Origin of the sequence: Lacticaseibacillus zeae DSM 20178 = KCTC 3804, assembly GCF_000260435.1 — a bacterium.
In the GTDB taxonomy this organism is placed as follows: Bacteria; Bacillota; Bacilli; order Lactobacillales; family Lactobacillaceae; genus Lacticaseibacillus; species Lacticaseibacillus zeae.
In genome coordinates, this window is the sequence record NZ_BACQ01000033.1 from 1 (window position 1) to 57,671 (window position 57,671).

The window sequence follows — 57,671 nt, forward strand, 5'->3', positions numbered from 1 at the left end:
ATACATTTAAACTTCGCTTGAAAAAAGCTTGTGCAAAGAGTATCTGCTCTGATATCGTAAGATTGATCAAAAAAATCGCCATGATGGCATAATAGCCGCATCCCCTGCCAGGGAAGCGGCTATTTTTTTGCACGATCATCGAGATCCAACTAACCCGGCATGTGGGTTGACGACAACTGCTCGATTACCGCTGATCAGTTAAACGGCACAGTGGGGCGGAGCGACAAATAAAAACGTTGAACTGAAGCATAAAAAAACAGGTGTCGTACCAGCTGTGAAATGCCGGTACAATACCTGTTTCTTTTTATACATAGTCGTTATACCAGGGAACGTTGAAATGAGAATCTGCCATCACCCAAGCTTATGAGCGGTGCTTCTCATGCACAACCACAAGTTGGTACCCATGCTTCCTGAGAACATCCGCATAGTTATCAGGCAATTGCTGATCAAACCGAAAGCGGATAAGCGGCTTGAATTCACCTTTGTCTGTGCGGGTACCGAAGATGTGGTCGGCGCCTGGTTCGCTAGGCAAGCGTTCAAGAACGGTTTCATGCAGTTCGCCGCGTTGACGCGCCTGAATCAAGGCGGTTAAGAGCCGATCGAGATTCGTAATGGTCACTGGCTGCATCGGGCTCATCTCCTTCGATAGGCAGCATACTCTGTGCTTCTAGCATTAGTCTAGACGCGTTTTTTCCGGGATGCAAAGCCCATGAAACTAAAGATGCTGACGATAGCGAGGCCGAGTACAGCTAGCGGGCTCTGAGCTTCACCGGCTTGTGGCATGGTTTTGCCGGTTGCAGCTTGTTGGGTGGCATTGGCTGTCGTGCCATTCTTGGCAGCAGGCGTCTTGGTTTGGTTCTTAAGCTTGTTGTCGAGCGTCACCAGTTTTGGACTCTGCTGGCCGTTATTACCGTTACCGCCATTGGAGCCGGTGCCGGTTGTTGGCGTGGTCGGCGTGCCATTGCCAGTGGTTGGGTTTTGGCCGTGGCCGTTACCACCTTGAGGACCACCGTTGTTGCCTTGATTGCCACCATTACCGCCTTGGTTACCGGCGTTGCCACCGGTACCTTGCTGGTTCGAGTTGCCGTTACCCGAGGTGTTGCCATTATCACCAGGCGTTGGCGTCGGCGTTTTAACCTTAACGACATGGAAGACCTTGGTAACTTTATTGCCGACCATATCGACGGCTGTCACTGTGAAGTAGTTATCGCCGTCTTTGAGGGTGTAAGTCTGGTTGAAATCAGCGGCACCGTATGGGTTAGAGGTTGTCGATTGCGGATCAAGATGGTTGTTGAAGCCAGCCAGATTCTTTTGGTGGACAACGTTATCGCCGTTGGTGTAGAGCCGGTAGCCGTTGATGTTGTCGTTGACCGTGCCGGAGACCGTGAACGTGTCACTGGTTGTCGTGATATCGTAGTTGCCTTGGTCATCGACTTTCAATGTGTCGGCTTGCGGCAGATCGAGTGTCGGGAAGATGGTGTCGAGGTAGATTTGCAGCTCGCCATAAGCGGTTTTCGTTGATTTCGAGCCATCGGTGGCTGGGTCGGTCAGCCGATAGCCAACCGATTGCTGTTCGGCGGCTTTGAATGGCACGGTGAAGCTGAACTTGCCATCTGCGCCGATTGTGACGGCTTTTGCCGGTTCGGTGGCATCCGTGACGGTCAACGTTTTACCAGCCGGGTTGTCGACGTGGCCGGTGATGGTTAGCTGGCCGGTTTGCGCGTTGTAGATATCGGCGACTTGGTCAGCGCCAACCAAGGTGAAGGAATTGTCGTTGAATTTGTCGAACTTTAGACCTGCAGTTGGCTGGGCATGCGTCGTGATTTGGGAAAAGGCGCGGCCACCTAGCACTGGCACACCACTGGTCTTGGTCGCGTTGGCCGCAGCCTTGGCATTGTCTTGCAACGGAACGACAACGTGCACGTTCTTCTGGCTGAAGTGACCGTAGCCGGCAGTGCCGTTAGCATCCAAAAAGACAATCATTTCATCACCGTCTGAACGGCCAGGTTCTTCATAAGTTCCGAAGTCTGCGGTCGGTGAAAGGACGGTGCCGATAAAGTCTCCATATAGCGCGGATTCGGTCAAGTTGAAGGTGACAGTCCCGGTTTTGGTGTCGACCGTGCCTGGGAAGATTTTGCCGGTTTGTGCATCAGTGGCATAGACGATCCAGTCCACGCCAGCCGGTACCTGAGCGTAAGCGGTAAAGCTGGTTTGGTCGGAAACCGCTTGAACGAAGCCTTCAGAACGCCAGAAGTTGTGAGGGCCATCGCCGACCTTCCAGGTGAATTGCGGCGCAACATCAGAGGTTGGCGTGGTTGTATCGGTTTGATGCGTGCCGGCGGTTGCTTGCAGGCTGGCGCTGGTTTTATTACCGGCGACATCAGTTAACGTCAGGGTCAGGCTGCCGTCACTATTTTCTAGTGTGGCTTTTTGAGCTGCGGTTAATTCAAAGCTTAACGTGCCGTCGTTATTTTGGCCGTTGTTGTTTAAATTGACGCCGTATGCTTTGTTGCCGATTTTCAGTGCCAAATCGCTGAACTTGGTGAAGCCGGCGCCTTGATCATCGTAATGAACGGTGACGCGGCCGTCTTGATAGCTTAGGCCGGTTAGCGTTGGCGCAACAGTATCAACGGTGACTGGCCAATCGTAGTCTTGATTCTGCTGGGTTCCCGTGTTGTATTGCTCGGTCACCAGCCGGTACGTGTATTTGCCGTCCGGTGCGGTGACGTATTTGCCGGTTGCCTGATCGTAAATCTTGCCGTCCCAAGTGAAGGCGTTTGGATCGAGGCGCATGTCGGTGCTTAAACCCAGATCGGAATTGAAACTGTTGCCATTTTGCAAGTAGGACTTGGAGGTGTTGTTTTCCTTGTCCAGGATCCGAACAACATGGCCTTGAGCGTCGAGGATCTGGATGGTGACCGACTTCAGGTTTTGCTTAGAGAAGACGTATGGGAAGACTGTGTCGCTGGCGCCGTCGCCATTTGGTGAAAATGAGACCTTCTTGTTGTCGACGTAAGTGGGTACCAGCGTCCATGTATACTTGCCAGTCGTGTCAGTGTTAACTAAATTGCTCAGCGAGGCGGCGTCGGTGACACCAAGCGGATTGTTGTTAGTATCCACCAGATAGCCGCCATTGAAAATAGATTCGCCGCTGTTGGCCGGTGCGTCGATGACTTGTTCACTGGTGAGATCACCATAGTAGCCGAGATAAGGGAGGCTGATCGTTTGCGCGGCATCGGTTGCTTTAAAAGTGAGATAGCCTTCAACTAGTTGGTTGGCGGCAACGGAATCATCGAGTGAGAGTTTGAAGGTGACTTGCTTGGTCTCACCAGCAGCAAGTGTGATGTTGGCCGTATCGGTGTTGACGGTTGCCCCGACAAGCGTTTCATCATGGACGGTGTTGCCGTTACTTGCATCGCGAACCTGGGTGAGTGGGCCGCCATTGGTATCAACCGTGTAGTTTTGTGCGGTTTTGCCGTGGTTCGTCAGGGTCACGGTGAATGTCGTGGTTTTGCTGATTTTACCGAGTGAAACGGAACCAGCGTCGTTGTTGCCTTCAGCGCTGACCGTCAAATCGCCGGCTTTGGCGACATCGATTTGGCCAGCTCCTTGACGCCGCGGGGAAATGTAGGTGTCTGGATAATTGATATCTTTCATCGGTTCAGCCGCGTTCATGAGCGCTAACTTAACGGCTTTGACGAGATCAGCCCCGGTTAAGTCAGGCTGGGTTGCTTTGATTTTCTGCATAACGAGCAAAGCCGCACCAGCGTTGAACGGGCCGGCCATGGACGTGCCGGACTCGACGGCATATGTTTGCGTGTTAGTGGCGGGGTCAATCGCGGTGGACGTGACGTTATCGCCAGGCGCAGAAATGTCTGGTTTTAAGGTGTAATCAGCCATCGGACCCCAAGAAGAAAAGCCGTCCATCTGGGAATCCGCGCCAGTTGCGCTGGTTTCTGCGGCAACTGTCATGGCTGATGCAGCGGCACCGGGATCGCCAATCGTCGAATCGTTTTTAGGCGCATAGGCGGTGGAGATATCATTTGGCGTTTTAGAACCGATGATACTGCCGGCGATGGCGTTGTTACCCGCTGAAATCGAGACGAAAACGCCATGCTCCGTGGCATACTGAACTGCCGCTTGCTCTTCATCGGTTAAATCCTGCTCGGTAACACCGATGCCCAATGACATTTGAATGGCATTGGCGCCGAGTGCGACGGCATCGCGAATTGCCCGGGAGATATCGTTCGCATTTTCATCCGGGAAGTCATCGATGACCTGCATGGCGAGAATCTGGGCTTCACGCGCGACGCCTTTGACATAGGTAGACGCCTTTTCCTTGCCGGTTGCACCGTCTGCGGTGGTGCCGTTGGCGGCAATGATCCCGGCAACGTGCTCGCCGTGGGTGGAGCCTGACTCGGTGATACCGGTATTAACGCTGTCGTTGTTAACATAATCGTAGGCAAATGGGATCTTGCTGTTGACGTAGGTGCCATAGCCTAGTTTGGCGATGGCAGCTTCGGCTTTTTCTTTGGTCAGCGTAGCGGTGCTGTCATCACTGAGACGCAAATCGGCATGCGGTTGCACCCCGGAGTCAATGACGGCCACGACCATGCCTTGGCCTTGGTAGCCTTCATCCCATAGCCCTTTGACGTTGCCTTTGGTCAAGGTATCTTGGTTAGCTGGCCTGGGATCGGCGGTCGCGGCGGAGCTGGCTTGCGTTTGATTAGTTGTAGTAGCCGTGCTGGCTGCGGTCGCCGCAGTGCTTGCCTGGCTAGTGGCTGTTGCTGCCGTACTTGTTGTTGCTTGGCTGGTCGTGCTGCTTGTGTTCATTTGCGTGGTTGCGGCAGACGCTGGTGCGGTTGTTTTCGCTGTCGCAGATGAGGCTTGCTGGGTCGCAGCTTGCGGCTGACTAGCACTGCTCTGTGTATTTTGGGCAGGTGCTGCCTGTGTCTGAGTCGCGCTACTTTTGACCGCAGCAGTCTGAGTCGCGTTGCTAGTAGCATCATTGGCTGTCGCCTGACTGGTCGTCGTTTGTGCGGCAGGTTGAGCCTGCGTACTGGTTGACTGGGCCGTTTGACTCGTCTTTTCTGTCGTCGTATCGGCGGCAACGGACTGGGTGGCGGTGCCGCCCAAGACAATCAAACTCGTACCAAACGTAATGATCGCAGCAGTCATCCATTTGGAGCCCGCCTTATACATCTTATAATGTCGCTTCATTTCGGTCGTCGAATTTTTATTCATGAACGCCCGTCCCCCTTAGATTTTGTATTAAGAAAAATGAGACTTAAAAGAAATTTCCAAAATACCCAATTTTTTCACATTTTAAAAACAATTTATTCTCATTTATTCTTAATAGCAAAAGCTTATTACCTGAGATGGCTTCTGTCAAGACACTAGCCAGGTTTTTGGCAATGAAGCCATAGATTTACTTGACGTTTTTATTTTATGGAAGATTATTCTGCTTATATTGACAGCAAGCAGTAGGAGAACATCTGAGGTTTTGTTAAATGCTTAAAAGGCCTGATATTCTTGCGTGGTTTGAACGCAAGAATATCGGGCCTTTTAGAGTTGAAACATTCAGAAAAAATATTTTTAAGCGTTCCTAAATCATGAAGAAGAAACAAGATACGTGAAACGACTAAATGCTTGAGCTGTTAACCCAATCAATTCTTATAACCGAATGGCGGTTGGACTGATCTGGAAGTAATCGACTAGGTAACTTGCGACCCCATCGTCATCGTTGGACGGCACGGTAATGTCCGCAATCTTCTTGATGGATGGGATGGCATTGCCCATGGCGACACCGATGCCGGCGTATTCGATCATGTCCTTGTCGTTTTCCTCATCGCCAAAGGCAGCAAGTTGCTCACGCGGAATGCGGTAGAAGTTGAGCGCTGCTTTTAAGCCATTCATCTTGTTGACGTTTTCCGGCATGATTTCCAACAATGTCCGGCGTGAACGGGCGACGTTGAGATTCTTCAGTGATTTTGCAGCAGTCGCGGCGGCATCGACCATGTCAGGCTCACCCGCGATCACAACCTTGAAAATCGGCAACTTAGCCGGAACCTTATCAAAGGCCGTGTCTGTAAAAGGCATCAGCTTAGGAATTAGCGTTTGGTAACTTGATTTACCAAACTCGGTCAGCGAATAAACTTTATCTTCGCCAACAATGTCCAGCTTGAAGCCATTTTCTTTAACCAGATCATAAACCGGTTCGACTTGCTCCTTGGTCAAAGCCGTTTCCTTAATCACGGTATGCTCGCGAACCAGTCGAACCAAGCCGCCATTGAAGCAGACGCAGACATCGTCATTTTTGGTGACATGCAATTCTTCCAAGAAGGGCTCCAACGTGGCAAACGGCCGGCCTGAACAAAGAATAATGCGGATACCTTTGCGATTCAGGTACCGAAGCACATCCCGATTCGTGACGCTGAGTTCCTTCTTACTATTAAGTAACGTGTTATCCATATCAAGTGCGATGGCTTTAAGCATAATTAACTCCCTTTCCAACTTTACGTGGTTAATGCTAATTATATCAGAGTTTCAAGTTCTAAAAACGTTTTCAGAACTGACTAGGCCAAAATAGATTGATGACAAAAAGGGTGCCCATCATGTTCGACCGATTAAAACAAGATGTCTGTGACAGTGACAAAACTGAATCTTGGCATCTTACGTGAGCATGGCTTATTAGAAAAATGCTTCAGTTAAACGGGCAAACGACAAGAGCTGGTAGTGTCTATCAAGTACACAGAGACAAGTGGATGAAGAATTGGCGATGTTATTTTAAAAGAATGTAAGATTCATTTTGCACGAATTGAACTTCCCGATTGTGAAACACAGATATGGGTGAATCTTAAAGGCTTGAAAATAAGAATCATTCACAAGGACTGTCATGACCCGGAGTGATTCCGGAATATAAGCAATTTAATGATTAATCGGTGAAACGGTGTCAAACAACGAGTCCTGATATTGGAACAGACCAATGACTTTCTTGTTGACCCGATCACATATTCTTGCACGATTAATCGTGCAAACAGTTCCTGTTGTTTCGTTTGAGAAAGCGCTTTACAGTAATGATAGACATTAACAGCAAAGGGGGTGAACAGATGCCATTAAGTAACCGGCAGCGACAACTTGTTTTGCAGTTGTTGAATGCCGAAGGGGCGGTGACCGCTAAGCAATTAGCTGAATCGGCAGGGGTCAGCGTCCGAACCGTGAAGTATGATTTGGCCGATATTCGTGATTGGCTGGCGGCGAAGGGCTCGGCGTTAAAGAGTGCGCCACGCAAAGGGATTTGGATTGAAGCCGGCGATGCTGCCAGAGCGGCTTTGCGTGAGAAAATCGATGAACAAATTGCCGATCATTATCTGGCACCAAACGAACGCATCATCCGCATGGTTTTGATTCTTGCGCAAACCGGTGATTATACGACCCAGCAACAGTTTCAAGCGCGGGTGAATGTCAGCCAGACAACGGTCAACAATGATCTTAAGAAGCTGGCGGTTTATCTGGAGCAGTTCAACGTGAAGCTGACCAGCAAAAACTACTATGGCTACAAGCTCAATGGCACCGAATTGGACATTCGCCGCTTGTTGGAACAGTTGATCACCCAGCAGCTGAATCGGAAGACGCTCATGGCGGAACTGGTTGATAGCCTGAGCACGCAAACTGAACCGAAACGGGCGGTGATTTTAACCGGTGAGGCAACATTTGGTCACGCATTTAACACGATTTTGAAAGAAGCCATTCGTCTGCGGAAAGCGGAAGCACACATGCCCGATCCGAGTGAGCTGATCGCGACGATCATTCGGTTGACGATCGGCGTGATTCGCCAGGGCTTTAATCAACTGGTGAATAGTTATCACCGCGTTGCCCAGTCCCAAGCTGAGCAAGACTTCACTGGCAAGTTGATTATGAACACACTAGCCTTTTATAATCTGCCGGCACTGACAGATGATATTGCGTATTACCTTGGCCAGCGCGATCACGATCAGCCGGCTGCCCAGGATCACAACCTGGTGGCGATGACGCACCGTATCATTTTGGCGGTTGGCGCGTTGGTCGATCATGATTTCAGTCATGATAGTCAGTTGCAGGAGAATTTGTACCTGCACCTGAGCCAGTCTTTAGGCAAGCACAGTCAGCTTCTGGAATACAGTCCGTTCACGCAAGACATTAAGCAAGAATATCCGGACTTGTTTGCGGCCATTGAAAAAACCGTCAATAAGGAATTGGCCAATGATAAAGCGGTGTTGAGCGAGGCGTTTGTTTCCTTTATCGCCCTGCATTTCATGGTCTCGCTGAATCGCGACAGTCAAATGCGGACGGTTCGGGTTGCTTATGTCTGTGCGACGGGTATCGGGATTACCAATTTGATTCAGCAGCGGATCGCTTCGGCCATTCCGAATATTGAACTGGTCGGCTTTGCTTCCATTGACGATGCGCGGGCCTTGATTGCACGCGAACAACCGGAACTGGTCATCAGCGTTTTCCCACTCAAAAATGTGGATGTTCAGGTGATCGAAGTGCAGCCATTGCCTAATGCCACCGACATTGCCGCGATTCGCCAAGCAGTCGCCAAAAAATTACAGGTACCGCTGGCGCAAATCAAATCGCAGCATCCTGTCGTACCGATCAAACCAAAGCCAAATTTGGAACAGCAGACGCAGCAGACGATTTTTACCATGTTCAGCATCTATTCAGAACTCAAGCTGCAGTTGCCGACCAAAATTGATCCGTATTACGGGGATGCGTTCATGATGCACGTTTTTCTGGCGGTACAACGCATCATGTTTAACAAACAGTATCAGGGAAAGCCGAATCATGATGATCCGAAGTTGGTCGGGACCGTCGAGCACGTCTTTTCGGATCATGGGCTGGACATTAATCGGGCTGAGGTGCATGCGATTCTGGAATATTTGAGCCTAAGTCACGCAACATCATAGAAGGGGGATGACACCACTGGAAGCCAACGATGAATTACCGGAAGAAGTTCAAACGATGATCCAACAAAGCAGTGATGCTCAGGCGGCGGAAGCGCTGGTTCGTTATGTCATTGGACTAGCGGCAGCCACGGAGATTCGATTTACCGATGTTCAGCTACAGGTTCTCACGAATCACTTAATTGAAATGCTGAACCGTTCTCAGTCTGGTGAACAACTCCCAGCGGTCGGTCCGCAAATGTTTGCCGATGTTTCCCAAAAGTCGCTTGACTTGGCGGATCAGGTTGTTCGGCACATCGGGCATTTGGCCGTCGCCGAGAAGTATATTTTATCGATTCATTTTGAAGCAGCACAGAACAAAATTTGAAGACAGCAAGTTAGCTTATTAGGAGGAATTTACAATGGTTAAAGTCGTTATTGCAGATCGAATGGGTAAGGGTCAAAACGTTGCTAAAGGTGTTGAAGCCGCTGGCGGTACCGCTGTTGTTGTACCGGGCATGGGCGCCGATATGCGTTTGGGTCAGGTCATGGACAAAGAAAAAGCGGATATGGGCATTAGTTTCTGCGGTTCTGGCGGTGCCGGTGCCATCACCGCGCATACGCAATATGGCTGGCCGGAACGTCACGGCATGCGCTCGATTCAAGAAGGCGTGACCGCGATTGAAGAAGGCACCAAGGTTCTTGGCTTCGGGTTTATGGATCAGGAAGCATTGGGGAAGGCCTTGGTCGAGGCATGGAACAAGAAATATCCGGAAGCTTAAGGAGTGAGTAAGATGACGGTCGTGAATGAAACCAAACGTCAGGTGGTCACCGTTTCCGGCAGAGGCGAAACCAAACAACAGGCGTTTGCCGCCGCTTTTAGCAGCATCCAAAAGCAACTGGTTGGCAACGGCGATGAAGCCATTTTACGGATTATTCCGGAAAAAGTTGAGCCGCTTAAGTTAGTTAAATCCAGTTATACCGAGAAGTTCCTGTTCTTCTTTTTCAAGCGGACGCGAACGACTTATGCGGTCACGCTGGCCGTGACGGTTGCCGTGAGTGCAATTGATCTTGATGCTTTGACGTTTGAAGATGTCACGACGCCGTCACCGGATGCACTTTCGTTGCCAAACTTGAAAAATATGTTGAAGGGTGTGAAATGAATTGCCAATATTAACAATCTTATTCCAGTCGATCATTATTGGTGGACTGGTAGGTTTTGCGGCAGGCGTTGGGGCAGCGCGGATGTTTACGGCGCCGAAAACCCAAGCCTTGGGCGCATTCCGTACCTTGGGGGAAATGAATGCGGCAGAAGGCGATCCGGCTTCGCATTTTAGCTTCGGCCTTGGGTTCTTCTTCAATGCTTGGGCATCAACGGTTGGTGCCGGCGCGTTTACCCAGGATATCACCCACCGTGTGATTCCGAACTGGGCAGCAGCAGGCTTGTTGATGAAGAATCGCAATGTCGAACAGACCATGCATAACCCGAAGAAAATGGGGATTGCCGGTGCGATTGTCGGCGCAGTGGTCGTGGTGTTCCTGAATGTCACTTCCAGCTCGATTCCGGAATCGTTGCAGGTAACGGCGGTTAAGGTGCTGGTACCGGCTGCCAATCAGCTGATTAATCTGATCATGCCGATTCTTTTCTGGCTGGCTGCAATTGATGCCGGACGCCGCTCCGGATTATTCGGCACGGTCTTTGGCGGACTGTTTGCAATGATCATGGGCAATGCGGTGCCAGGCGTGGTGCTGGGCATTTTAATCGGAAAAGGGGTCGACGAACTTGGCTGGACGCGGATTACGAAGTCCATTTTGGCCGCAGCGATTCTGCTGTTTGTCCTGTCTGGCTTCTTCCGTGGTTTTGATCTTAACTTGTTGAAGTCCTTTAACCTGAATGCACCAGGCTGGTTGTCGAATGTCCATCAAATGATAGGCGGAAAGTAGAGGTGTTGACGTATGGCGGATAAACAAACCACCGCAACTGCGGATGAAGAATTGAAAGCAGTTGCCAACGAACATGACTTTTGGCACGCAGACTGGGGCTTCGTTGTGATTGTCGCATTGATGTCGGCAGGGGTCTTTGCCGGGACGTCCATGTATTTCAATTACGGTGTCGGTGCCTTCAATGAAGTCGCGATCGTGGCGATGTTGAAGGCAGGGATGACAGGCGGTTCTTACGGTGCCGCCGCGGCGTTTGGCGCCAGCTTCCTGTTCGCTCGGATCTTGGAAGGCTCGCTGGTCGGGATTCTGGATCTCGGCGGCTCGATTCTGACCGGTGTCGGCATCGGAATTCCGGCCATCCTACTTTCCGTTGGGGCCAAACCGTTGGTCGCCAACTTTGGACTGGCGCTTCTAACCGGCGCTGTGTTGGGCATTATCATTGGGGGTATCATTTTCCTGGTGCGGAAATTTACCATTAATCAAAGTAATGCCACATTTGGCGCGGATGTCATGATGGGTGCCGGAAACCAAACCGGCCGTTTCCTCGGCCCGCTGATCATTCTGAGTGCCGTCACCGCCAGCATTCCGATCGGGATCGGCAGCACAATCGGAGCAGCACTTTTCTACGCATGGAAAAAGCCAATTCCGGGCGGTGCGATTATTGGCGCTATGATTATGGGGTTCTTCTTCCCGGTGAAACTTTAAAAGAGTGTGAACCGGCGCGCTTAGGAATCGGAGTGTAAGCGGCCTTGGGCGTGATGGCCCGGGTTTAGGCCATTGCGACCGAGGTCCTTACACGCAGATTTCTGCGCCGGCGATCACGTTTTAGAAAGGCAGGTCTTAACTTGTGTTTGATGTTTTGATCAAGAACGGCAAAACAGAACGCGAACAGCCGATTGAAGTCGGCATTAACGGCAATTGCATCGCGGCGATCGCGCCGAAGCTCGAAGGGGCCAGCGGTCAAAAAGAAATCGACTTGCATGGTCATTCGTATGTCAGTGCAGGCTGGATTGACGATCATGTGCGTTGTTATGAAAAACTGACCTTATATTATGACGATCCCGATGCCGATGGTTATAAATCCGGCGTGACAACGGTTATCGACGCCGGGTCAACTGGTGCGGACAATATTCGTGATTTTTACAACATCACCCGCGACAAAAAGACCAACGTTTACGCTTTGATTAATATCGGGCGCACCGGCATTTTGGCGCAAGACGAATTAGGCGATATGGAGAAGGTCAACAAAGAAGCCTTGTTTGACGTAGTGGTTGATTTGCCTGATTTTATCGTCGGGACCAAGGCGCGGGAAAGCCATTCGGTGGTGATTGACAATGACATCAAACCGTTACTGGCGGCGCGGTCCTACGCGGCAGTGCTCGGTCATCTGCCGATTATGGTTCATGTCGGTGGGAATCCGCCAGAACTTCAGGACATTTTGCAGGCGATGGGCGCTGGTGACGTCTTAACCCACGCATACAATGGCAAACCGAACGGGATGATTGACGAAAACGGTGAGATCAAGGACTTTGTCTACGATGCTTATGATCGCGGCATGGTCTTCGATGTCGGCCACGGAACCGATTCGTTTAATTTTAAAACCATGAAAATTGCCCGCGACCATGGGCTGGATCCAAAGTCGCTGAGCACCGATATTTATCACCGTAATCGGGAAAATGGGCCGGTTTATGACATGGTAACCACCATGGAAAAAATGCTTCAAGTTGGCTACACCTTGCCGGAAGTGATTCGGATGGTCACGTTTGCGCCGGCTGATACTTTCCACCTGCTGAACAAAGGACGCCTGCGACCGGGCAAAGACGCTGACATTACCATTTACAATGTCGCAACGGGTGATAAAGTATTAACGGATTCTAATGGCAATACGGAAACCGGCCATCAATTGATCACCCCGATCTGCACCATTGTTGGCGGGACGGTATACGACTTGGAGGCACAGCGAGCATGACAGACTATTACAGCACTTATGATTTAAAACACGTGATTAACGCCAGTGGCAAAATGACCATTCTGGGCGTTTCCAAAGTTCCGGAGGCCGCGATTCAGGCGCAGCAATTTGGCGACACCCACTTTTTTGAAATGAAGGATCTGACCGACAAGACCGGTGATTTTATCGCTAAAAAGTTGGGGACAGAAGGCGCACTGGTGGTGAACTCGGCGTCTGCGGGGATTGCGGAAGCGGTGGCCGGGATCATCGGCCAAGGTAGCAAATACCACGCTTACCATCCGTTTCCACCGCGCTACACCAAGCGCGAGATCATTCTGCCAAAGGGTCACAATGTCGACTACGGCACGCCGGAAGAAGTCATGATCGAACTCGGCGGTGGTCAGGTGGTTGAAGCCGGCTATGCCAACATGTGCACGCCGGAACACGTTGAGATGATGATCAATGAGAACACCGCAGCTATTTTCTACGTGAAGAGTCATCATGCCGTGCAGAAGAGCATGTTGACGATTCAAGAGGCGCTGGAAGTGGCGCACAAGCATGAGCTGCCATTAATTCTCGACGCCGCGGCGGAAGAAGATCTGAAGAAGTACGTCGACATGGGCGTTGATGTGGTGCTGTTCTCCGGTGCCAAAGCGATTGAAGGCCCCGCTTCCGGTCTCGTCTTCGGCAAGGAACGTACATCAGCTGGACCAAGTTGCAGGGTCTGGGCATCGGTCGCGCGATGAAAATCGGCAAGGAAAATATTCTCGGCTTCACCACCGCGCTCGTTCAGTATCTTGACAACGGCCCGGAATCCGGCGAAGCGATGAAAGCTCGGCTGCACCCGTTCGTGGCGGCGCTCAATGATGTGCCACATCTGAACGTTAAGGAAGTGCAAGACGGAGCCGGGCGGCCAATTTTCCGCGCCGCCGTGACTGTCGAAGCTTCCAGTCCCAAAGACGCCAAGCAAGTGACCGCCGAACTCAAAGCCGGCAACCCGGCAATTTACACCCGCGAATATCGCGCCAATGAGGGCATCATCGAGTTCGACATTCGTGCCGTCGATCAAGCCGAGATGGACCTGATTGTTAGTCGCCTCAAAGAAATTCTTGCCTAGAAAGGATCGCTCCCATGAATTTAATCCCAAACTATTACAAAAATCGTGTTGCCTTGAACGTTTTGGCTGGCTCCGTTGAAAACGCCAAAGAGATCTACGAAGCCGCAGCAGGCCACGTGGTCGTGGACGTTTTAACCAAAAACTACGACACCGACGAAGCCGCAATTGACGACATGAAAAAATACCAGGAAGTCACTAACAACGGCCTGTCAGTCGGCTTCTGTGCCGGCGACCCGAACCAAAGTGCGATGGTCAGCCGTGTTTCCAAAGTCTTGCAGCCACAGCACGTCAATCAAGTCTTCACCGGCGTCGGCACCAGCCGGGCACTTTTGGGACAAGCCGACACTGTGATTAACGGGTTGGTTTCGCCAACCGGCAAAGTCGGCGTGGTCAACATCGCCACTGGTCCAAAAAGTAGCCAAAAAGCAGCCGCGGAAGTGCCAGTCGAAACCGCTATCGCCTTGTTACAGGACATGGGCGGCACCAGCTTCAAGTTCTTCCCCATGGGCGGTTTGAAACACGAAGCCGAATTCCGTGCCGTTGCCCAAGCCTGCGCGGCAGAAGGGTTTAACCTCGAACCAACTGGCGGCATTGATTTGAACAATTTTGAAGCTATTCTTCAAATTGCGCTGGATGCTGGTGTTAAGCAGATCATTCCGCATGTTTACAGTTCGATTATCGACAAGGCCACTGGTTTGACGCGTCCGGAAGATGTGGCGGAGTTATGGCGGGTTACCAAGCGGTTGGTGGATGCGAGTGAGTTGGTAGCAGCAGAGTAAGAAGTTTTTTGCAACGAAGGGTATTTGGAAGGTACAAAAGTTAAGAGCCTACAGATCAGCAAGCATTTCTCATTTGCTGATCTGTAGGCTCTTTATAATTGGTATATTTATTTCCTGCCTGCATTTGTCAAAAGCTGGTTTTTTCAGATCACTAGGTGTTCGATCCAGTCAAATCAAGCGCAAACCGACAGAACCAAGTAAGCCAACATAACTTATTTGGTCGTTGCGGCAGTTTTATAACTGTCTAATGCAGTCGCCAAGTCTTTGTCCTTGATCGAGACATTTTCATTTTTCAAGACTTGGCTGATCACCCGTTGCATGACAGAGCTGTTGCGTAACCACTTGGCGTATACGCTGGCAGTTAATGCCTTCTTATTGCTGGCAAAGGTACCTTTGGCTGGGTGATTAACCATTTTGATGACCTCATAACCATTGGTGACTTTGACTGGCGTTTTGGTATAGTCGCCATTCTTTAGCTTGTAGGCCGCAGTTTTAAAGGTCGAATCCAGACTTTTACTGGTGGATTCAAAACTGACTTTTCCGCCTTTGTCCTTGGTCGCCGTATCGATCGAATAAGTCTTAGCAAGCGTGGTAAAGTCCTTACCAGCCGCCAGATCACTGATGACTTGCTGAGCGGTTGTTTCGTCACTTGTCAGAATATGTTGAACTGTAACTTTAGGCTGATAGGTCTTACACGCATCTTTGAGGTTCGCGGTGGAGACTTTTTTTAGTTTCTTTAAGGCAACTTCACTTAAGTAATTGGTGCGTAGACTCTGTTTGAAGCTACTGCGGCTGAATCCATTTTGGCTCAAGAACTCACTGAAGTTGTTTCCATATTGTTGCTTGTAGCTGTCGTAAGCGGTATTGACCGTTTTGTCGCTGACAGACTTGCCATAGGAGTGATCAAGCGCGCGATAAATGAGCATGTTGGCGAGAACGGTTTTGGTTGTCGGTGACTGCTTCAATTCTTTGTAGAAAGTCTGTTGCGTGACCTTACCACCAGCATATGTCGCAACCGTCTGACTATCTGTTTGCTTAGTTTGACAACCGCTTAATAGCAATACAAGAGCCATGCCTGCAGCCAGTACAGGCACGCGCATTTTATTTTTCATCGACCAGGTCTCCTCTTTAAGTAAATTGCCGAAAGAACGTGCGTCTAGTTTAACGTTGCTGTTAATAAAATTCAACGCAATTTCTCATATTCACATATAGAAATTCTGAAAAGGAAGCACCGTCTGAAAATGGCGTAGCAAAGCCGACGTGTATGTGCATTTGTCAAGAAAATTAATAAAAGGTTAAAAAACTCGTTGAAGATCATAAATTTTAGTATATAATCTTGACTATATTAATATATCAATTTAGGCAGCTTTGGTCATTTATGGGAATTGGAGGATATTGCATGCAATCGAAAAAGAAAGGCATTTCGATCGTCTTAATGAGTACGGTGACTTTGGGTGCTCTGGCTATTTTGCCAGTTGGTGAAGTTCAGGCAAAGGCGGCTATTTCGCAACAGGCAAAGGCAACTAGCACCAAAAAAACAGCCACTGTCGCCAAACAAACGGCAACTGAGACAACTGCCGCGGCAACAAATCAGGCGATCGCCACACAACTTGCGGCAAAGGGATCAACTATAATCGTCTGAATCGCGTTCAGCAACAGGATGCTTACGTTGACGTCATCGTGCAGATGAGCGCCGCGCCGGCATCGGAAAATGGCACCCTCAAAACGGATTACTCTAGCACAGCAGAAATTCAACAGCAATCTAATAAAGTCATTGCAGCGCAAGCCAGTGTTAAGGCCGCGGTTCAGCAGGTGACCCAGCAGGCTATCGGCGAAAGCTATGGCTATGTTGTGAACGGTTTTACCACCAAGGTCCGGGTCAGCGATATTCCTAAGCTGGAACAAATCGCTGGGGTTAAAACGGTTACCTTGGCGAAGGTTTACTATCCAACCGATGCGAAAGCGAACTCGATGGCAAACGTTCAGGCGGTTTGGTCCAATTACAAGTACAAAGGCGAAGGGACCGTTGTTTCCGTCATTGATACCGGGATTGATCCGAACCATAAAGATATGCGTCTCAGCAATGCCAAGACAGCTAAGTTATCGCAGTCTGACGTTGCGAAGTTCACTAAAACGGCTAAGCATGGCAAATACTTTACGGACAAAGTACCCTATGGCTTTAATTATGCCGATAACAACAATACGATCACCGACGATACCGTTGATGAGCAGCATGGCATGCATGTTGCGGGGATTGTTGGTGCCAATGGGACAGGGGATGACCCTACCACATCTGTTGTTGGCGTTGCCCCAGAATCTCAATTATTGGCCATGAAAGTCTTCACTAATTCAGATACATCGGCCACAACTGGGTCATCGACACTGGTATCAGCAATCGAGGATTCCGCTAAATTAGGTGCGGACGTGCTGAATATGTCGCTTGGCTCAGTTTCCGGGAACCAAACGCTGCAGGATCCGGAAATCGCCGCAGTTAAAAACGCGAATGATTCCGGGACGGCGGCCGTTATTTCAGCCGGGAATAACGGGGCCTCAGGATCAAGCACGGATGGCGTTAACAAAGATTATTTTGGCCTAGATGATAATGAAACTGTTGGCACACCAGGCACTTCGCGCGGTGCGACGACCGTGGCATCAGCCGAAAACACCGATGTCATCGGTCAGGCTGTCACCATCACCGATGGCAGTAAACTTAAACTCGGGCCAGAATCGATTCAACTGTCCAGCAATGACTTTACTGGCAGTTTTAATGGGAAAAAGTTTGCGGTTGTCAAAGATAGTAAAGGTGGCCTTAGTACTGGCGCCGAAGCAGACTACGCAAACACCGATGTGAAAGGTAAGATTGCCATCGTCAAACGTGGTGTTCTGCCCTTCACTGACAAGCAAAAGTATGCCGAGGCAGCTGGAGCGGCTGGATTGATCATTGTCAACAATGACGGGACAGCCACGCCATTGACCAAAATTTCATTGACCGCAACTTTCCCAACATTTGGCTTATCAAATGTGGTAGGTCAAAAACTGGTTGATTGGGTGACTGCACATCCTGACGATAGCCTGAATGTCAAAATTGCTTTGGCCCTGTTACCTAACCAGGAATACACCAATGATCGGATGTCGAGCTTCACGTCGTATGGTCCAGTTTCCGATCTTTCATTTAAGCCGGATATCACGGCACCTGGTGGCAATATTTGGTCAACGCAGAACAATAATTCTTATACCAATCTGTCTGGGACATCCATGGCTTCACCGTTTATCGCGGGTTCACAGGCACTATTGAAGCAGGCGATTTCCAATAAGAAGAACTCATTTTATACGCAATATCAGCAGTTGAAGGGTAGCACACTGACTGACTTCCTGAAGACGATCGAGATGAACACAGCTGCACCGATCAATGACGTTAACCATAAGAATGTGATTGTGTCCCCACGGCGGCAAGGTGCCGGGCTGGTTGACGTGAAAGCCGCGATTGATGCCTTGGAGAAGAATCCGTCGACAGTCGTGTCGGAAAATGGGTATCCGGCAGTTGAACTTAAGGACTTTACTAGCAACAGTAAAACCTTCAAACTGACATTCACAAACCGGACCAAACATCAACTGACCTATCAAATGGACAATAATGAAGACACCAATGCCGTTTACACATCAGCCACTGATCAAACAGACGGCACGCTGTACGACAAAAAAATCGATGGTGCCAGCATCAAACCGGCAAGTACGATCGTTGTGCCAGCCGGTAAATCCGTATCCGTAGCGTTCAATTTGACGATTCCGAAGAATTTTGACCAGCAACAGTTTGTGGAAGGCTTCCTTAATTTCAAAGGCAGTGATGGATCACGGTTGAACCTGCCTTACATGGGCTTTTATGGAGACTGGGACAACGAGTCGATCGTGGATCCACTGAATGGCCCCGCCTTTGATCCGACCGGCAAGCTGTCATCCGCACAGGTGCCTAATTATGCTACCATGCCAATCTTGAGTGACCGGATGTTCGGTTACCAGTTCCGTGGTGGATTGGTTAAGGATGCAAAAGGAAACTACAAAATTGATCCAGACGCGGTGGCTTTATCTACTACAGAGGATGCTGTGTACAACAAAATTGCTATGCAGTACTATCTGTTGCGGAATATCAGTCAAGTCAAGGTCCAGGTGTTGGATAGTCAAGGCAAGCTAGTGACAACCCTCAGCACCTCAACCAATCAGACCAAGACCTATTATGATTCAAATTCTGGCAGCTGGGTATATTACCATGCACCGTCCTGGGACGGAACGTATTATAATCAGCAGAATGGCAAGATCGAAACGGTTGCAGATGGCACCTATACTTACCGCTTGACCGGTACCCCTGAAGGTGGCAACAAACCACAAACGTATGACGTGAAATTTAAGGTTGATTCAAAGGCGCCAGAATTGCGTAACCTTGATTTGACGCAAAAAACCAAAAATGGCAAGACTCAGTATTATCTGACCGCTGAAGCAAAGGATGATTTTAGTGGCTTAGATGTAAGTGGCAACGCTCAGACTTCGGTCAACCAGGTGACGAACATCCCGACCACGTTCACAACGACTGGGAAAACTGCCGATGGCTACACCAAAGTTGAAACGGCTTTGACCGACGAACAAGCCAAAACGATCGCTGCAGGTGATAACGCCGTTGAGTTTAGTTTGTATGATAATGCCTCTAATGCTGGCGAATTGACGGCAAATGTCCAGAAGCCTGGTTCAACTTCCTATGGTTTAGTTCTTAATGATGGTGGGCTGACAGATAAAATTACGTCTCAAGCTGACGGTTACTCCGCGACGAATGATAAAGAAGGAACGTATTCTTTCAGTGGCACGTATCCGGAGCCGATCTATGGAACCTACACGGATGCCAAGGGCAAGCAGCATGACTTGACGACTAGTTATGATGCCACTAAGAACAGCTTTTCAGCCAAGATGACGGTGAGTGCAGGGGACTACACGACCAAAGTTGATTTATATAGCGATAAAGCCCATACCCATCTGATCGAGCATGCAGACGTTGCCGTTCGGCTTGTCGCACCAACATTTACCAATCTGGTCATCAATAAGGGATTAGATCAAACTTCAGAAACAAAGATCCCGGTTAGCGGTACCGTCAGTGCAGATACGACTAAAGTTGCGATCAGCACTGACAGCGGCTCCGTCACCGCAACTCTTGACAAAAATCATAAGTTCACGGCCGAAGTACCAGTTAGTTATGGCGCTAACTCAATTGAAGTAACTGCAGTAGATGCGGACGGCAATCAAACGTCAGAGCAAAAAAACATCACGTCAACAAATGACCCAGATGTTTTGAAAAATGCCGTGACCTTCGATAATAATGTCAGTTTTGGGTCGAACCAGGTCACTGTCGGTACGTCCAAGTATTATGATGCTAAGACGGGCATTGCGACAATCACCGGGAAAGTTAAGCATCCGACAACCACGTTGCAAGTGGACGGCAAACAAGTACCCATCAAGAGCGATCAGACCTTTAGCTTTACATTAAATCTTGGAAAAGCCGGTCAGAAGCCATTTGGTGTTGTCGTTGGCGACTCTACCCAGAACAAGACGTTCCAAGAATCCTTGACCTTTATTCTTGATGCGGTTCCGCCGACATTGTCACTTGACCAGTCGACTGACAAACCAATCTATACGAATGATCCCGCCTTCAAGATTACTGGGACTGCAACTGACAACGTTAATTCCCTTTCTTTGTCGATCGATGGTAGCAACGTCTACACATCCTATGATGACGTTGATCTGAACAGCGGTCAGCCTGGCAAACTTGACATTAACCAGAGCGTTCAGCTGCTTGAAGGTAAGAATGTTTTGACGGTTGCCGCGACCGATTCGGGTAACAATGTGACAACCAAGAAGATCACGGTTTACTATGAGCCCAAGAAGACTTTGGCCTCCCCGACGGTCACCCCAAGTACGACTGCGCCAGCTAAATCGGTGACCTTGACGGCAAAAGCCGCAGGGACTGGTGAAACAGTCAAATACAGTCAAGATAATGGGAAAACTTATCAGGATGTGCCAGCCGCTGGCGTGAACGTGACTGCTAATGGCACCTTCCTATTCAAATCAACTGATCCTTATGGGAACGAATCTTCAGTTGTCACTTATGACTTGAAGAACATTCAGACAGTTGATCCCGCTCAAGTTCAAGCAGCCAAGACGGCCTTGCAGAACTTGATCACACAAGCGCAAAGCAAGCAGGTAAGTGAAACATTTACCGATGCTTCCAAGCAAGCCTTGACTACAGCCATTCAGGCAGCCCAAAAGGCATTGAGTCAAAGTGATGCCTCGATTGATTCGTTGACCGCAGCAACGACCGCGCTGCAAACCGCCATCAATCAACTGGCAACCAAACTGCCAGCAGATCAGCAGGCAGCTCTGCTGAACCAACTGCAATCAGTCAAGGACCTGTTTGGAACTGATCTTGGCGGCCTGACCGATACCGCGACTGGCAAGACCTTCACTGCTGACGTTGATAGCCTGACCCAAGTAGCAAAAGCCGGAACGGCGACGGCTGACGAAATCAAAGCAGATATCAATCAGATCCTCAACGCCGCACTTTCCCAGCTTGCAAACGATATCACCAATGCGACACCTGCAACTGTTGCAAGTGCCAAAAACCCCGCAACCGGTAACAGCTGGGCTAGTGATGTTGCAACTGCCTTGAATACCGGTAAGGCGGCCAGTGATCCAAGCAGTAAGATGGCACAAGTTCAGCGGCTGCAAGCGTTGAAGACGGCCGTTGCTGCGGCTGTCAAAGCGGCTGAACAAGGTAACGGTGGCTCGATCGGTTCAAATACCGGAAACGGTGGTTCGACTGGATCGAACACCGGAAGCGGCAGCTCGACCGGTTCAAATACCGGAAACGGTGGCTCAACCGGATCGAATACTGGTAACGGTGGTTCGACTGGATCGAACCCCGGGAATGGTGGCTCAACCGGATCGAATACCGGAAATGGTGGCTCAACAGGCTCAAATAGCGGAAACGGTAGCTCGACTGGATCAAATACTGGTAACGGTGGTTCAACAGGATCAGACACCGGAAACGGCGGTTCGACTGGATCGGACACCGGAAGCGGCAGCTCGACTGGATCAAATACTGGTAATGGTGGTTCAGCCGGATCAAACACCGGAAACGGTGGCTCGACCGGAACAGGCACAGAAAAAGACAGTTCGACCGTCAAAGACCACGGACAGGATTCAGACACCAAGTCGGATGACACAACCAAGGATACGGAAAATCCTACGCCAACCACTGGTAGTTCAGACACCACTAGTTCGACGGCAAGTAATTCAGAAAATCAAAGCAATGGGACCTCCTCGGCAACCAACAAGATGCCAGGGACTGGTGAACAGCAAAATGGTGTTCTGGCCTTCGTGGGAACACTAATGCTCGGACTCGCTGGGATTCTCCGCTTTGCTTACAAACGTATGCATCAAAACGAGTAACGACTCGTTTCCAGTCAGCTCCGCAATGAGCAATGACCGGCGCAACAAAAGTGATAAACCGCAGTACCCCTAAAAAGTCTGGGTTTAGGGTCTATGTTAACGGGAATTTAGGAATAAAGTTAGTATTTGAGACAGCTTGCCATTTGGTGAGCTGTCTTTGTTATGGTATGGCGTAGTTTGATGAAGTTCGGCTGATTCTTGGGACTAAACCAGGATTGCTTGAGTGGCTTGATGAGACGGTTAGATCCTTTGATCGGCGCGTAAGTTAAAAGCTTACTGAACAAAATGATGTTAGTCGGCAGTTTCTTTACTTATTTTTAGACACTATCAGCCCAAATGTGAATGAATAACATGGTATCGATACCACATTGGCTGAGTAGTTTTAAGCGATGCGACATTTACCAATCGGGTAAAGACTAATCCCGATAATTATGAAATGATCGAAATTTTCAACTTAAGGCCAAGCCCTGCTGCATAAAGATTAAGGGTCGTAAACGAGGGGACAGAGTCAAGTAATTCAATCTTGGCTAATCGCGATTGCGTCATGCCGATCTTTTGTGCAAGTTCGCGTTGAGAAATGCCACGACGGATGCGTTCGCTGTGCAACTTGGCGAGTGTATCGAGGATGAGTGATTCCTGTGGAGGAAGTATTGCGTTCATTTCTTTTCGAAGTCGGTCCAGGCTGGCATGGTTTGCGCTCCTTTCAGGGTAACTGATTGATACAAAAACAGTTTTGGTCATGGGGTGCATGCTTATCTTACCAATATCCGACGCCAAAGCACATCGATTTTCTGCATAAAAAAGAAGCCGCCCCGCAAATGGCTAGCTTCCTTGGTGATGACTTGTCCACCTTCAACAAGCTGATTTTAACCTGTCAGCGACCTCTTTGACAAATGGTTTGCTGAAGCGGTATGTGTCAAAAAGAGCGGCTTCCTTTTAGGGAAGCCGCCAACCGTTCGAACGATCTTACTTAATGCAGGTGGTTAATCTGCGGTGATCGTCAAATGGCACGTTTCATTTTCATCCTATAGAAAAGGTATCACTTGCAACGCTTATTGGCAACCATAGCTTAAGTATGGTTGTGGCGGGTAGGCAGAAAGAAAAAGAAGCCGCCCCGCATGGCTGACTTCTTTAGGTGATTATAATGAGTGAGTTCGACCAAAAAAATCATAGCCTGTTTGTCGTCTTTTTGCAACAGCGCAATAATTAGCGCATTCAGTGGGCGTAAACAAGGGATACAACATTGACCTAACAACTCGAAGAATCTTCAGTACCAAAAGGCATTTTATTTCTTGTCAGGAATTCAGATACCAATTTTAATTTTAAAATTAGTCAGCAACAAATCCTGGTTTATACAAATTGGATAAATAAAAAACGATCGTTTCTATAAGATTCACCCCATATTTAGTGCGCTATCTGGTAGACTTAAAAGCGGTAGCGGCTCCGCTACTGCGTCCGTTGCCGGTGAGCCATATTGATACGTGACTCAGTTTCATCCTGGATTGCTGAGGTCATCACCAAAGCAGTCATTACCATTGCTGCTGCCGCAATTATCGCGACAGCTAAGAACGCTTATAAGCGCGCTGCAAAGCGTTTGCGTAAGCGTAGAAAGCGGTAAACCGTGCAGAGTTTTAGTGCTGACTACACTAGAACTCTGTTTTTTTACAATAAAAAAGCGGCTTCCTTCAGGGAAGCCGCCACCGTTCGAACGATCTATTAACATGCGGTTGACTAGTCCGCGATGGCCATTAAATGATACGCTTCAAGTTTCATCCTATAAGAAACTTATCACGCCCAAGCACCCTTGTCAATTACAATGCAAATGACGTTTGTACAAGCGGTAGAAAAAAGAAGTCGTACTTCAGATATTAGTTGTTAGTAAGCATTCTCTTCACTGAAGTCATCCGGTTTTACGTTCGTCATTCGGTTCATGACAACGGCCAGCGCGCCCGTTCGGTATAAGAAGTCCAGCTCTTCTAATTCTCTATAACGGTCTTTGCTGATCAAAACGACACTTTTTTGGAGTCGGAAAGTTGATTGAGCGGTATCTCTATTTTTTTGTCTTCTGTTACTACTTTGCGCAATAAGTCGAACAAATCTTTACGCAGAATTTCAGGGGTATAGGTTTGCATACAAATCCTCCTGTGTGGGCTTGGAGACTGCTACAACATCAAGATTACGGGAATGTGAATTGATTAGCAATTTAAAAGTGCTGTCAGACGAAAAAATCTGATAAAATTAGGGAGTAAGGTTGTCAGACACATAAACCAACAACATTGACATAAGGGGAAGAATCAGCGTATTCTGCCTATTGTAGAGAGTAATGGTTACTATTTGAGTTGCTCATGGCTGAACGCTTTGAAAGTGTTCAACTCTGATGGTTGTCTCTGGCGTAAAAGTGGATAACAAAGCGAGGGTGTTAAAGATGAAGGACTTATTGATCAAGCACCAACTGGAAGAAAGTCACCCGATTCGTGAATATAAGGCACAGATGATTCTTAAGGCATTAACAGCCACTGCAGCGGCGTCTGAACCCAATGCAAGGCTGGACGCCTTGCGTCAGGCCAATCAACGCACCAATGCGGTCATCGAGAGAGTTGTGGACGAAGTTAAAAAGGACCGAACCGTATTTTGTCGGGATGCGATAATACCTTTATGGTTGTCAGATGAAATATCATAATTCATCTGATGATCATGGAGGGATTTTCTATGCCCAGATCTAAGTACACAGCTCAAGAAAAGTTACACATATTGGAGGAGTTCAGACATTCGAATATAAGTATCAGTAGTTTCTCTCGTCAACACGGTCTTGGTGATCGTACATTACAACGTTGGCAGGCACGCTATGATCGTGATGGGATTAAGGGATTAGAGGAAGCTCGAAAGAATCAACATTATACCAAAGAGCTAAAGCTTGAAGCAGTGCTTGCTTATCTTAGTGGTGAAGGGTCATTAGCCGCAGTTACGATGCAGTTTGGTCTGCGCTCATCAGCACAACTGCAACGTTGGATAGCCATGTATAATAGGGATCATCAATCTTTGACGGCTTCACCGTCTAGAAAGCAGGTCCCCACCATGAGTCGTACAACCACCTTCGAAGAACGCATTAAAGTCGTTGAATATGTCACTAAGAGCAAGCACTCCTATACTGAAGCGGCAGCCCATTTTGATGTGTCTTATCAACAAACACGGTCTTGGGTGATCAAGGCTCGCGAAGGCGGTTATGAGGCGCTGGTAGATAACCGTGGTCACCACAAAGACAAGCGTAATCTAACCGAATTAGACAAGGCCAAACTGCGCATTCGTCAGCTAGAAGCTGAGCTCAAGGACAAAGAGCTAGTGGAGGCCTTTGTAAAAAAATTACTGGAAATCCAGCACAAGGAGTGATCAAACAACACCGACAAGCTTACCGTGCCATCGAAGCAGTTAGTCAAGGCCACCACGGCGCTGTCACAAAGTTATTGGACGTTATTGGCGTCAGCCGTCAAGCTTATTACAAAGGCTTAAGGCGGGAGGAAACATTGTGGGGAGTCCACGATCGGCAGCTCAAGGAGCGGACTCAATATTGGTTTGACTTTCATCACCAAGGCATTGGCGCCGGGAATCTCCTGATCAACTTACAACAGGATGAGCTAATTGACTTTCCGGTCACGATCAAACAAGTTCGTCGCGTCATGCGCGAGCTTGGCATTCGGTGTCAGATTCGCCAAAAACGGCATAGTCGCGTCAAGCAATCTGAACAGTACCTGCAAGACAATGTGCTCAATCAATGTTTCTACGTGGAACGTCCTAATCAAGTCTGGCTAGCCGACTCAACCGAGTTGAAATACGGTATCAACGGCGAGTACAAGATGCGCCTCAGTGGCGTTCTTGACCTCTATGGCCGCAATCTGTTGGCTTACAACCTGAGTACAACCGAAACAACCGCCGCCGAGATTCAGGTCTTCCAGCGCACTTTCACTCGCGCCGGAAACGTCCATCCGCTCATTCATACTGATCGTGGCTCCGCCTATACATCTAAGGCATTCAACCGCTACCTTAGCCAGTTTGAAGTGACACGAAGTATGTCGCGACCGGGAACGCCCTATGACAACGCACCGATAGAGCGCTGGTGGAATGAGTTTAAACTGCGGTGGATGGATCGTCACCCAATGGCAAAAACTTATAAGGAGTTCGTCCAGCTCGTTGAAGACGGGATCCACTATTTCAATCATGACAACCGTTCGGGACAAAGAGACGGCCTTACCCCAGAAGAATACTGGAATAAGGCCATCTAAAAGCTACCAAAATTTTATATTATTTCATCTGTCAACTTGACAGGGCCGACCGCAAGCGGAGTTGTGCGAAATGCGCGGCTCTTTTTTCGTTTTCAATATGTTGTGTGGAAAAATTCCAAATCTGTTCAAGGTGATGATAACCGTGAGAAGTGAACTATCCATCAAGCAACTTGTAAATTAATCAAGCAAATAAAAAATTTGATTTATATTTTCACCAGCCGATGCAATATCAAAGGCGTTTTAAATCAACGCAAGCACCTATATTGTTTGCGCTTTCAACCGCTGCATGTTAACCTCACAGAGGTTATTTCATGACGTTCCCGGTGAGTTCAACAGGTGATCCTTACCTCGAGATTGTCGTGAAATAAGATGCTTTTGAAGGACAAACAGGTGGGGAGAGGGCTATGAGAAGATACATATTGAGCATAAGCGTGATGGCACTTACGCTGGGTTTGATTGGGATACAACCTATCCAAGCAAGCGCCAGTGACACGCTTGATCAGCAGTCTGCGGTGAATGTGAGTGATAACAATGGCCAGGGCACAAAAAAACTGGATCCGAATGTGGCAACTGAATTGCCAAAGCAGACAACAGTTGCCGCGAGTGATGAGCAAACTGCGCGACCAGAATATGCTTTGATGCGAACACGCTGGCGGGATCGATTGATGGCGGCACATCCGGATTTGAACAATCCTAATGTTACTGCCTATTTGACCGATTTGGCTAAGCAAAGCCAAACGTTATGGGACACGATGGATCGCAGCACCAGCCGAACGCGGTTGTGGCCCAAAAAGGCTGCCGATACAACGTCGGCAGATTACACAACAATGTTTACTAACCTCAAATTGCTGACATTGGGGTACTATAATCCATTGAGTGCCCAGTACCAAAAGCCTGAGGTTTACCAAGCCATTCTTGATGGTATCGACTTTATGATCACGGTTAAGAAGTACAATGGCGTGTATTCAACCGGCAATTGGTGGGATTGGCAGATTGGCGCGGCTCAACAACTGGATGATACGTTGATCTTGTTATATGACGATCTGCATCAACAAGATCAACAAAAATTAGTCAAATTTGTGCAACCGTTACTAGGCTATGCCAAAGATCCCAATATTCAGTGGCCAAAATATACCGCCACCGGTGCGAATCTTACCGATATTTCAATCTCAGTGTTAGCTAGTGGCTTGCTTTTGGAAGATGATACGCGCGTTGCATTGGTTCAAAAGAATCTGCCCAAAGCGATGGGGTTAGTGACGGCCAAAGACGGTATTTATGCAGACGGTTCCTTTATTCAGCATACTTTTTTTCCATACAATGGCAGTTATGGGAATGAAATGATTAAAGGTATTGCCCGTATCTCGTCAACTCTTGTCGGTACGCCTTGGGCCATTAGTGAAGTTCAATTTGCTAACGTTTTTAATTTGATTGACAAAGGCTTTTTGCAGCTGATGGTTAATGGGCGGATGCCGTCGATGGTGTCCGGCCGGAGTATTTCGCGAGCACCTGGGACCAATTCGGAAACAACTGAGTTAGAGACCGGCAAGGAGACGCTGGCTAATCTAACATTAATTGCCGATGCGGCACCAGCCACACTAAAACAGAAAATTTATCAGGCAGTCGCAACGTGGGTAGGACAAGTTGGTAAACAGTATAATTTTTATCACAATCCGCGTGATTACGCCGCGCTTAGCGGATTGCAGACAGCACTGAGTCACGCCTCTGCGCAGGCCGATGATGTCAGTTCGCTGAACGTTTATGGATCCATGGATCGCGTGATGCAGAAAACGCCAACCCACTCAGTTGGCATCGCGATGTACTCCAAGCGGATTGCCAATTTTGAATTTGGCAATACTGAAAACGGGCACGCTTGGCACACAGCAGACGGGATGGTTTATCTTTACAATCGCGATCTGAATCAATTTGGTGAAGGTTACTGGACAACGGTCGATCCTTATCGATTGCCGGGAACCACGGTTGACACCATCAAGCTTGCAGACGGTGCCAAGTCATCTTCGCGGAGTCCGGAATCCTGGGTTGGCGGCGCGACGGATGGACATACCGCCAGCATCGGCATGTCCTTGAACAAAGTAAATGAAGGCCAAAATCTCAAGGCCAAGAAATCCTGGTTCTTGCTGAATGATCAAGTGGTGAATCTCGGTGCCAATATTACCGGCACCACCTCAGCCGATATTGAAACAATTCTTGATCAGCGCCAAATTGATCCGGCAACCACCAAGATAACAGTAGACGGGCATGCCTATACGAGCCAAAAAACGGTGGGACAGTGGGCCAATTTGAATACAGCCGATCCTGGCAATAATGTCGGGTATATCGTGGCGCCCGGTAATAGTCCGGTTAACGTCAGCCAGGCAACACGCACCGGAACGTATAAGGACATCAACGGCTATTTCCCATCTGACACCGTTTATCGACATCATTATGTCACATTGGCGGCCATGCACGGCTCGGCTGTTAATAACGGCCATTACGAATATGTCACAGTACCTGGCGCGAGTGATGCTAAAAGCGCAGCCCTAGCCAAAGACCCAACCTATCAAGTGCTGGCCAACACCGGTGATGTTCAAGCCATTAAAACGGAAAATCAACTGATGGCTAACATCTGGACCAAAGCTTCACAACTGGATGGCTTGGTTTCTGTTGAGCAACCGGCCGCAGTTGTCATTAAGAATCTTGGATCAAATCGTTATCAACTCACGATTGCGGATCCTCAACAAACCAATCAACCCATTCACCTTGATTTCGATTATCCTGTACAAATTGACGGAGATGACGCAGCTAACTTTTCCACGAATGGACATCGGCTCGTTTTTGAAACATCGGACTTGGCCGGTGCGAGTCGTACCGTGACATTCACGCTGGATGTACCTGCCGATAAAACCGATCTGGACAACGTGATTAAACAGGCTGAACAGATGAAAGCGGCCGATTACACGAAAACCAGCTTTGCAGCGTTCGCATCGGCATTAACAGCGGCCAAAGAGGTTCAGTCATCAGACAATGTTTCCCAAAAAGTCGTGGATGCGGCAAAGGCAAAACTAGTCGATACTATGAACGCATTGGTCAAGGTTGCTGATAAGCACGCGCTTGCAGCAGCTTTGGCAGATGCCGCTAAATTGCATGAGAAAGACTATACCAACGATACATGGCAAAACCTACAAATTGCTATTGCTGCTGCCAAACAGGTGCTGAGTCAGTATGAGTCGACGCAAGCTGAAGTAGATACAGCCACCCAACAGCTGAGGGATGCGCAGGCCAAGTTAGTGAAAATTGAAAAAGCACCTGATATTGAGCGAGAGCCTGGAGGGCAGGCAACATCAGCAAAATCGCATGCCTCTCAAAAAGGCCAACATCAACCGAAGAATGGCGATGAAATGCCGGAGACAGGGGAAGTAACCAACATGAGCATAGGCTTTGTCGGCACGGTTATTCTCGCGTTGATTGCCGGTATGATGCTGTGGCGTAAGCAGCGAAGGGCTTGAGCAAGCTAATATTATCTTAATAGCGGTAACTTTCAGCATGACAGGTTGAAAAATTTAATACGCTTATGCAAGGCAGTTTTTGTAAGCGGAAATACAGACGGTGCCACTTCATGAAAAATGAAGGGTGCCGTTTTCTTGTTTAGCTGCGAGCATCGCAAGTTCAACTATTGTGGGCAGCAAAACGAATCTAAAAGTCGAGATGCCGATGGGGAAAATCAAACGAGAAAATCGTTAAATTTTAGGATTTCCGATCAACGTTGGTTTATATTCGCAAGACTGTAATGCAGTATTGATCGCGGATAAGCTTGAACAAATTCATTTCAAAGCGAAGGAATATCCCGAGCCTTTTTATTTTAAAATGATGCGCTACAAAATGGACGGATCTGCTAATGTGCGGGGTTCATATTGTCAAAAATGATATCTGAAAGGAGACAAAAACGGCTTACAAATAAAATATAATTTGCTGATTTCTTAATGAGAAATATGGTTACTGTAATTACCAACGAAAACTACAGCCTGTAAGCGAAAAAGATAAAGGCCCATATTAGTCGTGAATTTGCCCCTTGACAACATGAATGCGCTTGCACTAGTATCAAGATGTTAGATAAATAAAAAACGTTATTTCCGTTTAAGAAATAATTTGTGTCTCTATTCAAATGTGGGAACGGCTTCTTTTGCTCTCACATGTGAAAAAGGTGGCAAATAAGACGCGTCAAGGTGCAGTAGGCGTAGTAAGTATAGGAGGTTTCAAAACAGATGAGTACATATACCAAAAATCAGCTGGAGGAGAAAATCGATTTACTAATTGACAACGAGATCCACCTTAGCGACCCAACGGGTGAGTTTTTCGTTAAAGTCGCGGATGGTTCCCTGATTGACAATAAGAGCTTTAACTTCTGGGAGTGGACATCAGGCGTTGGATTGTACGGCATGATGAAATATTACCAGCTGAGTCGCAAGCCCGAGGTGCTCAAAGTCATTAAAGATTGGTTTGACAGCCATTTTCAAGAGCCGCCTGTTGAAAAGAATATCAATACCATGGTCCAAATGTTAACGTTGGCATATTTATACGAAGAAACCGGCGACCGAGCTTATCTGCCACATTTGGAAGCTTGGGGCGACTGGCTGTATTATCGGCTGCCGCGGACGGAAAAAGGCGGGTTTCAACATGTTACGTATGGTGACCTCAATCCTGATGAAATGTGGGCGGATACCTTAATGATGAGTGTTTTGACACTCACAAAGCTTGGCAAGGTGTTGCATAAATCAGCGTACATCCAAGAAGCCAAGAAGCAGGTTTTGTTGCACATTCAGTTTTTGCAGGATAAGCGGACAGGGCTGTGGTATCACGGCTGGTCGTTCAAGCGGCGTGACAACTTTGCCGGTGCCTTCTGGGGACGAGGCAATTCATGGATTACGATTGCCTTTCCGGAAATTTTGGAATTGCTAGATCTGCCTGAAGGAGACGCTTTTCGCGAGTTTGTCCGGATGAATCTGCAATATCAAATTGACGCGTTGAAGACTTATCAAGACAAGAGTGGGCTTTGGCACACGCTGATTGATGATCCGACTAGCTATCTTGAAGGCTCAGCAACAGCCGGTTTTACTTACGGCATTTTGAAAGCGGTTCATAATCACCTGGTCGATAACAGCTATCGAGAAGTGGCGCTGAAAGGCATTGATGCGCTCTTTGCCAACATTGACGAAAATGGCGCTCTTGCCATGACATCTGGCGGAACTCCCATGGGCGAGACGAAAGATTTCTATAAGCATGTCAAAACTTCGGTTATGCCGTACGGACAGTCAATGGCGGAGTTAGCGCTGACTGAATATCTGAAGGAATTCTACTAAGTATTAAAAATTAGGCTATGTCCCGACATGTTCGCCACGATTGGTGTTGACGGGCCAGAGCTACGTTAAAGGAGTGTTTTATGATGAAAGCATCTTCGGTAAACACACCAGCTGATGCCGCATCTGGACTTGAAATGGTCAAAACGCATGCGCACAGCTTTGATTGGCGCGATAAGATCGGTTACGCATTTGGTGATTTGGGGAATTGTTTCATTCTTGGTTTGGTTAATAGTTTCTTGACCATTTATTATACCAATGCTTTGGGCATTTCCGGTGCAATTGTTGGTGGGTTGTTTCTTTCGGCACGGTTTATTGACGCGTTTGCTGACGTCACGGTCGGGCGCATTTCCGATATCACGCCGTTAACCAAAAACGGTCGGTTCCGTCCGTGGATCAAGTGGGTTAAGTATCCATTCTGTGCGATTACTGTCATTCTTTTCCTCCCATTTGTTTCAAACTGGCCAATGATCTGGCGGGTTGTGTATATTTTTGTTACTTACTTGGTTTATGGAATTTTGAATTCTTGCATCAACATTCCTTATGGTTCAATGGCCAGTGCAATTTCGGAAAATCCTGATCATCGAGCATCATTATCTACTTCTCGTTCAGTGGGTGCAGCGATTGGTGGCGCAGCAACTGGGTTCATCATTCCATTATTGGTTTATCAAACGGCCGCAAATGGTCAAAAAGTGGTTTCAGCGAATCGCTTCTTTATGGTTTCAATCATGTGTGCCGTCATTGCGTTTGCTTGCTACAATGTGATTTATCGGATGACCACGGAAAGGGTTCAGGTCAAGAAAACCGAGCGTGTTTCTGCTTCTAAACTCATCAAAGGCTTGTTTACAAATAAAGCTTTGATGGCGTTGGTCTTCGCCGATTTCTTCCTAGTCATCAACCAGAACTTGTCTGGCACGTTGGCAACCTATCTCTTTACCGATTATTTCCAGAACAGCACGGCACTTTCGATTGCTTTGCTCTTCACTTATGGCACAGTGGTTGTACTAGCACCGTTTGCAACGAAGCTTATCAAGAGTTTCGGTAAGAAAGAGGCAAGTATTGCTTGCTTAGCGTTTGGAACGTTCATGTATTTGCTGATGTATTTCTTGCATCTCACAAATCCTTGGATCTACCTCATTCTTTTGTTCTTGGCAACGCTTGGTTCCGGAATGTTCAACTTGATGGTTTGGGCATTTATTACTGATGTTATTGACTATCATCAATACTTAACCGGTTTTCGGGAAGATGGCACTGTTTATGGCGTTAATTCATTTGCGCGAAAGTGTGCGCAAGCTGTCGGTGGTGGCCTTGGTGGGTTCATGTTAACAGCGATCGGGTATATTTCTTCAACAACCGGTGGGGCTACTCAAAGTGCTGTGGTTATCAATCGGATATACGCGATCGGTAACCTGATTCCGGCTGCCTGCATGTTACTTGGCATGTTGACATTGATTTTCTTCTACCCGCTTAACAAGAAAAAGATTGATGCTGTCGATGCAAAATTAGCCGCCCGGCGCGCTGAAGAATTGAACGCTCAAGACCAAGAAGCTTAATGAGCTCAAGGAAAGAGGAACTGATGACGATGGCAAAAGATAAACTACAAATTGATCGAGAAAAATTTGCCTACGCGGTTGTTGCAAATTATCAACCGGATGAAAAAACCGATCTTAAGGCTTCCAAGGCTGTCCTTAGACGCTTTTTGATCGCATATTATTTGGCAGACCAGTTTAACACTTTGGAAAGTAATCATTTTGATCAGGATAAAGGCTGGGATTTCAGCTTACTGGCAAAAGGATTAGACCAAATCAGTTTACATTGATATTTAGAAATCGGAGGATAAGCTCCGATTTCTTTGCGTTAGGAAGGAGTTTATCATGCGAAAAGATTTTGCAGTTCGTGCTCACGACATTCCGGGAACAGATGATCTTGAATTGCTAACCCGAAATATTAAAATGCGTCACATTCACACGTTGGCGTTTGCGCCGGCCATTAGTTTAGCGGCAACGACTCACGGAGGCGATAAAGTCAGCACAGGGCTGGCAAATTACGTCCGCCGGCTATTTGCTGCCGACGATATTGAGATTGGCACCTTAAGTTGTTATGTGAACCTGATTGATCCTGACATCAATAACAGAGCCAAGGTTATTAATCGATTCCAACATTACTTACAGTTGGCGCCGAGTTTTGGTACCAACATTGTTGCGACCGAAACCGGCTCAGTGGATCCCGCATTTGCGTTTACCGAAGCGAATTTTGAACCAGGGCCGTTTGAAACGTTACTCGATACGGTTTCCCAACTATTGCCGGTTGCCCACGAATTCGGCACCTTGATCGCTTTAGAGCCAGGCGTCAATCATCCACTGTATTCGTTGGAACGAACGGAGCAACTGTTGACGCATTTCAACCACGATCCGGCATTAACGCTGATCATTGACCCGGTCAACCTGATTTTACCGGAAAAAGATAATGTTGAGACAATTTTGAAAGAAGCATTTGAACGGTTTAATTCGAGAATTGTTGCCGTTCATTTAAAAGATTACGCATGGACACCTGATGCACCCCGTCTGCTTAAAACGGTTGTTCCGGGTACGGGTCAGGTTAACTTCCGGCAGTTGCTTGAGATAGCCGAGCACTATCAGCCATTCGGGTTAAAATGTTTAGATGAATTACCAGATGGACAGCTTGATACGACGCTTGAGTTACCTGTTTTAGCGCCTTATCGAAGCTGAACAGCGGACGCTTGATGGGAGCGTCAAAACACAAACAGGCACCGGAGATGACGGTTATCTCCGGTGCCTGTTGCTATTTGTAATAAGGAACAATTAAGTTGTGTGTTTACTTTGAAAGGCTGAAAGTTAACGGGTCAGATAACCACCATCAACCGGAATGATCGCACCGTTGATATAATTAGCAGCATCACTAGCCAAGAAGACGGAAACCCCCATTAATTCATAAGGCTCAGCCCAGTGTCCAGCGGGGATGCGGTCGAGGATTTCTTGATCGCGGGCTTTGTCGGCACGGATTGGGGCGGTGTTTTCGGTCTTGATGTAACCTGGTGCAATGGCGTTGACCTGAACGTTGTAGGCGCCCATTTCGGAGGCAAAGGCTTTGGTTAAGCCGGCAACACCGTGTTTACTTGCTGTGTAGGACGGAATGTATTTGCCGCCTTGGAAGGAAAGCATGGAGCCGATGTTGATGATTTTGCCGGATTTTTGCTTGGCGAAGACTTTTGAAACGGCCAAGGACATGTGATAAACGGCGCTGAGGTTGATTGCGATGACTTGATCCCAGTCTTTATCCTTGGATTCGAGAAGGGGATTACGGCGAATCATCCCGGCGTTGTTGACCAAGATGTCGATGTGGCCCATTTTGGCGACGGCTTCGGCAACGACTTTATCGGCAATGCCCGGTTCGGTTAGATTGACCTGCATGAATTCTACCTTGTGGCCGCGTTTTTCAATTAAGCGACGGGTGTTGTCCCATTCAGCGGTGCCAAAAGTCGGGATGAAAATATCGGCGCCGGCTTCGGCCATCGCAACGGCGTAACCCTGGCCAAGGCCGGTATTGCCACCGGTGACAATGGCAACTTTGCCGGTCAGGTCGAATTGCTTCATTTTAAAATGATCGAGTTCGGCTTCGTGTCGTTTGATTTCTTCTTCGGTTTGATGAATTTCTGCCATTTTTAAACGCTCCTTTAATGAGTTTAAACGTTAACGTAATTCAGACATTGGTACCTGATCCATATCATCGTAGGTTTGGTTTTCACCGCACATTGCCCAGATGAAGGCATAGTTGGTGGTGCCGACGCCGCAATGAATAGACCAGCTTGGGTTGACCACCGCTTGTTCGTTAAACAGTGCGATGTGCCGGGTTTCATCAGGCTCGCCCAGGAAGTGGAAGACGCGGGTATCAGGTTCGGCGAATTCAAAGTACATATAAGTTTCCATCCGCCGTGCGTGGGTATGTGCCGGCATCGTATTCCAGGAAGAGCCGGGTTCGAGAACGGTGTAGCCCATCTGCAACTGGCAGGTGTCCATTTGCGAAGCGTCAATGTATTTGTAAATCGTGCGCTTATTCATATGCGCCTGATCGCCCATCGGTTTTGCTAACGCGTCAGCAAACGGCAACTTTTTATTCGGATAGGTTTTGTGTGCTGGGGTTGAAACGACATAAAACTTAGCTGGATTAGCCGGATCATTTGATTTGAAAATGACATGCTTGGTACCCATGCCCACATAGTAACCATCGTGAGTCGTCATCGGCTCTTCGGTTCCGTCAATCGTGATACTACCTTCGCCGCCAATGTTGATGAGCCCTAATTCGCGGCGTTGTAAGAAGAAATCAACGCCTAATTCTTTTGATAGCGCAATTTCCAGTGGTTGATCAGTTGGGGTTACCCCGCCAAAAATCATCCGATCGTTGTAAGTATAGGTGAGTAGAATATCGCCAGGCGCAAAGATCTCTGGCATCAAGAATTCCTCACGCAGCTTATCGGTATCGTAATGTTTAATGTCTTCAGGGCTATGCGCGTAACGCGTGACCATATTGAATGACAATGAAAAAGCCTCCATTTCTTTTAAAGAAACAATGTTTATTATTTTGCACAAGTCCAATATAGCATGACTAGTCAAAAATGCAAGCGCTATTATGAAATTTCAGCCAACGTTTGACAGTGAATATTCACTTGCCATACGATACAGTTGCCTTTTGTTGAAAACGGTCTTTCTTAATCGGAAATTTTGGGTTGACAAAAGGACACGGTTTGCTGGAATTAACGTTCGGCTACCGAGTTAGCAGTTAATGACTTTGAGGAGGCGCATGATGACTGAAGTTACCTTGCAATTAAGACATGAAGATCAAACACTTAAAACTGCAACGAGTGAGGCTAGAACCTATTTGGCTTATCACAAGCAGTATGCGTTGGGCGATTACTATCAGGTTCAGGTCAGTGACGCACCCGCTTATGTGTGGGTGCAACTGGATGCGAGTGTGGCACCATCGCTGGTGTATTTGAAGCAGGCCACGTGGGATTTTCGGATTCCGTTTAACTTGCAGAAGGAATGGCCATATCCGGATGGGGCATTTTTAGGAACAAACCACTATGCTTGGGTGCGAGTGGCTAATGAAGATGAGCTAACTGTTTCACGCAATTTGGCGCTGAACACCTATGACCAGCATGAAGCAAGCGGTGCCTATCCCCATGCATCGGCCAATGCGGAGACGCGGGATGAACTCGTGTTTTATGCCAAGAATGTCATTGATGGGGTGATTGCTAACGAAAAGCATGGCAGTTATCCGTTTCAATCATGGGGAATTGCGGAGCGCCCTGACGCTGAATTAACGTTGGACTTTGGCCGGGAAGTTTTGGTGAAGCGCCTGGTGCTGATTTTGCGAGCTGATTATCCGCATGATAGTTATTGGCAGGAAGTTACCGGCGAATTTTCCGATGGCAGCAGCGAAAAGCTTGAACTTAAGAAGACGGCAGCGCCTCAGCAATTTGACATCACGCCGCGTAAAGTGACGTGGCTGAAACTTACACACTTGGTGAAGGATCAGGATAGTTCGACTTTCCCGGCGCTTACTGAGTTGGAGGCTTGGGGTAAAGAGGCGTTCGCAAAATAGTGACGATCCACAATATTCGATACGAAAAATGGCAGTCGCTTTGCTTATAATGATAAGCAAGGCGGCTGCCATTTTTGCACCTTTAAAGTTCTTAGCTGAAATTTACAGCGTTTGTTCAATTGCATGCTGCGTATTCAGCAACAACCGAATGAAATTGGATTGGCGTTCTTTGTTAACCCGGTATTTAGGCGAGCTGATACTGAAAGCACCGTAAATGCGGCCGGCTTTCATGATTGAGGCGCCGAGGCAAAGGACTTCCGGCTGATTCTCCTCGTTGTCGATGGACACGCCCATTTCCTGAATGGTTTTCAGATTTTGACGAAGTTTCGGCAAACTGGTGATTGTATTGGGCGTTAGCGGCTTAAGTTTATGTGTCTCAAGGTAATCGTCTAAATGCTTGCGCGAATAGTTGGCCAGCAGCGCCTTGCCCATCGCGGACGAGTACATGTTCATCGTGCCACCGATGATGGATTCCAGCTTGATGCTGTTAGGGCTCTCGAGTTTTTCAACCAAGACAATTTTGTCATTGCGCACAATGCCGAGATTAATGGTCTCGTTGGTTTCGTCGCGCAGATTCTCAAGAAACGGGCGCGCGACTTTGGCAATATCAAAGCTGTCAAGCGCTTTTTGTGCATACGGGATCAGTTCGGTGCCGAGATAATAGCGTTTGGTGCTTTCATCACGGCGCACGAAGCCGATCATGTCAAGCGTGTTGAGAATTTTCAAAATCGTGGGCTTTGACGAACTTAACGCCGCACTCATGTCTGCCAATGACGGCGGATCGTCGGCTTTCATGAGATAGTCTAAGATGTCTTTGGCTTTGATAAGCACCGTGCCATAAGGCTTTTGTTGTTTTGGCTTTACTTGTTCCAATGGAATGCCTCCAAACGAATTTTTGCGAAGTTTATTATATAGAAATATACAATGGTAAAAATGGTTTGTCCAGTTTTGGTTCGGCTTAGCTCAGGTGAAATTGTGTAAAAGTGTAACCAGCGATCACTGATATGCTGGCGCTTACATGATAAGTTAACAAAACCAAGGGACTTTTTAAAAAATTTTGTTTCATTTTTGGAAATTAATAGACCGTTATAGGAAAAAGGCCCCTTGATAATCAGAAAATAACTTGTCAATTTGCCGACAAGTCTTGCGACCACCCGCTCATCTTCAGGGGAATCAGATATAATGGAGTTATTAAGCGAAAAGGATGGTTGGCCATGGATCAGAACAAGTTGAAGCAGGAAGCCGCTCAAAAAGCAGCTGAGTTTGTTGAAGATGGCATGACGATTGGCTTGGGCACCGGTTCAACAGTGTATTACCTGGTTGAAGCGATTGCGCAGCGGGTCAAAGAAGAGCACCTGAATCTGACCGGTGTTGCGACCAGCGTGCGGACGCGCAAGCAAGCTGAGTCGCTTGGCATTCCGATGAAGGATCTGGATGAAGTTGCCCAAATCGATTTAACGATTGACGGCGCCGATGAAGTGGATAAACATTTCCAAGGTATTAAAGGCGGCGGGCGCGCACATTTGATTGAGAAGATCGTGGCGATTAATTCTGCGCGGAATATCTGGATTGTGGACGAGACCAAGTTGGTGGATACGCTGGGTAAATTTCCGTTGCCGCTTGAAGTCATTCCGTTCGGCAGCGGCAAGTTGTTGCAACGGCTAAAAGATGAAGGCCTGAAGCCGGCGTATCGCCTTAATGACGATGGCACCAAGGCGCTGACGGATTCAAAGAACTACATTATCGACCTGCATCTTGGCCGGATCGAGCATCCGCATTTGTTGGCGGAATGGCTTAACAAGCAGGTTGGGGTTGTCGAACATGGTTTATTCCTCGATCTCGTTAAAACCGTGGTAGTCGGCACAACGCATGGTCCGGAAATTCTGGATGCGCACCGCGGCTAATCGTTAGCTAAAGTAAAAAGCTAACAAGTTGAATAATCCAAATAGCGTCAACGAAAAACCTTCAAAGTTGCAACCTAACTTTGAGGGTTTTTCGTTGGCGTTTTTTGCTGGCCTCATCAGCTGTCTAAAGGGCGAACATCGATCACGGGCTTAAATGTGATTATGAATGTTTATATTTGTCGCTTGTAAATCCTTATAAAAATAGCGTTTGCAAGCTCTTATCGGTTTTTGAAGCTGTTAATTTGGGGAAAATTGTTCGTAAATGATTTACATTAAAGCGCTTGCATGTTATAGTCTTTTTGGAAATAAAAAGAAAGAACATTTATTATAAAGAAATAAATGAATGGTTCAACAATGCCCTTTCTTTTTAACGGTTTTATGAAAAAAGGCTAATTTTCCCTATATGACGCAGCGCGAATGAATGAGATAACTTTTGCTGGCTTTCAGGATTTGCCGTCCTGTTACATAACAGAAACCAGATTTCCAAAAAGTATATGTTTCTTTGCGCGACTGCAGATGTGGGGAAATTAACGAGAAAGCACCAAGGAGGCAAATATTGAAAATTGAAAATTTAACGAGTGCCCAGCGATTTTTCAACGCCGGGATTGTCGACAAGCGCATGGTGACCACAGCGTTGGATAATGCCGTTGCGCATCTTGATTTAAACATCAAGGTGTTCGGCGAGAATTTTCCCGAGCCGTCAACGGTGAACAATCGCTATGCACCGATGAAAAACACGGAATGGACCAATGGCTTTTGGACCGGGATGCTGTGGCTGGCTTATGAGTACACGGGCGATCAAAAGTATCGCGCACTGGCCGAAAAGAATGTCGCCAGTTTTGCCGATCGGATTGACCGCAAGATTTCCGTTGATCATCACGATTTAGGCTTTCTGTATTCGCCGTCAGTGGTTAGCGCGTATCGACTAACGAACAGCCAGCTGGCAAAAGAAATCGGGATCAAAGCGGCGGATCAATTGTTAACCCGTTTCCATGAAAAAGGCCGTTTTATCCAGGCCTGGGGTGCAAAAGACGCTAAAGATGAAAATCGGCTCATTATTGATGCGTTGCTGAATATTCCGTTGCTGTATTGGGCAACGTCTGTGACTGGGGATGCTAAGTATCGGCAAGTTGCTGATCAGCATTATCGAACGGCATTGAAGACGGTGTTTCGTCCGGATGGCTCCACTTTTCACACTTACTTCTTCGACGATACCGGCAAACCATTGCGCGGGGCGACAAAGCAAGGGTACGCCGACGATTCCGACTGGGCGCGCGGGCAGGCATGGGCGATCTACGGGACGGCCTTGCATTACTATGACACGCATGATGCGGCCGCTTTTGACAGTTTCAAAGCCGTGACCAACTTTTTCCTGAATCGGTTGCCGCAAGATGATGTGCCGTACTGGGATCTGATCTTCCAAGAAGGCAGTGATCAGAGTCGTGATTCTTCTTCAGCGGCGATCGCGGTGTGCGGGTTGCATGAGATGCTGAAATATTTACCGGAGGCGGATCCGGATAAGCCGGTTTATCGCGCGGCCATGCATGCCCAGCTGAAATCGTTGATTGACAACTATGCGACGCCGGTGGATGGGCAGACCGCGGAACCATTGCTGCTTCACGGCGTTTATTCATGGCATTCCGGTCATGGCGTGGATGAAGGTAATCTATGGGGCGACTATTTCTACATGGAAGCGTTGATCAGGTTTTATAAAGATTGGCAATTATATTGGTAGGGGGCTTTTAAAATGACGGAACCAAATATTAAGGCAGTACGTCTGGATGAGCGGTTGATTCATGGACAAGGACGATTGTGGATTTCCAACCTTGGCGTCAACTTGGTGATTGTTGCCAACGATGAGGTTGCGAAAAGCCATATTCAACAACAGCTGATGTCCTCGTTAATGCCGGAGTCGGTGGGGATTCGTTTCTTTTCACTGCAAGAGACGATCGATAAAATTTTCAAGGCTTCACCGCGACAGACGATTTTCATCATTGTGAAAACGGCGCAGGATGCGTTGACGTTGGCGGAAGGCGGCGTGCCAATCAAGGAACTGAATGTGGGCAATATTCACATGAAGGAAGGCAAAACGCGGCTGACGAACTTTATTGCGGTGGATGCTGACGACCTGCACGCTTTGAAGACGTTGCATGAGAAGTATCACGTGGATCTGAACACGCGCACGACGCCACTGGGTAACGATGTCGGGTCGGATTTTGATCTGAATGATTATGTTGCTAAGCACTAACTGACACTAACGATAACGCGTTCGCCGGCGCAGAAGTTTGCGTGTAAGCACGCCGGTTCACGCTCAAAGGGGAGAAAAGCATGACCTATTCTATAGTTCAAGCGCTCTTGGTGGGTCTCTGGGCGGCATTTTGTTTTGCCGGTCAACAATGGGGCATTTATACCAACCGGGCATTATTTATTTCATTTGGTATCGGTTTGATTTTGGGCGATTTACAAACGGCAGTTGTCTTTGGGGCAACGGCTGAACTGGCCTTCATGGGCTTTGGTGTTGGTCCTGGTGGTTCGACACCACCAAATCCGTTGGGGCCAGGTGTGGTTGGCACGATCATGGCGATTTCGATTTCAGGGTTGAAGCCAGCTGCAGCATTGTCGCTATCTTATCCGTTTGCGATTTTGATTCCATTCGTTATTACCTTCATTTTCTCCGTGAACGCCAATAACCTGGCGTGGTCACGAAAAGCGATCGAAGAAGGTAAGTATCGGCGGTTCCATTTCCTGGCGAATACAACCTTGCTAGGGTTCATCTTGTTTGCCTTTTGCTTCGGTTTTGCCGCAACTTTGAGCACTTCGGCGTTGAAAGTGTTCGTTCAGGCGATTCCGCAATGGCTGATCAATGGCTTGACCGTTGCCGGCGGATTGCTGCCAGCAGTCGGGTTCGCGTTGATCATGAGCACGATGGTCAAGAAGGAATACATCCCGGCACTGATTCTGGGTTACGTCTGCGTTGCCTATCTGAAGATGCCGGTCATCGGGTTAGCTTTTGCCGGTGCCGTACTGGCGTTCAACAATTACTACAATGGTCGCCGTGCCGATAAGAAGGATCACGGCACCAACGGCAATGATGACGGCAGTAACCAGGATGAAGGGGGTATTGAAGATGGCATCTAGTCGCAAACCGGTTTTAACCAAAAAAGATTATCTAAACTCCATTCTCCGTTCGTATGTTCTGCAAAATGCCCAAAACTACGGCACCATGCAGGGAACCGGGATGGCTAACAGCATCATGCCGCAGCTGCGGAAAATTTATAAAGACGATGACGCGGAATTTAAACGGGTCACAACGTCTAACTTGGAATTTTATAATACGAATCCGCAACCTTATCCGTTTGTAACCAGCATCATGCTGGCGATGTATGACAGTGGCCAGGATGAAGACGATGTCCGAGCGATCAAGTTTGCGTTGATGGGACCTTTAGCCGGAATTGGCGATGCCCTTTCGCAATTCGGGTTGGCACCGTTGTTCAGTTCGATTTTTGCCTCCTTGGCACTTCAAGGGATGACTTGGGCACCGATTCCATTCATTCTCTGCTTGTTCGGGATCACATTCGGCGTCCGGATGCTGATGGGGTACTTAGGCTGGAAAGTCGGCACGAGCATCATCGATACGTTGTCGGACCGGATGGCAGCGATTGCCGATGTTGCCAGTATGCTGGGCTTGACTGTGATCGCCGGGCTGTCGGTTTCCTTTGTGAAAGTCAACCTGGCATGGCAGTACACGCAGGTCATTAAAGGCAAAACCCAAGTCGTCGCGATTCAGACGATTCTGGATAAAATCATGCCGTACATGCTGCCGATTGCGCTCACGTATTTTGTTTATTGGCTGATCACCAAGAAAAAATGGACCATTTACAAGATTGTTATTTTGCTTTTTGTCGCCGGGGTACTGTTATCAGTGCTGGGGATCTTAAAGTAAACAGATGATGAATTCGGCCGTCGCAAACTTTTGGCGACGGCTGTTTTAGAAATGAGCATGGCAAAAAATGGAGGATTTGAACACATGAATTATGCAATGGCAGTTGTTGGGCACGGCCGCTATCCAGAAGGGGTATTGTCCGCCTTGAAGTTATTGATCGGAACCACAGACGGCATGACCGCGTTTAACCTGGACGAAACCACGACCCACGAGCAATTCGAGCAGCGATTAAAAAACTTTCTCGATGAAAATGATCACGCTTTGGTCTTTGCTGACATGACCGGTGGTGCGCCACATCAAATCGTTGCGCGGTTAATGCTGGAACAAAATCGTCCGCATCAGTACATTATTTCCAGCGCACCATTGAACTTGATTTTGGATCTGTATGCCAAAAACATGGGCGGCTTTGACGATGCCAGCGTTGATGAAACACTCCGGCATACTGTTACCTTGTCAAAAGACTTGATTGAAATTTTACCAGACAGAATGAAGACCAACTCTGATGAAGTACCGGTGCCGGATATTAAGCACGATGATGAAGGAGATGGCATCTGATGACAATATGGCAAATTGCATTGATTGTTCTGTTAGTCATCGTGTGTGCACTGTACTTGGTCGCAATTCCGTTGGCTAAGCGGTCGGCGATGCGCAAACAGGCCAAGATGGTTGATCAGATGCACGCGAACCTGAAACCCGGCGATCAGATTGTTTTGATTGATGGGATTGTCGGCAAAATCAAACATTTGAATCAGGAAGACGTTCAAGTTGAAATTGCGGCGAATACCGTGATTACGGTTAAACGGATGGGGATTGCTGGGGTTGTGAAGGAGGCGGCGACAGGTGACAGAAACGAATTGGACCACGTACATTCAGCAGTTGAGTCAGCAACAGCATCTCACGGATGATGCCCGTAAAAATGCTGACCGATTATTAAAGAACCAATTTTTATTTGATAGCCCCTATGCGATGGAGCCGACGCAAGTGAGTTACACCATGAATCCGATCACGTGGCAGCAGACGCCAAATGGGGATCCAGAATGGCTTTATATGTTGAAACGCCAAGAGTATTTGCTGGATCTTTTGGAAGCTTATTACGAAACCGGTCGCGGTGACTATCAAGCTAAAATGAAAGCTTTACTGTTTAGTTGGATTGATGAAAATCTGACAGTGCCGGCGACATGGCGGACGATTGACACTGGCATTCGCTTGCTGAATTGGACGGCCGTTGTTGCGAACTTGCTGGAAGATCATCAGTTAAGCCGGGAAGAGCAAGCCCGTATTGAAGAGGCGGTCAATGTTCAGGCGGCGTACTTGCAGCAGAACTATACGGAAAAGTTTGATATCAGTAACTGGGGCGTGTTAATCACCACGGGTATCTTGGTTTACGCAACGCGCTTTCCCAAAGTTTTGCCGCCAGCGATTGTCCAGTGGGCACAGCAAAAGTTTGAGACCGAACTGGATTTGCAGGTTGATGCGCAAGGGATGCAGTGGGAGCAGTCGCCCCTGTATCTACTTGAAGTTTGGCGAAGCACGCTGGCTGTGATTGCCGCACAACAGCAGGCCGGGTTGGCGGTGGCGCCGGTTGTGCTGACAAAAGCCAGTGCCATGCAGCGGATGATTACGCGGTATGTGAAGCCGGATCTGTTGCTGTTACAACAAGGCGATACTGACGCGGTTCGGATCGATAGTCTGTACAATGCGTCAGCGGCTATTTTGCAGCAATCGTCGCCGCTGCAACAACGGTTAGCGCCGATTGTTGATTTCGGACTTTTGGAACTCGCCCATCAGCGGTGGCAGTTGCCGGCCAAAACTGAAACACCGCTGCCGAAAGAATTCGCCGCACCTACTAGTGGTAATTACTTCTGGCGCTCCGATTGGGGCCAACATGCGGATTATTGGCATGCCTTTAATGGTGATTTAGGCAGCGGCCATGGGCATGCCGCGCTGGGACATGTGGATTTGACGATCGGCGGTCAGGATGTCTTAGTTGATCCGGGCCGTTACACCTACGTTGATGGCACTGAGCGGCGGCAGCTCAAGTCGGTGGCCGCGCATAATACGGTGATGCTTGATCATCGCCCGTTTAGTTTGCCGAACGATTCGTGGAAGTATCGGTATGTTGCGACGCCATTGAATCATTCGCTAGTGGATTTTGCCGGTGGTCAGGTGGTTAAGTTAACATTTCTTGATCAATCGCAGGCAGTGCCAGCGGTGATCACACGCCTGTTGATTAGCTTAAGTCAGGAACGGCTGTGGCTGATTGTTGATATGATTCATCATCCCGGCCAGCATTCCCTCAAGCGTTTTTGGCAAGTTTCGCCACGGTTAAGCGTGACGCAGCACGACACTGGGTATCAATTAGGCGACGTAGCGAATTTTGCGATGAGTGATGATCAGGTTTGGGCCAGTCAGCAATTATTTTCACCACGGTACAACACGCTCGAACATTTGACGCGACTGGAAAGTGAAACGATGTTTACCGACTTCACGGTGCAGGCAGCGGTTTTGTCGCCGCGACAACAGCCGGTGACCATCACGCCGATCGCGGCACAGCAGTCCGGTGATCGCGATGCCGTGGTGCCGGAACGGTTGGCGACTGGGTTCCGGGTAGATTTGGACAACGAGCGTAACTTTTTAGTAACGTTGCAGCCGGAAAACACGATCGTCGGCCGCAAGCTTTACTGGTTCGACGGGACCGAAGCCTATGGTGGTTTGAACATTTTCGAACGGCAGGGGCAGCAGGTAGCACAACATTTTCAGGTGTTTTAGCGATGAAAAAGATGAAAGCGAAGCGATGGAAGTGGGTGCCGCTTTTTCTACTCAGCATCCTTGCCAGCTTAATCGGTGGCTGCGATGTGCTTAAACCAGCCGACGCGCTATCCGTTGCAGGCACATCGATGTCGGCAAAAGTTTACCGCCTCTTTTTGCAGAATGAAAAAGCGCTGACGGTCAATCGTTATGTGACAAAATATCACGCTAAGTACAACGCACAATTTTGGCAAACCAAGTACGGACGCCAGACGCCGCAGCAAGCTGCTCAAGTGCAAGCGATGAATAAAATGAAGCAGTTTGTGATTGAGGATCAGGCGTTGGTGAAGGCCAAGCTGCTGACGAAACCGCTGGCGGAGTTTGATGCCTTGAAGAAGACGCAAGGCACCGGTGCCGATTTGACGGGGATGGCCGCGGCGCAGAAACAGCATCGCGAGTTGATACTCAAATTGCAGGCGCAATACGTCAAGGCGCATCGCAAGTCGGTGACGAGTCAACAGCAGGTCACTTTTTATCGGCAGAATAAAAGTAAGTACTGGGCGCGGCCTGATCTGATTCATTATGAGACGCTGACTTTTGAACGCGGGAAGATCAGCAACCTTAGTGAGTTCACGGATTTGATTCAGCGATTTAATGGGCAGCAAACCGATCTGGCTAGTGTGCAAAAAGCATTTGTTGCCACAGGTTTTCACGGCCAGCTTGGGCAAAATGACTCGTTGCATGATGCTGACCAATACTATGGTGCCTATTTACGGGCAACCAACGATCAGACCGGTCATGTCGGGCAGATTTTTGCGGCGTGGTTGTCGGATCAAAAAATGAGTTTGGTGCGGGTCACAGCATCAGCAAAGGGTGGATTTATTCCTTTTTCTGATGTGAAAGAAGATGTAACGGCTAAGATTTTGCAAGCGCAACTGGCGAAGACGTTAGAAAAGCGAGCTAAACAAGCCGAGGTGCAAGGTGATCCGGCGCAGCTTGCTAAGGAAACCTTTGCCTGAAATGGAGGGACATCATGAAACGATGGCGGGTGACACAAGGAAAAGTTTGGGTATTTTTGCTGGCGTTGCTGGGGTTGGCGGTGATGATCAACGGGCAGGCGCCGCAACGTTCGTTAGCTGCCGGGCCGCGAACATTTTATGTGGCCAACAACGGCAGTGACAGTCATGACGGGCTATCTGCCGATCAGCCGTGGCAATCGCTGGAGAAGGTCGCGGCGACGAAGTTTCAACCGGGCGACCGCATTCTTTTTGATGCCAATAGTGTTTGGAATGGCCAGCTGATCCTGGATGGCGCCAAGAACGGTGACGGCACTAGCACAGCGCCGATTACCATTGGCAGTTACAATCAAGGCGGCACAGGCAAAAAGGCGATTATCAATGGCTTAGGGACAACAGCCAACAAAAATCCCTATCACGAGCGTAAGTTGAGCAATCTCAATTTAATGACCGGAACCGTTGAACTGTGGAATGCGAATCACTGGACGATTTCTGACTTGGAGGTGACGAATACTGCAGGTGATGGGAATCGGCAAGGGATGCGGATTGGCATTTTGGTCGCGTCAGACATTCAGACCGCATATCCAAGTGGGAACGATGCCGCGGCGGTTCAGCAAAAGCTGGCGATTTTTAAAGCATCGCACCGCACGGGGATCACAATTACCAATAACAACGTGCACAACGTCGATGGCGCTTATCAAAGTGACCTGATTCCCGATCAGACGGGGAAATTGGTGGCGGCCGGTAAAAATTCCGGGGGTATTGTTATTGTCGGCAATACCGATGCGACCGCAACGCATAATGTAATCACGGACGTTGCTAATGAGGGCCTGCGTAACGATGCCAACGCCTCGGTTTTGCCCGGCGGTTGGGATCAATACTCTTTTCAGGCCAGCGCCAAAACCATTTTTAGACATAATTACATTCGTAACAGTGCCGGTGACGGGATCGTCATTAGTTCCAGTGAAAATGGCACCGCCGAGTATAATACGGTGCAGGCCGCCAACAGTATGCCGAACTCCAAAAACGCAGCCGGTGCCAGCAAAAACTTTGCCGGATTGTGGTTCATGGGCGGGGAATACAATTTAGCCCAGTATAATGAAGTGTTTGACATTCCCAACCATTACCTCGATGGTGCGGCGTTTGATTTTGACGGGTTTGCATCCAAAGGGGTCTATCAGTACAATTACTCCCACGACAATTCTGGCGGGTTCACGCTATTTATGGGCGACCACCAAACGGACAATGTTTTCCGCTATAACCTCAGTGTGAACGATGTGAAGGACGTACCATCGCCTGCGTTGAATCATCTGATTTTCGTGGTTTCAGGTAAGGCTGATGGCATCGATGGTTTCCCGCTGTTCAACAACAACACGTTCATTGTCGGCAAAGCCGTGAAGAACCTGATGATTTCCAACAACGGCCAGACGGGAATTCGGTTTGTTAATAATCTGGTTTACGCACCGAGTGGCAATGTGCCGCGCTTTGTGGTGAACCAAAATGGCACGAAACGCCCGGTCTTTACCGAAGGGCGCTTGGATCACAACTTGTTTTACCCACAGGCGCTGATGGATGAGAGCCATGCCGGAACCGTTGATGTGAGTGGCAATATTTTTGCTGATCCGCAGTTGGTAGATGCTGGGGCTAAGCCAAGTGGACTGATTCAGCAGGCGGATGGCACGTTTGATCGCACTGGGTTGGCAGCTTTTGTTCCACAAGCCAAGTCGCCGGCTGCCAACGCCGGGGTCAATGTCGATGAACTGACGCCAGCAGCAGTGAAGGAGAAGTTCCCGATCAGTCAAGACTTTGCCGGCAAGCTGATCAATTTTCAACATCCGACGATCGGCGCCTTTGAAGCAGCAGAGGCAGTTCCGGTGGTGCAAAAAGATGATTTAAAAACGCTAATTGATCGGGCACTTGATACTAAGAAGACCGATCGCTATTCGTTGGCAAGCGTGGCCAAAAAGCAGGCGTTCGATCAGGCGTTACAGGAAGCTCAGTGGATTTTAGCCGATTCGCAGGCCAACCAGTCGGCTGTTGATCAGGCAGAAAAAGCATTGCAAGCGGCCTTTGATCAGCTTGACGGTCACCAAGCTGCAGAAACTTCGTCAGCGTCTCAAGAAGTGCCTTCTGTGCAGAAAACGGACGATGATAAAAAGTCGAAGCAAGATCGCGAAGACCAGTCGTTACCACAAGCTGGCGACTTGATCTTTAAGAGCCTACCGATCATTGGTGGCGTGATCCTCATGAGCGTCGTGATCGGCGGCCTGTATTTTAAGCATGTTAGAGAAAAGTAAAACCGCAAAATTGCGGTGAATAAAAAACGCCTGTAACCATTGCGGCTGTAGGCGTTTTTGCGATTCATATGATATGATGGTTGCAACAGAGAAGTTAATATGGCGGTTTGGCAAATCCAACGTATTGTGAGGTGGTCGCCTATGTGCGATGATCAAAATCTATACGGAAGGAGGTGCCCTATTGTCCGTTGCTGACGCATTAATGCTGATGCTGACCTTTGCTATGTTTACACTAGCACTGGCTGCATTCATCATTGATGTTGTGAAAGCAATTTTAGGCAATCAAAAAGACCGTCAATAGATTTCTGGTCCGAAGTCTGACGGTCCTTTGACTGTTTTTACTTTAATGCCAGCTGTCTGAAACAACTAACTCTGCCAGAGGAGGAGTGCTGGGCCTAACCAGTGCTCCTCTTCGTGGTTTATTGTAGCATGAAAGACAATCTTGCTACAACAGTCTTGTCCATGTGACTACACTTTTGCCGCTTGCGTGTTCGTAGTCGCTGAAATCTACGTGTAAGAACCTCAAACGTAAATGGCCAAGGCCTCACTTCCTGGAAATTGTGCTATTGAGGGCTTTACTTCCGCTCTCCATAACGCGTTCGCACAAAAAACCCGCTGTCTCAGCAAACAGCGGGTTTTGTTATGTATTGGCCGACCGGCTGGGAAACCGATCGGCGATTTCTACTTTGGAGGAGTAAAAATGAAAAAGTTGGGTTGGGGTTTGTAGGAATGAGTGGGTGGCTCATTTCTATGTTGTTAATACTACCGAGCAGTTGTGACGAAATTGTGACGTTGTTATGTTGTTTATGTTATTCATGTTGGGTGAAAGCGTGACGTTATGTGAGACAGCTTGTCGCGCCTGTGCTTTCGCCTTTAAGATCACCTTTTGCCCAGATATGCCTTAACTTCATAAGGTCGCAGCGTGTCACCGGCGTCATCGGCATAATTGCTAATCAGCACCTGGGAAGCTTGCGGCTGGCGGTCGGTGATGTTCCGCGTGAGTGTCTGGTCAGTGAAGTTGCTGACAACCAACAATTCCTGATCAGCGGCGTGACGCTGATACATATAGACCTCGGCGTCATCCGGATCGAGTAAGGTGTAGTCGCCATAAACGATCAAACTCGGATACTGTTTGCGCAGGCGGTTGAGTTTTTGATAAAAGAAGAAGACCGAGTCTGGATCGGCTAAGGCCGCAGCGGCATTGATTGTGGTGTGATTCGAATTGACCGCCAGCCACCGGGTGCCGCGGGTGAACCCGGCCTGATTTTCCGCCGTCCATTGCATCGGTGTACGAGCATTATCCCGCGAACGGCGGTGGATTCTTTTCAGCATATCGTCCGGCGTCAAAGCATGTTGCTGGTCAACCAACTCGTGCCAGGCATTCAATGTGTCAAGATCGCGATAATCGTGAATGGATGGAAAAGCAACATTGGTCATGCCGAGCTCTTCACCTTGATAAATGTAAGGGGTGCCTTCGAGAAAACGCAATGTGGCGGCGAGCATTTTGGCGGACCGAACCCGAAAAGCCGGGCGGTCATCGCCGAAGCGGGAAACGGCGCGGGCTTGATCGTGATTGTCCCAGTAGAGGCTATTCCAGGCTTTCCCATGCAAGGCGGTTTGCCAATCAGACAAGACGCGCTTGAGGTCAGTCAACTTTGGCCGATGCAGCGACCACTTACCGAATTGTGGATCATTATCGAGGCCGACATGTTTGAATTGGAAGACCATCTCCAGTTCATGGCGGTCAAATCCGGTGTACTTGAGCGCTAGTGAAGGTGTGACACCGGGCGCTTCGCCAACTGTCATGAGGTCATACTTGCTCAGCACCTTTTGATTCATCGCCCGCAAATAATCGTGCACGTGCGGACCGTTGGCAATCAAGCCCAATGAATTGCCGTTGGGCTGTTCAAAGAGGTGCGGATCGTCTTCAAATTTGTCAGGTTTGGAGATCAGATTAATGACGTCCATCCGAAAACCATCAATGCCTTGTTGGCACCACCACGTCATCATATTGAACACGGCGTCACGTACAGCCGGATTTTGCCAGTTGAGGTCCGGTTGTTTGACGGCGAAGAGATGGAGATAATACTGGCCAACTTCCGGTACATAAGTCCATGCTGATCCGCCAAAATCCGCGCGCCAATTGGTTGGGGCATGCCCATCAACCGGATCACGCCAGATGTACCAGTCGTGGTGGGGATCCGTGCGGCTTTGTTTGGCCGCTTGAAACCAGGGGTGTTCGTCGGACGTGTGGTTGACAACCAAGTCCATCATAATTTTCAAGTCGCGCGCATGGGCTTCTTTCAACAACCGCTTAAAGTCAGCCATCGTCCCAAACTCAGGCATGATTTGCTGGTAATCCGCAATGTCATAACCATTATCGGCATTGGGTGATTTGTAAATTGGGTTGAGCCAGATGACATCGGCACCGAGTTGCTTGATGTAGTCCAGATGTTGAATGATTCCCGGTAAATCGCCGACGCCATCGCCATTGCTATCCTGAAAACTACGCGGATACACCTGATAAACCACTGCTTCCTGCCACCAACTTTTATGCATGTAAGAGTACCTCCTGAGCGTGAGCGTGAAACGGCGCGGTTAGAAGTCGGAGTGTAAGTGGCCTCAGGCGTGATGGCCCGTTCTTGGCCATTGCGCCTGAGGTCCTTACACGCAGACTTCTGCGCCGTTGAACGCGTTAATATGTCTTCAATCTCAGTATAAGGGTTTCATCCACCAACGCAGGTAAAAATGGTGTAAAACCGGTTTACTCTAGGTAGTTGCGGTGCATAATCGAAATCTTTTCAAAAAAAATCCGGCAAGCAACTGGTTAAAACCAGTCCTTGCCGGAACGTTACTTTGCTAATTGAGGGGGCATGTGGCGGGGCGTGACTTGACCGGGCTGAAACAAGCAGATAAAACAGTCGGCACCGTCTTAATCACAAGTCTGCGCAGTTTGCATACTAGCAGGTTTTTGTTTCAGCCACCGATCTTAGTGTTTAAGGAGCGCTTGATCTGATTATCCTTGATCGTTATGAAGATGCGGATCGGCCGGTTTGAATGTCGGCACACCGCCCATGGCTTCAGGATCTTCCTGGTAGGTGAACTTTTCGCCGTCTTTGGCGACTTGACCTTCAAAGGCCCGCGAGCCGTCACCGTCTGAGAAGTTCATCAGCACATGGGAGAATTTGGTGTGTTCGATGTCTTTCATGTCACCTGGTACGACGACACCGTACTTGTCCTCCAGCTCTTCCTGTGCCTTCATAAATTGCAGCTGATGTTGGGTTTCGCGTGCCAAAAGGAACTTGAGCATGTCGCGGATCCCTTCATCGCGGGTCATGTAATACAGTCGGCTAACTTGCAGGCGGGCTTCGGATTCACGGACAACGTTGAAACGCATATCCGCTACCAAGTTACCGCTAGAAGTGGCGTAACCCGCATTCCACGCAGCACCATTGGGGTTGTTCAAACTAGCGGTCATCCCATGCACAATGGCGTGCTCAGGATCCATGCCACCCATGACCGCAGCCAATGCGGGATCAGACTTGTACGCATCGGCTTCCGCATAAATCGGGGCGCCTTCCAGCAGCCGCGCGATCATTGTCGAAATCATTTCGACGTGGGCGATTTCTTCGGTACCGGTATCCAGCAGCAGATCTTTATACTTTTCACTGCCGGTGGACGACCAACCTTGCGACAGGTACGACATCATCCCTGTCACTTCGCCCCACTGGCCGCCAAGTGATTCCTGCAGCCGGCGCGCCATCAATGGATCCGGACGATCTGGTTTCGCGTTGTATTGCAACTTTCGAGTGTGCTTAAACATGAAATACCCTCTTTCTTGAAAGACCAAGGCAAATGTGAAAAATGTTTTGCACGACATGACGCGCATGCGATTTTTCATTGCCAAGATGACAGTTGCGTTCAAAAGAAAGCGAAAATTTCCCCGCCACATCATGCACAACGTTTACGCCATTAACATTGTACACAATTAAATATACCGTGTCATATTATGATGTCAATAAGGAAATTATTCATGAATAGCTGAAAAAAGCCGATGAACCTTGTCAATTCGGCTTCGGTTTGAAAAGGTTAAAAATATCTAAGGAAGCTAGATAGACGAGAAAAGGCGAAGACATTTTTTGTCTTCGCCTTGCATGTTGGTGTCAAAGTTTGTCAGAAAGTTTGATTACCGTTACCTCCCCAAAAGGTCCTTGTGCGATCCAGTCCTGACTAGGGTTAGCAAAAGATTTTGCTGTTCGACTTTATAGATGAGCAGCCAGTCGCCCTTGGGCCCGTTTACATGTAACTCTCTATATCCTCTCCAATCACTACTTGAAGATAATGCGTGATCTGCGTATCTTGAACGCAATGTTTCTGCGTTTGTTCCCGTAACAAGAAGATTAATGGCAGTTTTGAGATCATCTAACGGCCAATGTTTCTTAGCTAGCCGTTTAACGTCGCGCTTAAAGGTTGGCGTAGGCGTTAAGCTATACATCTAAGTCCTCCCACATGTCATCGGGGGTGCGATACTTCTTTAGTTTGTCGGAGTGCTTTGCTTCCTTAAGTGCTTGCAGAGTTTCGACTGGTAAACTGGTTGGTGTAAATGGTAATGCGTGATCTTTGACCATTTTGACAATGAACATGTTGACAGCAGCAGACAAATCAATTCCCATATCGCTTGCAACATCTTGCGCGGCTTCTTTTAATTCGGGATCAATGCGAATGTTTAATCGAGTTTCCTTTTTTGTAGTCGCCATTGACAAAGACTCCTTTCTAACTGGTAAACGTATTGTATCATGGACATTTCCCAATGTAAACACGATGGGATTTTTGCTCGAAGGTTCAAACAAAGATTAGAATTATATAGACAATGTAAGCGGTTTGTTAGTACAATTTGATATCAATCTAAATTGAGGTGAGTTTAATGACCATGAAAAATAAGACAACGTTAACGATCCGAGTAGATCGCAAAACTAAAGCCGATGCCAGGATGGTGCTTAGCGAAATGGGGATGGACATGTCAACAGCCATCAATGTTTTTTTGAAGCAAGTCATCACTGATAAGGGTTTGCCATTCACGCCATCAGCTCTGAGTCCGCTTGATAAAGCAACCAAACAAGCAGAAGCTGATCTAGCGGCAGGACGTGTGCATCACTATAGCAACTTTGACGACTATCAGGAAGGGATGGATCGTTTATAAAGATCGCACTGCCATTACTTATTAACAAACTTGCTAACATAAGCTGTCACAAACAGCAAAACCAAAAAAATCAGGCCCAGCACCAAATCCCGCTTCAGATTAATCTTTTTTCCTGGTGTAAAGACGTGCGCATCATAAGCAAAGTAAGCGACGAAAGCCAGTCCTGAAATCACCAGTAGTCGATATATGTATTGCAACATGGCTAAGCACCTATACCAGTTTTGCGTGAGGTGCCAAAACTGGTCATCTTGGCAAGCAATTGGTGAACTTTGAGTTTTGCATTAGCTAGCATAAATCATTGCCTCCGGTAATAAACAAAATTAAAATATTGAATCGATACTAACAAACGAAAATTATAAATGTCAACCGCAGCGACTAAATAAACGGGAAAATCGAGTCACTTAAATTGACAAAATGAAAGCGCTGTTATAAGCTTCAGTTGGTTAGAGAGAAGAAAAGAGATAACCGCTGGTATTTCGTGTATACCAGTTTAGGTTATCTCTCTTTTTTAATGAGCGCGAACAGGAGCGCTTAGAAATCGGAGTGTAAGTGGCCTCGAGCCTAAATGGCTGGGCTTTGGCCATTTAGGCTCGAGGTCCTTACACGGAGATTTCTGCGACTGTGAGCGCGTTAATGCCAAAGGTTTAAGAAAGAGGAGGAGCATAACCATGGCTAAGTTCAGTAAGGATACCAAGTTGTCGGAACTGTTGGCTGACAAGCGGTACATGAAGGTTGTCGATAAATATGTTGCCGGCGCATCAACCAACCCAGGCGTTGTAATGGTCAAGAATCTGTCGCTGGAGCAACTGATTGCTATTCCGCAAGTGCACAGTGACGAAGCAAGCATGAACAAATTGATTGATGAACTCAACGAGACGTTTGGCTGATTCAGGAGGCGCGAGTAATGCAAATCGATTTGCCGAAGATTTTTATCAGTCCATCGAATTATATTCAGGCTAAGAACATTTTGTTTAACGCGGATCCGTATTTAAGCCGGTACGGTTCCAAAGCGGTGATTGTCGGTGATGAGAATGTGTATGGCTTGGTTGGCGATCGGTTCATTGATTATCTGAAGGACAATGACTATACCGTGACCAAGTTGATGTTTGGCGGTGAGGCTTCACCGGAAGAGATCCAAAAGGCAATTGATGAAATCAAGGATACGCCGGATTTTGTGATCGGCATTGGCGGTGGCAAAACGCTCGATACTGCCAAAGAGATTGGCCAGCATTTGAACATTTACACCGTGATCATCCCGACGCTGGCGTCGACGGATGCGCCGATTTCCCGGCTGTCGGTGCTGTACAACGAAGATGGTACGTTTAATGCCTACCAGTTCCACACCAAGAGTCCGGATTTGGTTTTGGTTGATCCAGCTGTCATCAGTCAGGCGCCTCCGCGGTTCTTGGCGTCCGGCTTTGGTGATGCGCTGTCGACTTATGTTGAAGCCAAAGCAGTTGGCGACATCCACGGCTTTACCAATGCGCAAGGCATCGGCACGATCACGGCGATGAAAATTGCCCAGGCGTCAACGGATACGATTTTTGAGTTTGGCGCCCAAGCCTTTGAAGCCAACAAAGCCAAGGTGGTTACACCGGCGCTGGAAGCGGTCATTGAAGCCAACATTTTAATGAGCGGCCTAGGCTTTGAAAGCGGCGGCACTAGCTTGGCACATGCTTTGCAAAACTCATTCCCGGCGTTGAAGAAGGGTAAGCATTTGATGCACGGGGAGAAAGTGGCGTATTCACTACTGACGCAACTGTTGATGGAAAATGCCGAGACTGCTGTGATTAATCATTATCTGCACTTCTTCTTGCAGGTTGGGCTGCCAACCACGTTAGAAGATCTTGGTTGGGAAGATGCGACCGACGATGAGTTGATGCTGGTGGCTAATGATGCTGCGGCAGCTTGGACTGGCATTGACCAATTGCGGTTTGATACGTCACCGGAAGCAATTGTTGCGGCCATGCGCGCGGTGGATCAGTATTCAAAGGATTATCAGACCCACGCATTAGCAGAGTAACCGCCGTTAGTGAGAGGAAAAGCTTAGTAACGTGGGGCATACCATTTGGTGGGTTGAAGCGGGACTTGCGATACCCGCATTAACGCGTTCGTCGACGCAGGTCCCTAACCGCGCCGACTCACGCTCATTCTTTTGAAGGGAGCGCATCATGCAACTGCAAGATGTTGTCGCGGCGAATCCGGTGATTGCCGGGATTCAGGATGATAAAGGCTTAAATGCTGCCTTGACCGCAGATGTCAAAGTTGTCTTTACCTTGTATGGGTCAATTCCTAACATTGGGGATATCGTGGCGCAGCTAAAAGCAGCCAAGAAGATCGTGTTTGTCGACGTGGATCTGGTTGAAGGGCTGGCGAGCCGCCCCAGTGCCGTTGAATTCATTGCCAAAACAACCGATGCAGATGGCATTTTGAGCTCCAAGGGACACTTGCTGGCCGTGGCCCGGCAGAAGAAAATGTTGACCGTTCACCGTTTCTTTTTGATCGATTCGCGGACGCTGTATACGATGCAGCGGCAGTATGATGTCGGGCATGCCGATATGATTGACGTGATGCCGGGCATTATGCCTCAGGCGGTTTCCTGGATTACCCATGAAACCGACGTGCCGCTCATCAGTAGTGGTTTGATCAGCACAAAAGAAGCGATTATGGCCGACTTGGCTGCTGGGGCAACTGGCATTTCCACCACAAATACCACCTTATGGCAAAATTAGCGCAGAGCAAAAAGAGCGCGCAATCCTTGAAAATAGGGAGGCGCGCTCTTTTTACGACTAAAAGGCCGAAACAGACTGGCGGATTTGGTAATTTTTACGAGGTGTTTGCTGTCGACCGCGTATGTTTCGGCTATATCCGAAAGGGGCGAGTTGAATGGATCGCTATATACTGGCCATTGATCAAGGGACGCAGAGTAACAAATTGACGATTTTTGATTTGCAGGGGAACGCATTGTGGCAGGAGCATCAGCCGCTAAAACCGTTGCATACCGCAGCTGGCGGGGTGGTTGAGCATCCTGATGATGATTTGTGGACGTCACTGCAAGCCGCCAGCAGAGCGTTGATGGCGAAGTTTGACGGTGACGTGAATGAAATTCTGGCGAT

Annotated in this window: 47 protein-coding genes and 2 pseudogenes (1 of these 49 running past the window's edge); 35 read left to right on the plus strand and 14 right to left on the minus strand. The window is 48.3% G+C overall.

Annotated features, from left to right (window positions below):
* Nucleotides 1-361: 361 nt before the first annotated feature.
* From GSO_RS07335 to GSO_RS07345, 3 genes are all read right to left on the minus strand, one after another.
* Nucleotides 362-628 (minus strand): hypothetical protein, encoded by a 267-nt coding sequence (locus GSO_RS07335; protein WP_010490646.1) that lies wholly within the window; start codon nt 626-628, stop codon nt 362-364.
* A gap of 50 nt (nt 629-678) precedes the next feature.
* A complete protein-coding gene (locus GSO_RS07340) occupies nt 679-5,244 on the minus strand; it encodes a S8 family serine peptidase (protein ID WP_010490648.1) in 4,566 nt (1,521 codons plus the stop codon).
* 429 nt (nt 5,245-5,673) lie between these two features.
* Entirely contained in the window at nt 5,674-6,495 is an 822-nt protein-coding gene (locus GSO_RS07345; RefSeq protein ID WP_010490649.1) for a Cof-type HAD-IIB family hydrolase, read from the minus strand.
* Between the two features lie 614 nt (nt 6,496-7,109).
* Between GSO_RS07345 and GSO_RS07350 the strand changes: the two genes are divergently transcribed.
* The 9 genes and pseudogenes from GSO_RS07350 to dagF all read left to right on the plus strand — a co-directional run bounded on the left by GSO_RS07350 (nt 7,110) and on the right by dagF (nt 14,709).
* Entirely contained in the window at nt 7,110-8,948 is a 1,839-nt protein-coding gene (locus GSO_RS07350) for a BglG family transcription antiterminator (protein WP_010490652.1), read from the plus strand.
* Between the two features lie 7 nt (nt 8,949-8,955).
* Nucleotides 8,956-9,312 carry a transcriptional regulator gene (locus tag GSO_RS07355; protein ID WP_010490654.1) on the plus strand — a complete coding sequence of 119 codons (357 nt, stop codon included), beginning with the start codon at nt 8,956-8,958 and terminating at the stop codon, nt 9,310-9,312.
* A gap of 34 nt (nt 9,313-9,346) precedes the next feature.
* Nucleotides 9,347-9,706 (plus strand): SFCGS family glycine-rich protein, encoded by a 360-nt coding sequence (locus GSO_RS07360; RefSeq protein ID WP_005687737.1) that lies wholly within the window; start codon nt 9,347-9,349, stop codon nt 9,704-9,706.
* A 12-nt stretch (nt 9,707-9,718) separates the two neighbouring features.
* Complete coding sequence (locus tag GSO_RS07365) at nt 9,719-10,087, plus strand: DUF4312 family protein (protein WP_010490668.1); 369 nt, start codon at nt 9,719-9,721, stop codon at nt 10,085-10,087.
* Between the two features lies 1 nt (nt 10,088).
* On the plus strand, nt 10,089-10,868 hold the full coding sequence (locus tag GSO_RS07370) for a DUF4311 domain-containing protein (RefSeq protein ID WP_010490671.1): 780 nt from the start codon (nt 10,089-10,091) through the stop codon (nt 10,866-10,868).
* Nucleotides 10,869-10,880: 12 nt separating this feature from the next.
* Complete coding sequence (locus GSO_RS07375) at nt 10,881-11,570, plus strand: DUF4310 family protein (RefSeq protein WP_010490672.1); 690 nt, start codon at nt 10,881-10,883, stop codon at nt 11,568-11,570.
* Between the two features lie 142 nt (nt 11,571-11,712).
* Nucleotides 11,713-12,834 carry an amidohydrolase/deacetylase family metallohydrolase gene (locus GSO_RS07380; protein WP_010490675.1) on the plus strand — a complete coding sequence of 374 codons (1,122 nt, stop codon included), beginning with the start codon at nt 11,713-11,715 and terminating at the stop codon, nt 12,832-12,834.
* Nucleotides 12,831-13,930 (plus strand): annotated as a pseudogene (locus GSO_RS15720) (DgaE family pyridoxal phosphate-dependent ammonia lyase). Before GSO_RS07380 ends, GSO_RS15720 begins: the two are co-directional and overlap by 4 nt.
* Before the next feature lie 14 nt (nt 13,931-13,944).
* Nucleotides 13,945-14,709, plus strand: coding sequence for a 2-dehydro-3-deoxy-phosphogluconate aldolase (gene dagF, locus GSO_RS07390; protein ID WP_010490677.1), 765 nt, complete (start codon nt 13,945-13,947; stop codon nt 14,707-14,709).
* A gap of 212 nt (nt 14,710-14,921) precedes the next feature.
* On the opposite strand, the gene GSO_RS07395 is transcribed toward dagF, so the two are convergent.
* Nucleotides 14,922-15,821, minus strand: a complete 900-nt coding sequence (locus GSO_RS07395) for a peptidylprolyl isomerase PrsA (RefSeq protein WP_010490678.1) — start codon at nt 15,819-15,821, stop codon at nt 14,922-14,924.
* 287 nt (nt 15,822-16,108) lie between these two features.
* Here GSO_RS07395 and GSO_RS15725 point away from each other — a divergent pair.
* A pseudogene (locus tag GSO_RS15725) lies at nt 16,109-22,197 on the plus strand (S8 family serine peptidase).
* A 429-nt stretch (nt 22,198-22,626) separates the two neighbouring features.
* On the opposite strand, the gene GSO_RS07405 reads toward GSO_RS15725, so the two are convergent.
* Both GSO_RS07405 and GSO_RS18505 read right to left on the minus strand, forming a co-directional pair.
* Complete coding sequence (locus GSO_RS07405) at nt 22,627-22,857, minus strand: helix-turn-helix domain-containing protein (RefSeq protein WP_029345551.1); 231 nt, start codon at nt 22,855-22,857, stop codon at nt 22,627-22,629.
* Nucleotides 22,858-24,200: 1,343 nt separating this feature from the next.
* Complete coding sequence (locus GSO_RS18505) at nt 24,201-24,329, minus strand: hypothetical protein (RefSeq protein WP_263850300.1); 129 nt, start codon at nt 24,327-24,329, stop codon at nt 24,201-24,203.
* 293 nt (nt 24,330-24,622) lie between these two features.
* On the opposite strand from GSO_RS18505, the gene GSO_RS15735 reads away from it, so the two are divergent.
* From GSO_RS15735 to GSO_RS07450, 8 genes are all read left to right on the plus strand, one after another.
* Nucleotides 24,623-24,877 carry a hypothetical protein gene (locus tag GSO_RS15735; RefSeq protein ID WP_044112733.1) on the plus strand — a complete coding sequence of 85 codons (255 nt, stop codon included), beginning with the start codon at nt 24,623-24,625 and terminating at the stop codon, nt 24,875-24,877.
* Between the two features lie 29 nt (nt 24,878-24,906).
* On the plus strand, nt 24,907-25,584 hold the full coding sequence (locus GSO_RS07420) for a helix-turn-helix domain-containing protein (RefSeq protein WP_010490687.1): 678 nt from the start codon (nt 24,907-24,909) through the stop codon (nt 25,582-25,584).
* On the plus strand, nt 25,581-26,474 hold the full coding sequence (locus tag GSO_RS07425; protein WP_010490688.1) for an IS3 family transposase: 894 nt from the start codon (nt 25,581-25,583) through the stop codon (nt 26,472-26,474). The genes GSO_RS07420 and GSO_RS07425 overlap by 4 nt, the downstream gene beginning before the upstream one ends.
* 404 nt (nt 26,475-26,878) lie before the next feature.
* Nucleotides 26,879-29,977 (plus strand): polysaccharide lyase family 8 super-sandwich domain-containing protein, encoded by a 3,099-nt coding sequence (locus GSO_RS07430; RefSeq protein WP_029345552.1) that lies wholly within the window; start codon nt 26,879-26,881, stop codon nt 29,975-29,977.
* A 756-nt stretch (nt 29,978-30,733) separates the two neighbouring features.
* Nucleotides 30,734-31,828 (plus strand): glycoside hydrolase family 88/105 protein, encoded by a 1,095-nt coding sequence (locus GSO_RS07435; protein ID WP_010490693.1) that lies wholly within the window; start codon nt 30,734-30,736, stop codon nt 31,826-31,828.
* Nucleotides 31,829-31,962: 134 nt separating this feature from the next.
* Complete coding sequence (locus tag GSO_RS07440) at nt 31,963-33,378, plus strand: MFS transporter (protein ID WP_044112736.1); 1,416 nt, start codon at nt 31,963-31,965, stop codon at nt 33,376-33,378.
* Between the two features lie 29 nt (nt 33,379-33,407).
* Nucleotides 33,408-33,644 (plus strand): hypothetical protein, encoded by a 237-nt coding sequence (locus tag GSO_RS07445; RefSeq protein ID WP_044112739.1) that lies wholly within the window; start codon nt 33,408-33,410, stop codon nt 33,642-33,644.
* 55 nt (nt 33,645-33,699) lie between these two features.
* Nucleotides 33,700-34,554, plus strand: a complete 855-nt coding sequence (locus GSO_RS07450) for a sugar phosphate isomerase/epimerase family protein (protein WP_010490699.1) — start codon at nt 33,700-33,702, stop codon at nt 34,552-34,554.
* Nucleotides 34,555-34,680: 126 nt separating this feature from the next.
* Here GSO_RS07450 and kduD read toward each other — a convergent pair whose 3' ends face one another.
* Together kduD and kduI are read right to left on the minus strand one after the other, a co-directional pair.
* A complete protein-coding gene (gene kduD, locus GSO_RS07455) occupies nt 34,681-35,505 on the minus strand; it encodes a 2-dehydro-3-deoxy-D-gluconate 5-dehydrogenase KduD (RefSeq protein ID WP_010490701.1) in 825 nt (274 codons plus the stop codon).
* Between the two features lie 30 nt (nt 35,506-35,535).
* Complete coding sequence (gene kduI, locus GSO_RS07460) at nt 35,536-36,381, minus strand: 5-dehydro-4-deoxy-D-glucuronate isomerase (protein WP_010490703.1); 846 nt, start codon at nt 36,379-36,381, stop codon at nt 35,536-35,538.
* A gap of 265 nt (nt 36,382-36,646) precedes the next feature.
* Between kduI and GSO_RS07465 the strand changes: the two genes are divergently transcribed.
* Complete coding sequence (locus GSO_RS07465; RefSeq protein WP_010490705.1) at nt 36,647-37,447, plus strand: hypothetical protein; 801 nt, start codon at nt 36,647-36,649, stop codon at nt 37,445-37,447.
* 102 nt (nt 37,448-37,549) lie between these two features.
* On the opposite strand, the gene GSO_RS07470 is transcribed toward GSO_RS07465, so the two are convergent.
* Nucleotides 37,550-38,320 carry an IclR family transcriptional regulator gene (locus tag GSO_RS07470; RefSeq protein WP_010490706.1) on the minus strand — a complete coding sequence of 257 codons (771 nt, stop codon included), beginning with the start codon at nt 38,318-38,320 and terminating at the stop codon, nt 37,550-37,552.
* A 341-nt stretch (nt 38,321-38,661) separates the two neighbouring features.
* On the opposite strand from GSO_RS07470, the gene rpiA reads away from it, so the two are divergent.
* From rpiA to GSO_RS15740, 11 genes are all read left to right on the plus strand, one after another.
* Nucleotides 38,662-39,351, plus strand: coding sequence for a ribose-5-phosphate isomerase RpiA (gene rpiA, locus GSO_RS07480; protein ID WP_010490710.1), 690 nt, complete (start codon nt 38,662-38,664; stop codon nt 39,349-39,351).
* A gap of 556 nt (nt 39,352-39,907) precedes the next feature.
* Nucleotides 39,908-41,086, plus strand: a complete 1,179-nt coding sequence (locus tag GSO_RS07485; protein WP_010490712.1) for a glycoside hydrolase family 88 protein — start codon at nt 39,908-39,910, stop codon at nt 41,084-41,086.
* Nucleotides 41,087-41,098: 12 nt separating this feature from the next.
* Nucleotides 41,099-41,599, plus strand: coding sequence for a PTS sugar transporter subunit IIB (locus tag GSO_RS07490; RefSeq protein ID WP_010490713.1), 501 nt, complete (start codon nt 41,099-41,101; stop codon nt 41,597-41,599).
* Between the two features lie 80 nt (nt 41,600-41,679).
* Nucleotides 41,680-42,489: a PTS mannose/fructose/sorbose/N-acetylgalactosamine transporter subunit IIC gene (locus GSO_RS07495; protein WP_010490716.1), complete on the plus strand. Its 810-nt coding sequence runs from the start codon at nt 41,680-41,682 to the stop codon at nt 42,487-42,489.
* Complete coding sequence (locus tag GSO_RS07500; RefSeq protein WP_010490717.1) at nt 42,479-43,294, plus strand: PTS system mannose/fructose/sorbose family transporter subunit IID; 816 nt, start codon at nt 42,479-42,481, stop codon at nt 43,292-43,294. The genes GSO_RS07495 and GSO_RS07500 overlap by 11 nt, the downstream gene beginning before the upstream one ends.
* Before the next feature lie 84 nt (nt 43,295-43,378).
* Entirely contained in the window at nt 43,379-43,849 is a 471-nt protein-coding gene (locus GSO_RS07505; protein ID WP_010490718.1) for a PTS sugar transporter subunit IIA, read from the plus strand.
* Entirely contained in the window at nt 43,849-44,199 is a 351-nt protein-coding gene (gene yajC, locus GSO_RS07510; protein WP_010490719.1) for a preprotein translocase subunit YajC, read from the plus strand. Before GSO_RS07505 ends, yajC begins: the two co-directional genes overlap by 1 nt.
* Nucleotides 44,135-46,063, plus strand: a complete 1,929-nt coding sequence (locus GSO_RS07515; protein WP_010490720.1) for a heparinase II/III family protein — start codon at nt 44,135-44,137, stop codon at nt 46,061-46,063. The genes yajC and GSO_RS07515 overlap by 65 nt, the downstream gene beginning before the upstream one ends.
* Nucleotides 46,064-46,065: 2 nt before the next feature.
* Nucleotides 46,066-47,061, plus strand: a complete 996-nt coding sequence (locus tag GSO_RS07520; protein WP_010490721.1) for a hypothetical protein — start codon at nt 46,066-46,068, stop codon at nt 47,059-47,061.
* Between the two features lie 14 nt (nt 47,062-47,075).
* Complete coding sequence (locus GSO_RS07525) at nt 47,076-49,355, plus strand: right-handed parallel beta-helix repeat-containing protein (protein WP_010490722.1); 2,280 nt, start codon at nt 47,076-47,078, stop codon at nt 49,353-49,355.
* Between the two features lie 181 nt (nt 49,356-49,536).
* Complete coding sequence (locus GSO_RS15740; protein WP_010490723.1) at nt 49,537-49,656, plus strand: putative holin-like toxin; 120 nt, start codon at nt 49,537-49,539, stop codon at nt 49,654-49,656.
* Between the two features lie 578 nt (nt 49,657-50,234).
* Here GSO_RS15740 and GSO_RS07535 read toward each other — a convergent pair.
* From GSO_RS07535 to GSO_RS07555, 4 genes are all read right to left on the minus strand, one after another.
* Nucleotides 50,235-51,914, minus strand: a complete 1,680-nt coding sequence (locus GSO_RS07535) for a glycoside hydrolase family 13 protein (protein WP_010490724.1) — start codon at nt 51,912-51,914, stop codon at nt 50,235-50,237.
* Between the two features lie 457 nt (nt 51,915-52,371).
* Entirely contained in the window at nt 52,372-53,178 is an 807-nt protein-coding gene (locus GSO_RS07545) for a manganese catalase (RefSeq protein ID WP_010490725.1), read from the minus strand.
* 369 nt (nt 53,179-53,547) lie between these two features.
* Nucleotides 53,548-53,850 carry a type II toxin-antitoxin system YafQ family toxin gene (locus GSO_RS07550; RefSeq protein WP_010490726.1) on the minus strand — a complete coding sequence of 101 codons (303 nt, stop codon included), beginning with the start codon at nt 53,848-53,850 and terminating at the stop codon, nt 53,548-53,550.
* Nucleotides 53,843-54,112: a type II toxin-antitoxin system RelB/DinJ family antitoxin gene (locus tag GSO_RS07555; RefSeq protein WP_010490728.1), complete on the minus strand. Its 270-nt coding sequence runs from the start codon at nt 54,110-54,112 to the stop codon at nt 53,843-53,845. Before GSO_RS07555 ends, GSO_RS07550 begins: the two co-directional genes overlap by 8 nt.
* A gap of 167 nt (nt 54,113-54,279) precedes the next feature.
* Here GSO_RS07555 and GSO_RS07560 point away from each other — a divergent pair, with 167 nt between their 5' ends.
* Nucleotides 54,280-54,555, plus strand: a complete 276-nt coding sequence (locus GSO_RS07560; RefSeq protein ID WP_010490731.1) for a type II toxin-antitoxin system RelB/DinJ family antitoxin — start codon at nt 54,280-54,282, stop codon at nt 54,553-54,555.
* Nucleotides 54,556-54,569: 14 nt separating this feature from the next.
* Here the strand turns inward: GSO_RS07560 and GSO_RS07565 are convergent, their stop codons facing one another.
* Entirely contained in the window at nt 54,570-54,755 is a 186-nt protein-coding gene (locus GSO_RS07565) for a hypothetical protein (RefSeq protein ID WP_010490732.1), read from the minus strand.
* Nucleotides 54,756-55,223: 468 nt separating this feature from the next.
* On the opposite strand from GSO_RS07565, the gene GSO_RS07575 reads away from it, so the two are divergent.
* The 4 genes from GSO_RS07575 to GSO_RS15745 form a co-directional block, all read left to right on the plus strand.
* Nucleotides 55,224-55,442, plus strand: coding sequence for a hypothetical protein (locus GSO_RS07575; protein ID WP_010490734.1), 219 nt, complete (start codon nt 55,224-55,226; stop codon nt 55,440-55,442).
* 17 nt (nt 55,443-55,459) lie between these two features.
* Nucleotides 55,460-56,578 (plus strand): glycerol dehydrogenase, encoded by a 1,119-nt coding sequence (locus tag GSO_RS07580; RefSeq protein ID WP_010490736.1) that lies wholly within the window; start codon nt 55,460-55,462, stop codon nt 56,576-56,578.
* Nucleotides 56,579-56,726: 148 nt separating this feature from the next.
* Nucleotides 56,727-57,287 carry a glycerol-3-phosphate responsive antiterminator gene (locus tag GSO_RS07585; protein ID WP_010490738.1) on the plus strand — a complete coding sequence of 187 codons (561 nt, stop codon included), beginning with the start codon at nt 56,727-56,729 and terminating at the stop codon, nt 57,285-57,287.
* Nucleotides 57,288-57,441: 154 nt separating this feature from the next.
* Nucleotides 57,442-57,671: the beginning of an FGGY-family carbohydrate kinase gene (locus GSO_RS15745; RefSeq protein ID WP_010490740.1), read on the plus strand. Its footprint extends 1,240 nt past the window's final position; only the first 230 of its 1,470 coding nucleotides appear in the window; it begins with the start codon at nt 57,442-57,444; its stop codon lies off the right edge, out of view.

What these genes read in the sequence shown, in the direction of transcription:
- GSO_RS07525 (WP_010490722.1), top strand. Translation starts at nt 47,076, where the DNA reads ATGAAACGATGGCGGGTGACACAAGGAAAAGTTTGGGTATTTTTGCTG.
- GSO_RS07535 (WP_010490724.1), bottom strand. Translation starts at nt 51,914, where the DNA reads ATGCATAAAAGTTGGTGGCAGGAAGCAGTGGTTTATCAGGTGTATCCG.
- GSO_RS07555 (WP_010490728.1), bottom strand. Translation starts at nt 54,112, where the DNA reads ATGGCGACTACAAAAAAGGAAACTCGATTAAACATTCGCATTGATCCC.
- GSO_RS07375 (WP_010490672.1), top strand. Translation starts at nt 10,881, where the DNA reads ATGGCGGATAAACAAACCACCGCAACTGCGGATGAAGAATTGAAAGCA.
- GSO_RS07490 (WP_010490713.1), top strand. Translation starts at nt 41,099, where the DNA reads ATGACGGAACCAAATATTAAGGCAGTACGTCTGGATGAGCGGTTGATT.
- GSO_RS07450 (WP_010490699.1), top strand. Translation starts at nt 33,700, where the DNA reads ATGCGAAAAGATTTTGCAGTTCGTGCTCACGACATTCCGGGAACAGAT.
- GSO_RS07435 (WP_010490693.1), top strand. Translation starts at nt 30,734, where the DNA reads ATGAGTACATATACCAAAAATCAGCTGGAGGAGAAAATCGATTTACTA.
- GSO_RS07560 (WP_010490731.1), top strand. Translation starts at nt 54,280, where the DNA reads ATGACCATGAAAAATAAGACAACGTTAACGATCCGAGTAGATCGCAAA.
- GSO_RS07580 (WP_010490736.1), top strand. Translation starts at nt 55,460, where the DNA reads ATGCAAATCGATTTGCCGAAGATTTTTATCAGTCCATCGAATTATATT.
- rpiA (WP_010490710.1), top strand. Translation starts at nt 38,662, where the DNA reads ATGGATCAGAACAAGTTGAAGCAGGAAGCCGCTCAAAAAGCAGCTGAG.
- GSO_RS07360 (WP_005687737.1), top strand. Translation starts at nt 9,347, where the DNA reads ATGGTTAAAGTCGTTATTGCAGATCGAATGGGTAAGGGTCAAAACGTT.
- kduD (WP_010490701.1), bottom strand. Translation starts at nt 35,505, where the DNA reads ATGGCAGAAATTCATCAAACCGAAGAAGAAATCAAACGACACGAAGCC.
- GSO_RS07405 (WP_029345551.1), bottom strand. Translation starts at nt 22,857, where the DNA reads ATGAACGCAATACTTCCTCCACAGGAATCACTCATCCTCGATACACTC.
- GSO_RS07520 (WP_010490721.1), top strand. Translation starts at nt 46,066, where the DNA reads ATGAAAAAGATGAAAGCGAAGCGATGGAAGTGGGTGCCGCTTTTTCTA.
- GSO_RS07355 (WP_010490654.1), top strand. Translation starts at nt 8,956, where the DNA reads ATGACACCACTGGAAGCCAACGATGAATTACCGGAAGAAGTTCAAACG.
- GSO_RS07365 (WP_010490668.1), top strand. Translation starts at nt 9,719, where the DNA reads ATGACGGTCGTGAATGAAACCAAACGTCAGGTGGTCACCGTTTCCGGC.
- GSO_RS15735 (WP_044112733.1), top strand. Translation starts at nt 24,623, where the DNA reads ATGAAGGACTTATTGATCAAGCACCAACTGGAAGAAAGTCACCCGATT.
- GSO_RS07495 (WP_010490716.1), top strand. Translation starts at nt 41,680, where the DNA reads ATGACCTATTCTATAGTTCAAGCGCTCTTGGTGGGTCTCTGGGCGGCA.
- GSO_RS07440 (WP_044112736.1), top strand. Translation starts at nt 31,963, where the DNA reads ATGGTCAAAACGCATGCGCACAGCTTTGATTGGCGCGATAAGATCGGT.
- GSO_RS07500 (WP_010490717.1), top strand. Translation starts at nt 42,479, where the DNA reads ATGGCATCTAGTCGCAAACCGGTTTTAACCAAAAAAGATTATCTAAAC.
- GSO_RS07350 (WP_010490652.1), top strand. Translation starts at nt 7,110, where the DNA reads ATGCCATTAAGTAACCGGCAGCGACAACTTGTTTTGCAGTTGTTGAAT.
- GSO_RS07345 (WP_010490649.1), bottom strand. Translation starts at nt 6,495, where the DNA reads ATGCTTAAAGCCATCGCACTTGATATGGATAACACGTTACTTAATAGT.
- GSO_RS07420 (WP_010490687.1), top strand. Translation starts at nt 24,907, where the DNA reads ATGCCCAGATCTAAGTACACAGCTCAAGAAAAGTTACACATATTGGAG.
- dagF (WP_010490677.1), top strand. Translation starts at nt 13,945, where the DNA reads ATGAATTTAATCCCAAACTATTACAAAAATCGTGTTGCCTTGAACGTT.
- GSO_RS07335 (WP_010490646.1), bottom strand. Translation starts at nt 628, where the DNA reads ATGCAGCCAGTGACCATTACGAATCTCGATCGGCTCTTAACCGCCTTG.
- GSO_RS18505 (WP_263850300.1), bottom strand. Translation starts at nt 24,329, where the DNA reads ATGCAAACCTATACCCCTGAAATTCTGCGTAAAGATTTGTTCGACTTA.
- GSO_RS07465 (WP_010490705.1), top strand. Translation starts at nt 36,647, where the DNA reads ATGACTGAAGTTACCTTGCAATTAAGACATGAAGATCAAACACTTAAA.
- GSO_RS07575 (WP_010490734.1), top strand. Translation starts at nt 55,224, where the DNA reads ATGGCTAAGTTCAGTAAGGATACCAAGTTGTCGGAACTGTTGGCTGAC.
- GSO_RS07565 (WP_010490732.1), bottom strand. Translation starts at nt 54,755, where the DNA reads ATGTTGCAATACATATATCGACTACTGGTGATTTCAGGACTGGCTTTC.
- GSO_RS07585 (WP_010490738.1), top strand. Translation starts at nt 56,727, where the DNA reads ATGCAACTGCAAGATGTTGTCGCGGCGAATCCGGTGATTGCCGGGATT.
- GSO_RS07545 (WP_010490725.1), bottom strand. Translation starts at nt 53,178, where the DNA reads ATGTTTAAGCACACTCGAAAGTTGCAATACAACGCGAAACCAGATCGT.
- GSO_RS07445 (WP_044112739.1), top strand. Translation starts at nt 33,408, where the DNA reads ATGGCAAAAGATAAACTACAAATTGATCGAGAAAAATTTGCCTACGCG.
- yajC (WP_010490719.1), top strand. Translation starts at nt 43,849, where the DNA reads ATGACAATATGGCAAATTGCATTGATTGTTCTGTTAGTCATCGTGTGT.
- GSO_RS07550 (WP_010490726.1), bottom strand. Translation starts at nt 53,850, where the DNA reads ATGTATAGCTTAACGCCTACGCCAACCTTTAAGCGCGACGTTAAACGG.
- GSO_RS07505 (WP_010490718.1), top strand. Translation starts at nt 43,379, where the DNA reads ATGAATTATGCAATGGCAGTTGTTGGGCACGGCCGCTATCCAGAAGGG.
- GSO_RS07430 (WP_029345552.1), top strand. Translation starts at nt 26,879, where the DNA reads ATGAGAAGATACATATTGAGCATAAGCGTGATGGCACTTACGCTGGGT.
- GSO_RS07395 (WP_010490678.1), bottom strand. Translation starts at nt 15,821, where the DNA reads ATGAAAAATAAAATGCGCGTGCCTGTACTGGCTGCAGGCATGGCTCTT.
- GSO_RS07340 (WP_010490648.1), bottom strand. Translation starts at nt 5,244, where the DNA reads ATGAATAAAAATTCGACGACCGAAATGAAGCGACATTATAAGATGTAT.